The organism is Paraburkholderia metrosideri (assembly GCF_904848625.1).
Taxonomy (GTDB): Bacteria; Pseudomonadota; Gammaproteobacteria; order Burkholderiales; family Burkholderiaceae; genus Paraburkholderia; species Paraburkholderia metrosideri.
On record NZ_CAJHCP010000007.1, the window covers coordinates 113,810 to 170,841 of the forward strand.

At 62.4% G+C, this 57,032-nt stretch carries 51 protein-coding genes and 1 riboswitch (1 of these 52 cut by a window edge); of the genes, 22 read left to right on the forward strand and 29 right to left on the reverse strand.

The window, feature by feature from the left end:
- The first annotated feature begins 7 nt into the window (after positions 1-7).
- From LMG28727_RS16550 to LMG28727_RS16560, 3 genes are all read left to right on the forward strand, one after another.
- Positions 8-1,300: a hypothetical protein gene (locus LMG28727_RS16550; RefSeq protein ID WP_201643397.1), complete on the forward strand. Its 1,293-nt coding sequence runs from the start codon at positions 8-10 to the stop codon at positions 1,298-1,300.
- 5 nt (positions 1,301-1,305) lie between these two features.
- Entirely contained in the window at positions 1,306-3,636 is a 2,331-nt protein-coding gene (locus tag LMG28727_RS16555) for a hypothetical protein (RefSeq protein WP_201643398.1), read from the forward strand.
- Between the two features lie 226 nt (positions 3,637-3,862).
- A complete protein-coding gene (locus LMG28727_RS16560; protein ID WP_201643399.1) occupies positions 3,863-5,332 on the forward strand; it encodes a hypothetical protein in 1,470 nt (489 codons plus the stop codon).
- 531 nt (positions 5,333-5,863) lie between these two features.
- Here the strand turns inward: LMG28727_RS16560 and glmS are convergent.
- The 5 genes from glmS to LMG28727_RS16585 form a co-directional block, all read right to left on the reverse strand.
- Positions 5,864-7,681, reverse strand: coding sequence for a glutamine--fructose-6-phosphate transaminase (isomerizing) (gene glmS, locus LMG28727_RS16565; protein ID WP_201643400.1), 1,818 nt, complete (start codon positions 7,679-7,681; stop codon positions 5,864-5,866).
- A gap of 62 nt (positions 7,682-7,743) precedes the next feature.
- Positions 7,744-9,105: a bifunctional UDP-N-acetylglucosamine diphosphorylase/glucosamine-1-phosphate N-acetyltransferase GlmU gene (gene glmU / locus LMG28727_RS16570; protein ID WP_201643401.1), complete on the reverse strand. Its 1,362-nt coding sequence runs from the start codon at positions 9,103-9,105 to the stop codon at positions 7,744-7,746.
- Between the two features lie 133 nt (positions 9,106-9,238).
- Positions 9,239-10,255 carry a tRNA 2-thiocytidine(32) synthetase TtcA gene (gene ttcA, locus LMG28727_RS16575; RefSeq protein WP_201643402.1) on the reverse strand — a complete coding sequence of 339 codons (1,017 nt, stop codon included), beginning with the start codon at positions 10,253-10,255 and terminating at the stop codon, positions 9,239-9,241.
- A gap of 3 nt (positions 10,256-10,258) precedes the next feature.
- Positions 10,259-10,654: a dihydroneopterin aldolase gene (locus tag LMG28727_RS16580; protein WP_201643403.1), complete on the reverse strand. Its 396-nt coding sequence runs from the start codon at positions 10,652-10,654 to the stop codon at positions 10,259-10,261.
- 100 nt (positions 10,655-10,754) lie between these two features.
- On the reverse strand, positions 10,755-11,594 hold the full coding sequence (locus LMG28727_RS16585) for an SDR family oxidoreductase (protein ID WP_201643404.1): 840 nt from the start codon (positions 11,592-11,594) through the stop codon (positions 10,755-10,757).
- Positions 11,595-11,607: 13 nt separating this feature from the next.
- Here LMG28727_RS16585 and LMG28727_RS16590 point away from each other — a divergent pair, with 13 nt between their 5' ends.
- Together LMG28727_RS16590 and LMG28727_RS16595 are read left to right on the forward strand one after the other, a co-directional pair.
- Positions 11,608-12,804: a class I SAM-dependent methyltransferase gene (locus LMG28727_RS16590; RefSeq protein ID WP_201643727.1), complete on the forward strand. Its 1,197-nt coding sequence runs from the start codon at positions 11,608-11,610 to the stop codon at positions 12,802-12,804.
- Between the two features lie 31 nt (positions 12,805-12,835).
- Positions 12,836-13,030, forward strand: coding sequence for a DUF2905 domain-containing protein (locus tag LMG28727_RS16595; protein WP_201643405.1), 195 nt, complete (start codon positions 12,836-12,838; stop codon positions 13,028-13,030).
- Between the two features lie 83 nt (positions 13,031-13,113).
- Here the strand turns inward: LMG28727_RS16595 and LMG28727_RS16600 are convergent, their stop codons facing one another.
- From LMG28727_RS16600 to LMG28727_RS16615, 4 genes are all read right to left on the reverse strand, one after another.
- Positions 13,114-14,346 carry a multifunctional CCA addition/repair protein gene (locus LMG28727_RS16600; protein WP_201643406.1) on the reverse strand — a complete coding sequence of 411 codons (1,233 nt, stop codon included), beginning with the start codon at positions 14,344-14,346 and terminating at the stop codon, positions 13,114-13,116.
- A complete protein-coding gene (locus LMG28727_RS16605; protein ID WP_201643407.1) occupies positions 14,343-14,996 on the reverse strand; it encodes a glutathione S-transferase family protein in 654 nt (217 codons plus the stop codon). Before LMG28727_RS16605 ends, LMG28727_RS16600 begins: the two co-directional genes overlap by 4 nt.
- A gap of 49 nt (positions 14,997-15,045) precedes the next feature.
- On the reverse strand, positions 15,046-15,999 hold the full coding sequence (locus tag LMG28727_RS16610) for a complex I NDUFA9 subunit family protein (RefSeq protein ID WP_201643408.1): 954 nt from the start codon (positions 15,997-15,999) through the stop codon (positions 15,046-15,048).
- Positions 16,000-16,079: 80 nt separating this feature from the next.
- Entirely contained in the window at positions 16,080-18,047 is a 1,968-nt protein-coding gene (locus LMG28727_RS16615) for a lytic transglycosylase domain-containing protein (protein WP_201643409.1), read from the reverse strand.
- Positions 18,048-18,124: 77 nt separating this feature from the next.
- On the opposite strand from LMG28727_RS16615, the gene LMG28727_RS16620 reads away from it, so the two are divergent.
- Positions 18,125-18,661: a 5-formyltetrahydrofolate cyclo-ligase gene (locus tag LMG28727_RS16620; RefSeq protein ID WP_236592008.1), complete on the forward strand. Its 537-nt coding sequence runs from the start codon at positions 18,125-18,127 to the stop codon at positions 18,659-18,661.
- 64 nt (positions 18,662-18,725) lie between these two features.
- Here the strand turns inward: LMG28727_RS16620 and LMG28727_RS16625 are convergent, their stop codons facing one another.
- Positions 18,726-19,238, reverse strand: coding sequence for a winged helix DNA-binding protein (locus LMG28727_RS16625; RefSeq protein ID WP_201643410.1), 513 nt, complete (start codon positions 19,236-19,238; stop codon positions 18,726-18,728).
- Between the two features lie 219 nt (positions 19,239-19,457).
- Between LMG28727_RS16625 and pxpB the strand changes: the two genes are divergently transcribed.
- From pxpB to LMG28727_RS16650, 5 genes are all read left to right on the forward strand, one after another.
- A complete protein-coding gene (gene pxpB, locus LMG28727_RS16630) occupies positions 19,458-20,111 on the forward strand; it encodes a 5-oxoprolinase subunit PxpB (RefSeq protein WP_201643411.1) in 654 nt (217 codons plus the stop codon).
- The gene (locus LMG28727_RS16635; protein ID WP_201643412.1) at positions 20,108-21,160 is read left to right on the forward strand and encodes a 5-oxoprolinase subunit C family protein; all 1,053 of its coding nucleotides are present in this window, start codon (positions 20,108-20,110) and stop codon (positions 21,158-21,160) included. Before pxpB ends, LMG28727_RS16635 begins: the two co-directional genes overlap by 4 nt.
- A 112-nt stretch (positions 21,161-21,272) precedes the next feature.
- Entirely contained in the window at positions 21,273-22,025 is a 753-nt protein-coding gene (gene pxpA, locus LMG28727_RS16640) for a 5-oxoprolinase subunit PxpA (RefSeq protein WP_201643413.1), read from the forward strand.
- A 300-nt stretch (positions 22,026-22,325) separates the two neighbouring features.
- Positions 22,326-23,060 (forward strand): DUF969 domain-containing protein, encoded by a 735-nt coding sequence (locus tag LMG28727_RS16645; RefSeq protein ID WP_201643414.1) that lies wholly within the window; start codon positions 22,326-22,328, stop codon positions 23,058-23,060.
- Positions 23,057-24,013, forward strand: a complete 957-nt coding sequence (locus LMG28727_RS16650; protein WP_201643415.1) for a DUF979 domain-containing protein — start codon at positions 23,057-23,059, stop codon at positions 24,011-24,013. The genes LMG28727_RS16645 and LMG28727_RS16650 overlap by 4 nt, the downstream gene beginning before the upstream one ends.
- Before the next feature lie 4 nt (positions 24,014-24,017).
- Here the strand turns inward: LMG28727_RS16650 and LMG28727_RS16655 are convergent, their stop codons facing one another.
- From LMG28727_RS16655 to LMG28727_RS16715, 13 genes are all read right to left on the reverse strand, one after another.
- Entirely contained in the window at positions 24,018-25,181 is a 1,164-nt protein-coding gene (locus tag LMG28727_RS16655; protein WP_201643416.1) for a TraB/GumN family protein, read from the reverse strand.
- A complete protein-coding gene (locus tag LMG28727_RS16660; RefSeq protein WP_201643417.1) occupies positions 25,174-26,193 on the reverse strand; it encodes a peptide ABC transporter ATP-binding protein in 1,020 nt (339 codons plus the stop codon). The genes LMG28727_RS16655 and LMG28727_RS16660 overlap by 8 nt, the downstream gene beginning before the upstream one ends.
- Positions 26,190-27,194, reverse strand: coding sequence for an ABC transporter ATP-binding protein (locus tag LMG28727_RS16665; RefSeq protein WP_201643418.1), 1,005 nt, complete (start codon positions 27,192-27,194; stop codon positions 26,190-26,192). The genes LMG28727_RS16660 and LMG28727_RS16665 overlap by 4 nt, the downstream gene beginning before the upstream one ends.
- A 1-nt stretch (position 27,195) precedes the next feature.
- Positions 27,196-28,113 carry an ABC transporter permease subunit gene (locus tag LMG28727_RS16670; protein ID WP_201643419.1) on the reverse strand — a complete coding sequence of 306 codons (918 nt, stop codon included), beginning with the start codon at positions 28,111-28,113 and terminating at the stop codon, positions 27,196-27,198.
- Positions 28,114-28,201: 88 nt separating this feature from the next.
- The gene (locus LMG28727_RS16675; protein WP_201643420.1) at positions 28,202-29,215 is read right to left on the reverse strand and encodes an ABC transporter permease subunit; all 1,014 of its coding nucleotides are present in this window, start codon (positions 29,213-29,215) and stop codon (positions 28,202-28,204) included.
- Positions 29,216-29,353: 138 nt separating this feature from the next.
- Positions 29,354-30,982, reverse strand: coding sequence for an ABC transporter substrate-binding protein (locus tag LMG28727_RS16680; RefSeq protein WP_201643421.1), 1,629 nt, complete (start codon positions 30,980-30,982; stop codon positions 29,354-29,356).
- A gap of 197 nt (positions 30,983-31,179) precedes the next feature.
- Complete coding sequence (locus tag LMG28727_RS16685; RefSeq protein WP_201643422.1) at positions 31,180-32,823, reverse strand: ABC transporter substrate-binding protein; 1,644 nt, start codon at positions 32,821-32,823, stop codon at positions 31,180-31,182.
- Positions 32,824-33,046: 223 nt separating this feature from the next.
- Positions 33,047-33,877, reverse strand: a complete 831-nt coding sequence (gene metF / locus LMG28727_RS16690) for a methylenetetrahydrofolate reductase [NAD(P)H] (protein ID WP_201643423.1) — start codon at positions 33,875-33,877, stop codon at positions 33,047-33,049.
- A gap of 11 nt (positions 33,878-33,888) precedes the next feature.
- Complete coding sequence (locus LMG28727_RS16695; RefSeq protein ID WP_201643424.1) at positions 33,889-34,242, reverse strand: phage holin family protein; 354 nt, start codon at positions 34,240-34,242, stop codon at positions 33,889-33,891.
- Positions 34,243-34,407: 165 nt separating this feature from the next.
- Positions 34,408-35,829 (reverse strand): adenosylhomocysteinase, encoded by a 1,422-nt coding sequence (gene ahcY / locus LMG28727_RS16700; protein ID WP_201643425.1) that lies wholly within the window; start codon positions 35,827-35,829, stop codon positions 34,408-34,410.
- A 32-nt stretch (positions 35,830-35,861) separates the two neighbouring features.
- Positions 35,862-35,997: riboswitch (S-adenosyl-L-homocysteine riboswitch) on the reverse strand.
- Positions 35,998-36,079: 82 nt separating this feature from the next.
- Entirely contained in the window at positions 36,080-36,838 is a 759-nt protein-coding gene (locus LMG28727_RS16705; RefSeq protein ID WP_201643426.1) for a glycosyltransferase family 2 protein, read from the reverse strand.
- Positions 36,839-36,975: 137 nt separating this feature from the next.
- On the reverse strand, positions 36,976-37,698 hold the full coding sequence (locus tag LMG28727_RS16710) for an LrgB family protein (protein WP_201643427.1): 723 nt from the start codon (positions 37,696-37,698) through the stop codon (positions 36,976-36,978).
- Positions 37,699-37,733: 35 nt separating this feature from the next.
- Positions 37,734-38,201: a CidA/LrgA family protein gene (locus tag LMG28727_RS16715; RefSeq protein ID WP_201643428.1), complete on the reverse strand. Its 468-nt coding sequence runs from the start codon at positions 38,199-38,201 to the stop codon at positions 37,734-37,736.
- Positions 38,202-38,315: 114 nt separating this feature from the next.
- Between LMG28727_RS16715 and LMG28727_RS16720 the strand changes: the two genes are divergently transcribed.
- Positions 38,316-39,245, forward strand: coding sequence for a LysR family transcriptional regulator (locus tag LMG28727_RS16720; RefSeq protein WP_201643429.1), 930 nt, complete (start codon positions 38,316-38,318; stop codon positions 39,243-39,245).
- Between the two features lie 127 nt (positions 39,246-39,372).
- On the opposite strand, the gene LMG28727_RS16725 is transcribed toward LMG28727_RS16720, so the two are convergent.
- Positions 39,373-41,040: a GMC family oxidoreductase gene (locus LMG28727_RS16725; RefSeq protein ID WP_201643430.1), complete on the reverse strand. Its 1,668-nt coding sequence runs from the start codon at positions 41,038-41,040 to the stop codon at positions 39,373-39,375.
- A gap of 332 nt (positions 41,041-41,372) precedes the next feature.
- On the opposite strand from LMG28727_RS16725, the gene LMG28727_RS16730 reads away from it, so the two are divergent.
- Together LMG28727_RS16730 and LMG28727_RS16735 are read left to right on the forward strand one after the other, a co-directional pair.
- A complete protein-coding gene (locus LMG28727_RS16730) occupies positions 41,373-43,064 on the forward strand; it encodes an isovaleryl-CoA dehydrogenase (RefSeq protein WP_201643431.1) in 1,692 nt (563 codons plus the stop codon).
- Between the two features lie 97 nt (positions 43,065-43,161).
- Positions 43,162-44,580, forward strand: a complete 1,419-nt coding sequence (locus LMG28727_RS16735; protein ID WP_201643432.1) for a coniferyl aldehyde dehydrogenase — start codon at positions 43,162-43,164, stop codon at positions 44,578-44,580.
- A gap of 39 nt (positions 44,581-44,619) precedes the next feature.
- Here LMG28727_RS16735 and LMG28727_RS16740 read toward each other — a convergent pair whose 3' ends face one another.
- The 5 genes from LMG28727_RS16740 to fliE form a co-directional block, all read right to left on the reverse strand.
- Positions 44,620-44,979: an EscU/YscU/HrcU family type III secretion system export apparatus switch protein gene (locus tag LMG28727_RS16740; protein WP_201643433.1), complete on the reverse strand. Its 360-nt coding sequence runs from the start codon at positions 44,977-44,979 to the stop codon at positions 44,620-44,622.
- The gene (gene fliK, locus LMG28727_RS16745) at positions 44,979-46,415 is read right to left on the reverse strand and encodes a flagellar hook-length control protein FliK (protein ID WP_201643434.1); all 1,437 of its coding nucleotides are present in this window, start codon (positions 46,413-46,415) and stop codon (positions 44,979-44,981) included. The genes LMG28727_RS16740 and fliK overlap by 1 nt, the downstream gene beginning before the upstream one ends.
- A gap of 96 nt (positions 46,416-46,511) precedes the next feature.
- On the reverse strand, positions 46,512-46,838 hold the full coding sequence (locus LMG28727_RS16750; RefSeq protein ID WP_201643435.1) for a flagellar protein FliT: 327 nt from the start codon (positions 46,836-46,838) through the stop codon (positions 46,512-46,514).
- Complete coding sequence (gene fliS, locus LMG28727_RS16755; protein ID WP_074762446.1) at positions 46,835-47,269, reverse strand: flagellar export chaperone FliS; 435 nt, start codon at positions 47,267-47,269, stop codon at positions 46,835-46,837. The genes LMG28727_RS16750 and fliS overlap by 4 nt, the downstream gene beginning before the upstream one ends.
- 402 nt (positions 47,270-47,671) lie before the next feature.
- Complete coding sequence (gene fliE / locus LMG28727_RS16760; protein ID WP_201643436.1) at positions 47,672-48,016, reverse strand: flagellar hook-basal body complex protein FliE; 345 nt, start codon at positions 48,014-48,016, stop codon at positions 47,672-47,674.
- Positions 48,017-48,256: 240 nt separating this feature from the next.
- Between fliE and fliF the strand changes: the two genes are divergently transcribed.
- The 8 genes from fliF to fliM form a co-directional block, all read left to right on the forward strand.
- Positions 48,257-50,044 carry a flagellar basal-body MS-ring/collar protein FliF gene (gene fliF, locus LMG28727_RS16765; protein ID WP_201643437.1) on the forward strand — a complete coding sequence of 596 codons (1,788 nt, stop codon included), beginning with the start codon at positions 48,257-48,259 and terminating at the stop codon, positions 50,042-50,044.
- Positions 50,034-51,029 carry a flagellar motor switch protein FliG gene (fliG, locus tag LMG28727_RS16770; RefSeq protein ID WP_201643438.1) on the forward strand — a complete coding sequence of 332 codons (996 nt, stop codon included), beginning with the start codon at positions 50,034-50,036 and terminating at the stop codon, positions 51,027-51,029. The genes fliF and fliG overlap by 11 nt, the downstream gene beginning before the upstream one ends.
- Positions 51,016-51,705, forward strand: a complete 690-nt coding sequence (gene fliH / locus LMG28727_RS16775; protein WP_201643439.1) for a flagellar assembly protein FliH — start codon at positions 51,016-51,018, stop codon at positions 51,703-51,705. The genes fliG and fliH overlap by 14 nt, the downstream gene beginning before the upstream one ends.
- Positions 51,699-53,399: a flagellar protein export ATPase FliI gene (fliI, locus tag LMG28727_RS16780; protein ID WP_201643440.1), complete on the forward strand. Its 1,701-nt coding sequence runs from the start codon at positions 51,699-51,701 to the stop codon at positions 53,397-53,399. Before fliH ends, fliI begins: the two co-directional genes overlap by 7 nt.
- Before the next feature lie 11 nt (positions 53,400-53,410).
- Positions 53,411-53,860: a flagellar export protein FliJ gene (gene fliJ, locus LMG28727_RS16785; protein WP_201643441.1), complete on the forward strand. Its 450-nt coding sequence runs from the start codon at positions 53,411-53,413 to the stop codon at positions 53,858-53,860.
- Positions 53,861-53,976: 116 nt separating this feature from the next.
- Positions 53,977-55,494 (forward strand): flagellar hook-length control protein FliK, encoded by a 1,518-nt coding sequence (locus LMG28727_RS16790; RefSeq protein ID WP_201643442.1) that lies wholly within the window; start codon positions 53,977-53,979, stop codon positions 55,492-55,494.
- A 690-nt stretch (positions 55,495-56,184) separates the two neighbouring features.
- Positions 56,185-56,682: a flagellar basal body-associated protein FliL gene (gene fliL / locus LMG28727_RS16795; protein ID WP_201643443.1), complete on the forward strand. Its 498-nt coding sequence runs from the start codon at positions 56,185-56,187 to the stop codon at positions 56,680-56,682.
- Positions 56,683-56,746: 64 nt separating this feature from the next.
- Positions 56,747-57,032, forward strand: partial view of a flagellar motor switch protein FliM gene (fliM, locus tag LMG28727_RS16800; protein WP_201643444.1) — the start only. It continues 713 nt past the right edge of the window; 286 of the gene's 999 nt are visible here — the first part of the coding sequence; it begins with the start codon at positions 56,747-56,749; the stop codon falls past the right edge of the window.

Here is a 57,032-nt window from a genome sequence, read left to right on the forward strand (position 1 = left end):
AACCCAAATGAAAATGCCGGCCCCAGACATTGAGAGCATCGAGACTGCTGTAAGGTCGCTCGATACCCATGACGGCACGGAACTAGTTATAAGCCCGGCAGGGTCCAGCGTGACATCTTTCTGCGCGGAAGCTGCCCTTCTGCAATTTGTGGTGACGTGGGCACGACGAAACCAGTCGTCGGCCGTCGCTGCGTTCTCCGGCCTTGACGGCGCAGCAGAGCACTTCGAAGCAAGCCTTCAAAAACAGCTGGGGCTCCCATACGTGTTGGCAGCCTGGGTGCTGGCAACACAGTTGTTGGACGCGAATGGCCACGTGCTGAAGCGACGCGAGGCAAAGGGCTTTGCCGCGTTCCTCGACGCAATGGACGACTTCGAATTCCAGAGGACCCATGAGACGGCAGAGAGCAGAGCCAACCTCGTATGCGTACAGGGTAGCAAACGGGAATTCATCCGACCGTTCTATGAACAGGTCAAGTCCAGCTGGCGCGTAAGACCGGAAGGTGACGTCCGAGTTGTAATTCAGGACATTCTTGTCCAGCTTGCTGAAAACTGGCACGCCAAATACCTTCGGGAAGTCGCCGACCCCTTGGCTCACCTCGTGCGAGAGCTGGTAGAAAACTCAGATTGGTGGTCACGTTCAGACCACCGTGGTGTGGAGTATGACAAAGGTGTTCGCGCGGTCACGCTTCGCCTCCACGATATTGATGACGACAACCTGCACATGTTCGCGGGCGGCAATTCCCATATTCAGAGCTACCTCCTGCACAATCTGACGACGCATCCCCGAGCGAAAACGGATGACCAGCCCAGCTCGCATGCTGGCATCGTGCGAAAACTGAGCTTCATGGAACTCACGATGGTCGACTCCGGACCGGGATTGGCTCGTCGTTGGCTTGCAAGTCGGCCGGAGGACAAGAGGTCTGTCGACCATCTAACGGACATCTCTTTGTCCGATGAGGAGGAGGCAGTCATCGAATGCTTCAAGAAATGGCGAACGACTTCAGGAAATTCGCTGCGCGGCGTTGGCCTATTTAGCGTAGCAAGCCTGCTGAAAAAGCGAAACGGATTTTTAAGGCTACGTACAGGGCGTCTCGGATTTCTCTTTGGCACTCAGTCGGCTATCTCGGGTATCGAGACGGAATTGAGAAAGCACGACACTTCCGTCGACTACATCAAATTCAAAGACGGCACTCATATCTTCTTGCAGCAGGGAAAAATGGAATTCTTTCTCCGACCGTGGTCGCAGAAAGAACTTGGCGCGGTTGAAGGAACCGCTTACTCAATCCTGCTCCCGGTGTGAAAGATATGCTCTTTATCCCTTTTTCCGGGCCGGTACCGCATACAAAAAACGCACTTCTGCTGTTCCTTGGCTCGGATACACCCGATTGGACCGAGATTGGGGAGAGGTTTAAGCGCTGGACGGCCGCAAACGTGGTTCCACCGCGCCTTTTTGTTTTGGCGAACCTAGAGGCGGCGAAGAAACTCAAGGACGACTTTGAAGCCGTTGGCGGCAGCGGAACATCCATCCAGGTCGTCTCGCGACTATGCGACGTCTGGTTATTTTCTTACACGGGCAATGGCGACATATCGCATGTAGCCGAACAAAATCGACTGCAAATCCAGGGATTGGACGACCTCGTGGTGCCTGCGGTTGACAGCCTCATAAAGAGAGAGCTTTTGGCGGGTGGCCTTGTGGCGGCCGCGCCTCAAGGGTTCTACTTCTCTAAGTTGTCGTCTCGGAACTCGTCACACTTCATCCGTGCCGAAAGCCTTCTCAGCTGCACAGCGTCTATTGAGCTACTCGCGGTTCGTCTTCTTAAATCGTTTCGCGACTACTGCAATGCATTGCCAGAGGTGAAAGTACGCATCCTCGTCGATTCAATGGTCATTTGGCCGGTGGCGCAAGCGCTGGTTTCAATGCGTCGCGAGAAAGACGCAAAACGCAGATACGTCATCGAAAGCTTCCGTTCCTACGACGGTCTCTCCGACGATAGCATTGAACCTGGCCCTGCATTCGTCCTTATCTCCGCTTCGACTTCCGGGGGACTTGAACAGCACTTACTTGAAAGGCTGGGACGGAAGGACGTTGAGTGTTATACGGTCTTGGGTCTTGAATCCAAGGTCGCGCTCAACGACGATGAGAGGAAAGAACGGCAGCGGAAGATTATCTACACTCTGCCTAGACATTTGACGGGGCCAGCTTCGCTCGAAGGTTTGCGTCCACTGTTCGAAACCGACGTGTCGGAGGTTCCACCCGGCTGTGAGTCGGTCCGAATTATTGGTGAGCGATTTTTAAATCAAAACTTCAAGCCTAAGCCTGTCCGTCTTGCCCATAAAGCGCTCGAAGATGGTCGCAAAACCACGTTGGCGCAGCTATCAGCCGATAAGTTGGTGCTCGTAGCACGTCGGAGACAAGAAAGAATGTTCTGGTCGTTGTCTTTCGACATCGAGCGCCTAGTCAACAAATACTGTATCGACGATGTTAGCGGCGAATGCCTGCTGCGAAGCTGGCTGATTAACTACGCAGCTGCCGGCAACATGGTCGTCGTTTATCCCGCAGACGTTCTTGAAAGTGGCCGCCCCGGAGAAGGCGAAGCCAAGCGCATGGCTATGCGGACTCGCGACTTGCTTTTGGAGAAGTCGCCAGGGGCTGAAGTCCGCCTTGTGAATAGCAAGGACCTAGAGCGACCGTCTGAAGAGTTGAAGTCGTTCATAGTCCACGCAGGAGTGGTTATTGTTGCACCCATTTTGGGGAACGGCTTTACCTTCAAACGGGTTAGCGCAGCCTTGAGAGCAATACAACCGAAGGGGCCACGTTTGTATATCGCGTTGACCGTCCTTGCCGAAAGTCAGGCTCGGTTGAATGAACTGCGTACCGACTTGCAAATGAATGGCGACGAGAGCGCTTATCATTTCAAAGCGGCCATCCAGTTGGCCATCGGAAAAATCGACCAGGACATTGATTGGCACGGGGAATCGCAATTGGTTTCGCGCGTCCTTACCGCCTGCGGTGAAGATGGAGTGCCGGTTCCTCCGTTTCTTGTTGGCAGGTTGAAAGATTTCCGGGCGGGTAACGGATTAAACGGCTCAGTCGCGCTTATGCCTTCGTATAGCGGACAACCACCTGCGATGTCGCCAGGTTTTCTGCTATGGCGCTCGAAAGCGACGCTCTCCGGTCACGAGCTGAATGCTGGGGTCTTTCTGACTGTCGCGGTGTTTCTCGAGGCATGTCGTACAGCCGCTAGCAAGGATAGCGATACGAGCCTGATAAGCGGTCTCTTCCAGCAGACGCTAATTGCACCGGCGAACTTTACGAGGTTTAACGACCCAGCGATTCAAGCAGCGCTCCTGAGAGCTGCATACAAGTCAGAGCTAAATTTCTCATCAAGTCCCGACCTGAGCAGCGACATGCAACGCCTCGTCATGAGGCTCATCGACCTGTACGACGCGCCGGCTGGCGAGGCACTTCCCGAATTTTTACTGGCTTTGGCCATGGGTCGTTTGACACTCGCTCGCGAGCATATGAAGGAGCTATTACCAGAGGCCGCAAAGCTTCCGGGATGGCTACGTTATCTCGCGGAAGAGCTTCCCGGATGGTCCGCTGTTAAGGACGAGGCCAGCGTCAACGTGGCGTAGTGTTCATCTGGCGGAGGTTACCGGGCCTTCAAACCTCCGCCTTTTTTGCACACGTAGCAATGGAGTAAATGACCGTACGAGAGGGTCACCACACGCGGACTCATGGGCACAGCATGAATGCTCCGTCTCAGTTTTTCAGACCGGAGAAGGCGCGGTGAAATATGCCAAAAAGACTCCTAACCTACCCCACTCGTTAACATCTCCATCACTAAGTGTAGGTAGTGCAATGTCGTACGCCGACGCAATTCGTCCAGTTCGCAACCAGCTGAGGAAGTATTCGTACGTCAGCGTTTTAGGCGAGCTCTCTCAGTTCATCAGAACCGAGTCCACAGCGAAGGATGGGAAGGTGCACGCGCCATGGCTTGCCGAGCGCCTCGCTGTTTGGGTTCTGCGCGACGATGTTCGAATGTACGGTCGCCAGCCAATCTCGCAGCAAGATTTGGGGCGATGCATCGACAGTTCTTGGGGCGTAATGAACCACGCGTTCCCGGGATTCAGTCCGACGCGTTCGTTCCATCTCACCCTTCGCTCTTTGGTAATGCCGCAGGTCCCGCACCAGCGCAAACAGGAGCTAGGACCCTTTGCCCGGCAGATTGACCTTATCAATCAGCTGCAACCAACCTCGCATCTATATCGCCTTTTCGAGAACACCCTGGGCATGCCGCCCATGGACTTCCTCGGGATGGCCACCCTGTTCCGCCAGCATTCCCTCGAAAACATTTCGCGCGTCGTCGATGCAGATTACCGCGTGGGCCTCTGGCAAGTGTTCGGTAAGGGACCGGTCGAAAGGTTCTATCAAACGATGCTTGTCCCGCGAGACGTGACCGCGCAACAGATGTGTGAGGTCAGCCCGGACGAGTGGTTCCAACCGAACGTGCTTTATCGTTCGCCCTTCACGTCGTTCAATAAGATGTGGTTTTTCTGGGGACGATGCGGCTTGGACCGTAACTTGGGATACGCGCTCAGTGACATCGTAGGTCGAAGCGAAGACAGTGGAGTTCGTCAGGCCTTCGAGAAGTTGTTTGAGGCCTATGTCGGCCGCAGCCTCGCGCTGACCGGTGTCGAGGTCCTAGGCGAAAATGAGGTGCGCACACGCTTCGCCGTCGTAGGCCAATGCTGCGACTTCGCCGTCCTGGAGGGGAGCAACGTTGTGTTGCTCGAGGTCAAGAATAAGGCGTTGACCCATACGCTTCCGGCGAATGGGACCGCCCGCGACTATGCTTCGAAGCTCAGTGCGACCGTCAAAAAGGCCGATGCGCAGGTCCGCAACGTCGAGGCATTCGTAAAAAAGACCCTTCCGAATGCTGATGTGCACAAGGTTGTCATCACTTACGGAGACTTCTTTGCCGCTGAAACGGACCAGCTGTTCACGACGGCCGCCGACCAGTTTGCATCGGACAACCCTGTTTACATGCTCAGCGCCGACCATCTCGACCGACTTGTCGAGGCAGTGCGCCTAGGTCAGTGCCAATTCGCATCCTTCTTCCTAGACTACACCCAGAGGCGAGGCGAGCCAGAAACGCGACTCCTGTTGCTTTCGGAACTCCTGAACGAAAAGCCTTATTTGGGTCCAGAACTTCCGGCCCATCTCTATGAAATCTATGAGCCTTTTTACGAAAAGTTGGCGGAGCGAGCGCAACCGAAGCAGAACGGCGCAGGGATTGACTCGGAGGTGGCTTCACCCCCGGTGTCTTGATAGCTCGGGTCGGAGGGAGGTCGTGGCGAGACCAGAGCCGCGCATGTTCGCGCAGCGCAATGTCCAAAATTGCTAAGGCAATCGCAAAAAAAGGGGCGCTGGAAATGGCTCCAGCGCCCCTTTGACAATAGCTATGGTTACGCCTTGTGGGACAAGGCTTAGCGGGAGGTCAGCCCCCCCGTAACCTAAATTAAATCAGGCGGCCTGTAACCGAAACTAATGCAAGTCAGCAACCACATCCATTGCGCGCAGTCAGCTGCCGCACCGTCACTGACTTCGCCAAATACCGCTCGACGAGGCTATACGGAAGTGGAGAAGCCTTCCGTGGAGGCTAACCCTCCGCGATTGTTCTCAGAACTGTGAGTCGCCAGCTCAAATTTTTTGCCGAATACGCAGTGCGCAGCAGAAGAATTCCGCGTCCCGTGCAGCAAGCGTTTGGGGCCATTTCGACCCCTTGATGGAACGCTTTTACTGCAGGTCGCGGAACGCTTTCATTTGGTGCGAACAACTACCCGCTTCGTCCTCGATGCGTCACTCCACCGTGACCGATTTAGCCAGGTTGCGAGGCTTATCGACATCGGTACCGCGCGCACACGCCGTGTGATACGCCAGCAGCTGCAGCGGCACAACGTGCAGGATCGGCGACAGCAAGCCATAGTGCTCCGGCATCCGGATCACATGCAGACCTTCGTCATTGACGATCTTCGTATCGGCATCGGCGAACACATAAAGCTGACCGCCGCGCGCACGCACTTCCTGAATATTCGACTTCAGCTTTTCGAGCAGTGCGTCATTCGGCGCGACCGTCACCACCGGCATCGCTTCAGTCACGAGCGCGAGCGGCCCATGCTTCAATTCGCCGGCCGGATAAGCCTCGGCGTGGATATACGAAATCTCCTTGAGCTTCAGCGCGCCTTCGAGGGCGATCGGGTAATGCAAACCGCGACCGAGGAACAGCGCATGTTCCTTGCGCGAAAACTCTTCAGACCACGCGATGATCTGTGGCTCCAGCGCCAGTACGCTGTTCAGCGCCGCCGGCAAATGGCGCAACTGCTTCAGGTAGCTGGCTTCCTGCTCGTCGCTCAGATGACCGCGCAGTTTCGCGAGCGTGGTTGACAGCACGAACAGTGCGACCAGTTGCGTGGTGAACGCCTTGGTCGACGCGACACCGATCTCGCGGCCCGCATGCGTGAGGAACGACAGTTCCGTCTGACGCACCATCGCGCTCGTGCCGACGTTACAGACGGCCAGCGTGTGCTTGTGTCCGAGCGACTGCGCATGCTTGAGCGCAGCGAGCGTGTCCGCCGTCTCGCCCGACTGCGAGATCACCACGACCAGCGACTTCGGATTCGGCACCGATTCGCGGTAGCGATACTCGCTCGCAATTTCCACCTGGGTCGGAATCTTCGCGATCGATTCGAGCCAGTACTTCGCGGTCAGCCCCGAGTAATAGCTCGTGCCGCACGCGAGAATCAGCAGGCTGTCGATTTCGCCGAACACCTTTGCCGCGCCCTCGCCGAAGATCGACGGGTCGAACGAATCGGATTGCGGGATCGTGTCGGTAATGGCGCGCGGCTGCTCGAAAATTTCCTTCTGCATGAAGTGACGATACGGGCCGAGTTCGACCGCGCCGCCATACGCCGCGACCTGGCGCACTTCACGCTGGGCGTCGTAGCCGTCGCGATCGGCGATACGCACGCCGTCGAGCGACAGTTCGCAGACGTCGCCTTCCTCAAGGAAGATGAAGCGTTCGGTGCTGCCCGCCAGTGCCAGGGCGTCCGACGCGAGGAAGTTCTCGCCATTGCCGAGCCCGACCACCAGCGGCGAACCCTGCCGCGCGCCGACTACCGTATGCGGCTGGTCTTTGTGCAGCACCGCGATCGCGTACGCGCCGTGCAATTGCGCGATGGCCTCGCGCACGGCGGCAAACAGATCGCCCTTGTACACGCTGTGCACCAGGTGGGCGATAACCTCCGTGTCGGTCTGCGAGACAAACGTGTAGCCCTTGCCACGCAACATTTCACGCAATGATTCATAGTTCTCGATGATGCCGTTGTGTACCAACGCGAGCTCATCTTTCGAGAAGATCGGGTGGGCGTTGTCCGTGACCGGCGCGCCATGCGTCGCCCAGCGCGTGTGCGCGATACCCGTGACGCCTTCGAGATGACTCTCGCGGACCTGCTCGTCGAGATCGGCAACCCGCGCGACACTGCGCGCACGGCGCGGACCATTGTCACCAAGCACGGCGACGCCACACGAATCGTAGCCACGATATTCGAGGCGACGCAGTCCTTCGAGCAGGACGGAAACGATATTACGTTGCGCAACCGCGCCGACAATGCCACACATGTCTTCTTCCTTTTGCAGTGCTGGGTTTCAAGGAGCGCGCACCGCGGCGCGCGCCGTCCCCATCAGCTCTTCTTCTTGACCGGGCGTACGTAGCCCGTCTTACTGGTTTGTGTCTTGTCGTTCAGAACCAGCGTATCGGCTTCGACGTCTTTCCAGACCGTCGTGCCCGCCGCGATCGACGCGCCGCGCTTCACGCGCACCGGCGCGACCAATTGCGTGTCCGAGCCGACGAACACGTCGTCTTCGATCACCGTGCGGAACTTGTTCGCGCCATCGTAGTTACAGGTGATGGTACCCGCGCCGATATTCACGCGCGCACCGATGTCCGCGTCGCCGATATACGTGAGATGGTTCGCTTTCGAGCCGCGACCGAGCACGGCGTTCTTGACTTCGACGAAGTTGCCCACGTGAGACTCGTCCTGCAGCGACGCGCCCGGGCGCAAGCGCGCATACGGGCCGAGCACGACGTTCGCGCCAACTTCCGCGCCTTCGATATGCGTGAATGCATCGACGCGCGTGCCGGCGCCGATGCTTGCGTTGCGGATCACGCAGTTCGGCCCGATGGCGACGTTGTCGGCCAGCGTCACGCGGCCTTCAAATACGCAGTTCACATCGATTGAAACGTCGCGGCCGCATTCGAGCGTGCCGCGCACGTCCAGACGCGCCGGGTCGGCGAGCGTCACGCCCGCGACCAGCAACGCGTCAGCGACGTTGTGCTGGTGAATCCGCTCCAGTTCGGCCAGCTGCTGCTTGCTGTTCACGCCGAGCGTTTCCCACTCTTCATCGGGTTGCGTGGTGACGACTTCGAGACCGGCTTCGATCGCCATCTCGACAGCGTCGGTCAGATAGAACTCGCCTTGCGCGTTGTCGTTTTTCAACGCGGCGAGCCAGCCGGCGAGCCGCTCCGTCGGCGCCACGATGATGCCGGTATTGATCTCGGCGATCTGCAACTGCTCCGCGTTCGCGTCTTTCTGTTCGACGATGCGCTGCACTTTGCCTTGCTGGTCGCGCACGATGCGGCCGTAACCGGTCGGATCGTCCAACGTGACGGTGAGCACGCCATAACCACCCTGCCCCGCACGATCGGTCAGCGTCTGCAATGTGCTGGCGCGCGTCAGCGGCACATCGCCGTATAGCACCAGCGTGGGCTCGGATGGATCGAGCAGCGGCAACGCCTGCTGGACGGCGTGACCGGTGCCGAGTTGTTGTTCCTGCACGGCAAACTGCACGTCCGGCGCCGCGACAGCGTTGCGCACGGCTTCAGCGCCGTGGCCGATCACGACGACGAGACGCGCGGGTTTGAGCGCGCGAGCGGTGTCGATGACATGAGCGAGAAGCGGCTGGCCAGCCAGGGGATGGAGCACCTTGGGAAGCGCTGACCGCATGCGCTTGCCGGTGCCTGCCGCCAAAATCACAATGTTCATGGCGTTGGCAATAGGACGAGTTTTGAGCCGAGGATTCTATCATGCAGCCTATAACGACAAAGGCCGCTAGTGCGGCCTCAAAACGTGCTGAAATGTGCGGAAACGCCCATTTTTTAGGGCGTTTTCGCTTACATCACAGATCGTCGAACTGAACGATCGAGATCGTTTTCGATGCGGTGAGTGGCTTGCCCTCACCGCTGCCGGTCGAACACGGATCTTCGTCGAACGCAATGTCACCTTGCGGATCGGCCTCGCCGGTGGCGCGCAGGTTCGCAAACGGATACAGCTTGTGATCCATCAGGTGCGACGGCACCACGTTCGACAATGCGTTGAACATATTCTCGATGCGGCCCGGGAAACGTTTTTCCCAGTCGCGCACCAGCGCCTTCATTTCCGCGCGCTTCAGGTTCGGTTGGCTACCGCACAGATTGCACGGAATAATCGGGAACTCGCGCAGTTCCGCATATTTTTCCAGATCGGTTTCCTTCACGTACGCAAGCGGGCGGATCACGATATTTTTACCGTCGTCCGATTGCAGCTTGGGCGGCATGCCCTTCAGCTTGCCGCCGTAGAACATGTTCAGCAGCAGCGTTTGCAGAATGTCGTCGCGGTGATGGCCGAGCGCGATCTTGGTCGCGCCGAGTTCGCCCGCCACACGGTACAGAATCCCGCGACGCAGCCGCGAGCACAGCGAGCAGGTGGTTTTACCTTCCGGCACCAGTCGTTTGACGATGCTGTACGTGTCCTGATTCTCGATATGAAACGGAATATCGAGTTGCTTCAGGTATTCGGGCAGCACGTGTTCAGGGAAGCCTGGCTGCTTCTGGTCGAGATTCACTGCGACGATGTCGAAGTTGATCGGCGCGCGCTCGCGCAGCCGCATCAGGATTTCGAGCATCGCGTAGCTGTCTTTGCCGCCCGACAGACAGACCATCACCTTGTCGCCGTCTTCGATCATGTTGAAATCGACGATCGCCTCACCGACCTGGCGCGCAAGGCGTTTGAACAGCTTGTTGTTCTCGTACGCTTCCTTCTGCTCGCGGCGCGTGAGCGGTGTCTTGACCTTCGCGGCGGGCGCGGTGCCCGTGGCGTCGGCCTTGCCGGCGGTTTCAGCGACTGCGGCGGCGTTCAGGATTTCCGGAGCGTTCATGGCTCAATCCTCTTTGATACGGAAAACTTCGACGCCGACCGCGTCGCAGTCCGGGTACACGTCCGGCTTCTCGGTCGACACGCGCGCCGCCCGCACCAGCGGATGCTCGAGCATGGTCTTCACGAGGTCGTCACACAGGGTTTCCTGCAAGTGGATATGGCCCTGCTCGACGCGACGCGAAATGGTGGAGCGCATGAAGTCGTAATCGACGACTTCGTTCAGCTTGTCCTGAACCGGCGTGGACAACGCGAGCGGCACGAACAGTTCGACGTTGATCACCACGCGCTGTTCGCCGCGCTTTTCGAAATCGTGCACGCCGATGTTGATGTGCACTTCGTAATTGCGCAGAAAAAGGCGGCGGCAATCGGCGAGCCGGGGATGCGAAAGAGCGGCAAACATGTTCGTTCCAGTCAAAAAAGCGTGCGAAGCACGCAAAGGGGCGCTTTGAAGCGGAAAATCTGCCGGTCTGCCATGTGGGACAGACAAGCAAGGCCGCGCGTCAGGCGCCCGTCAAAAACATCACGTCGCGCGGCAGTGGCAGCAGATGCTGCCCGCCGTCGACCACCAGCGTCGTTCCGGTGACGCCCGCTGCATCGGCGAGATACAGCGCGGCGGCGACAATATCGCCGGGCCGCGACGCGCGACCCAATGGCGTAGTACGGTGTGCGGCTTCGAATCCATCCTGCGTCTGATCGCCGGATTGCAGCGTCAGACCGGGCGCGAGCCCGACCACGCGCACTTTCGGCGCCAACGCCTGCGCCAGTGCGACCGTGGCTGTCTGCAACGCCGCCTTCGACAGCGTGTACGACAGATAGTCCGGATTCATGTTGTACAGCTTCTGGTCCAGCACGTTGATCACGACACCGCGCTGACTTTCGTCGGTGCGCGCGGCTTCGGGCGTCGCATCGAACAGCATACGCGCCAGCACCAGCGGCGCGCCGAGATTCATCGCGGTCAGCTTCAGCAGTAGCTCATAGCCGACGTTGTACGCGGTGTCCTCTTCGAAACGCGACGCATTGTTGACGATGCACGCCGGCCGCCCGAGCGCCGCGATGCAGTCCGGCAACAGCCGTTCGACCTGCGCCTCGTCGCCCAATTCGGCCTGCAGCGCCACCGCGCGACGGCCCAGAGCGGTAATTTCCGCGACGACTTCGTCGGCGGCTTCCCGCGATTCGCCGTAGTGAACTGCCACGTCCCAGCCGCGTGCGGCAAAACCGAGCGCGAGCGCGCGCCCAATCCGACGGGCGGCGCCGGTAATCAGTACGATACGCGGCGCTTCGCGGGTGTCAGGCGAGCCGGCGGCGGCGATGTCCACGGGGGTGTCCGAAGAAGCGGTCATTTACAATACGGGGATGAATCCGAAAGCTCACCAACCCGATAGTTTACCTGCTCCCGGCCCGAGCGCGCTTGCACAGTCCGAAGCGCTGATCGCGCAGATCCGTTCCGAGCTGGAAAATGCGGGCGGCTGGCTGCCGTTCGACCGCTATATGGAGCGCGCGCTGTATGCGCCCGGACTCGGTTATTACAGCGGGGGCGCGCGCAAATTCGGTCTGCGTGGCGACGACGGCAGCGATTTCGTGACAGCGCCGGAACTGTCGCCGTTGTTCGCCGCGACGCTCGCACGCCCCATCGCGGAGGCTTTGCAGGCGAGCGGCACGCGCGACGTGATGGAGTTCGGCGCGGGCACAGGCAAACTCGCTGCGGGCTTGCTGAACGCGCTCGATGCGCTGGGCGCGGAGTTCGACAGCTATTCGATCGTGGATCTGTCCGGCGAATTGCGCGAACGTCAACGCGAGACAATCGCGGCGGTTGCACCCGCACTGCTCGCTAAAGTCCGCTGGCTCGAGGTTTTGCCGGAGCGGTTCGAGGGCCTGGTGATCGGCAACGAGGTGCTCGATGCGATGCCGGTGCGGCTTTTCGCGTTCACGGGCGACGTTTGGCATGAGCGCGGCGTCGTGTGGCGCGACGACGCGTTCGCGTTCGACGACCGTCCGGTTTCCAGCGCGTCTGCAGACCTTGCGTTGCTGTCGGAAATCGAAACGAGCGCCGGCGACGACTACATCGCCGAAACCCACGAAGCCGCCAGCGCATTCACGCGCACCATCTGCACGATGCTGGCGCGCGGCGCGGTGTTTCTGATCGACTATGGGTTTCCGCGTCACGAGTACTACCACGCGCAACGCGCGCAAGGTACGCTGATGTGCCACTACCGGCACCGCGCACATGGCGATCCGTTTTTGTACCCGGGTTTGCAGGACATCACCGCACACGTGGAATTCACCGGTATCGCCGAAGCGGGCGTCGAAGCGGGCGCAGACTTGCTCGGTTTCACGTCGCAAGCGCGATTTTTGCTGAACGCGGGCATTACCGAAGCGTTGTCGGAGATCGATCCGGCCGACGCTGCAAAATTTCTGCCTGCGGCCAATGCGGTGCAGAAGCTGTTATCCGAGGCGGAGATGGGTGAACTCTTCAAGGTCATCGCCTTTTCGCGCGGACTCGACGACACGCTGCAGGCATTTTCCAGCGGCGACCGCTCGCATACGCTGTGATGTTCGGCCTACTTTGCCCCAGGAACGCGCGATGATCCGCTGGCTGTTGACTACGTTTATTGCAGTGGCGGTGCTGTCGTCCTGCTGGCCGTGGCTCAGAAAAATCGGCATTGGCCGGATGCCCGGCGACGTGACGCTGCGCATGTTCGGGCGTGAATACCCGTTTCCGTTTATGTCGACGCTGGTGTTGTCGATGCTGTTATCGCTTGTGGCAAGGCTGTTGTAGCTTTGGTTTGCCTAGGGCCTTGACGTTCGATCACGGCCGCATGCGCGAACCTACCGTGATCGACAACGCAAAGAGCCGCCGCCTTACCCCAGCGCCGCTTCCACCGCGTGAACCCGCTCCTGATGCACCGCGTCCTTGATGCCGGCTGGCGCATCGGCAAGCCGTTTGGCCACCGCGCCGGCATCCACGCCACGCGCGGCAACCAGCGCCAGGCGCAAGCGCTCAGCCTGCGGATAATCGCGCGTCTCGAACCCAAGCCGCCCCCGTGCATCCGCCTCGCAAGCCTGCAACGCTTCCGCAAAGCGCGCGGGTTTGCGGATCGCATCGCTACGTTCCAGCAAGCGCACCAGCGCAGCCGCCCCCATGTCCATCACGCGATGAATGTTGCCGTGCTCGCGCGCCACCAGCAGCGCCAGATCGCGGCAATCGTTGGGCACACGCAACCGTTCGCAAAGCGGCTTCAACAGATCGACACTGCGTCCCTCGTGGCCGATATGTCGTGGCAGCACGTCTTCGGGCGTCGTGGCCTTGCCGAGGTCGTGCGTCAGCGCCGCGAACCGGACCGGTAGCGCATAACCCTGCTGCGCGGCATGATCGACCACCATCATCACGTGGACGCCCGTATCCACTTCCGGGTGATAGTCGGCCCGTTGCGGCACGCCATAGAGCGCATCGATTTCCGGCAGAATCCGCGCCAACGCGCCGCATTCACGCAGCACGCCGAACATCCGCGAAGGCCTTTTTTCCATCAACCCACGCGAAACTTCCTGCCACACGCGTTCGGCCACCAGCGCATCTACCTCGCCGTCGGCAACCATCTTGCGCATCAGCGCCTGGGTTTCCGGCGCGACGGTGAAGTCGACAAAGCGGGCCGCAAAACGCGCAATCCGCAGAATCCGCACGGGATCTTCGAGAAACGCATCGCTGACATGGCGAAAGAGTTTCGCCTGCAAGTCGGCCTGGCCGTTGAACGGATCGATCACCGGGCCAGTCAACTCACCGTCCGGGCGCACTTCCCGCGCCATCGCATTGACCGTCAGGTCGCGCCGCGCGAGGTCCTCTTCGAGCGTGACGTCCGGTGCATAGAAAAACTGGAAGCCGTGATAACCCGCTGCCGTCTTGCGTTCCGTGCGAGCGAGCGCGTACTCCTCGTGTGTCTGCGGATGCAGAAACACCGGAAAATCCTTGCCCACCGGACGATAACCCTGCGCCACCATCTGCTCCGGCGTCGCCCCGACCACGACGTAATCGCGATCCAGCGCCGGCACGCCCAACAACTCGTCGCGGATCGCGCCGCCTACCGCGTAGATCTTCATGGGCATACGTCTTGGTACGGAATCGCATGAGTTTCGCCGCGCGACGCATCGATCCATTCACGGACTGCCGGCAATGCGTTGATCCGCTCGACATAAGCCAACGCGGTCTCGGACAACCCCGGCTGCCACGTGTTGAAGCGCATCACGACCGGCGCGTACATTGCGTCGGCAATGCTGAACTCGCCGAACAGGAAAGGTCCGCCATACGTGTCGAGGCAGTCGCGCCAGATCGCCTCGATTCGCGCGATATCGGCCAGCGCCTCGGGCGTCGCGTTCTTGCCGGGAAACGATGCACGGATATTCATCCACATGTTCGAGCGCAATGCGCCGAAGCCCGAATGCATCTCCGCGCTCACGCAGCGCGCGCGGGCACGCGCCGCCGGGTCGCGCGGCCACAGCGCATGCTGCGTGAAGCGCTCGGCCAGCGTTTCGGCAATCGCCAGCGAATCCCATACGGCCGCCCCTGTTTCATCGATCAGGCATGGCACCTTGCCCGGCCCGTCAGGCGCGAAAGCGAGAACTTCCGCAGTCGTACTGGGCCGGTACAAATGGACCAACACCTCTTCGAACGAAATGTCGAATTGCTTCAGCAGCAGCCATGGGCGCATCGACCATGACGAATAATTCTTGTCACCAATAATCAGCTTCATGCTTTGTCTTTCTGTTTGACCTGGTTGAGGCGGAAAAAAAGAATGTGCTCTAACGACCCGCGGTCGCGCGGAACGCATCGAAGCGCGAACGCGTCGACGCGCCGGTCAGATAAGTCGGCGCGATCGTTTCGATGCTAGTCGGCTCGATGCCGAGTTCAGGTGCGACAGGTGAGCTCAGCACATTGTCGACTTTCATCGAATCGAGATTGTCGCGCGAGATCACCGGTTTGCCCGGCGCCATTTCAAACGTGAGCGCCTGCAAACGCGCGAACGCTTCCGGCAGACGGATGATCCGTGCGTGCTTGCCGATCACGTCGCCGCAATAGCTGACGAGGTCTTCGAGGGTATAGACGGTCGGGCCGCCCAGTTCGTAGGTGCGGCCGCTGGCGGCGTCGAGATCGATCACGTTGGCAATCGCCTTCGCCACGTCGCCGACGTACACCGGCTGGAACTTCGCGTCGGGCATCGCCAGCGGGATAGCCGGAAACATACGTTGCAGGAACGCGAATTTATTGAGGAATTCATCTTCAGGACCAAACACCACGGACGGACGAAAAATCGTCCACGCCAGATTCGCTGCGTGCACCGCTTTCTCGCCGTCGCCCTTCGAGCGCGCGTACATGCTCGGGCCGTTCGAATCGGCACCGAGCGCGCTGATGTGAATCAGCCGATGCACGCCCTTGCCTTCACACGCGGCCACGATGCGGGTCGGCAACTCGACATGCATTCGCGCAAACTCCGAACCGTAGGGCTTGCCACGGTTGCCGTTCAATGTGGCCACGAGATTGATCACGCAATCGGCGCCCTCGACGAAGCGCGCGAGCTGGACCGGATCGAACACATCGGTTTCGATCACGTCGATAGGCAACAAGGTGAGATGGCGGGCGTTATAGCGCCGCCGGGTGGCGATGCGGACGTCTTTGCCCAGTTCGACAAGCGAGTTGACGAGGTGGCTGCCGATAAACCCGGAACCACCGATGATCGCAATGGCTTGATGTCGCATTTTCGACTCCCTGGTGGAAGCCGCGGCAACGGCTGGCGTGGCGCGCCGCGGCCTCGGGCGAGGCAGCGGCGGCACGGCGCTTACGGTGCGATGTAACCCAGACGCGCCTTCAGCGATTGCGGACGGCCTTCGAACAATGCCGCGTAATAGACCGTGTTGGACAGCACGTTCTTCACGTAGTCACGCGTTTCCTGGAACGGAATCGCTTCAGCGAAGATCGCGCCTTCAACCGGATGCTGCAACGAAGCGCGCCAGTTGCGTGGACGGCCAGGACCCGCGTTATAGCCGGCGGTGGCCAGCACGGCGGACCCGTCGAACTGATTGTAGATCATCGACAGGTAGTTGGTGCCCAGCAGGATGTTGGTGTTGATGTCGTTCATCTGCTCGCGCGAAATCGGGCCGAGGCCGATCTTTTTCGCGACCAGTTGCGCGGTGCCCGGCATCAACTGCATCAGCCCGCTCGCGCCGACTTCGGAGCGCGCATTCATGATGAAACGCGATTCCTGGCGGATCAGGCCATACGCCCACTCCACGTCCAGCCCATTGGACTGCGCGTCGCGGTCGACGATATCGCGGAACGGCGACAGATACCGCAGCGAGAAATCGTGGTCGGTCTTCGTGCGATCGGCCGTGTTGACGGTGCGGTCATAGAGCTGGATACGGCGCGCGTATTCGGCGGCTGCGAGCAGTTGCCGGTCGCTCATGGTGCGCAGCGGCCAGTTCCATTCGCGATTGCCTTCGAGCCGCAGATTCATTGCATAGAAGCGTTGCGCCAGATCGAAGCCAGGCGTATTCGCAGCCTGCTGGACTTCGGCGTCGCTGACGGTGGTCTTCTGCGGCACCATGATCTTCTGGCCGAGTTCTTCCGAAGCCAGTTGGCCGTAGAAGTTGAAGCCTTGCGAGATCGACGCGAATTCCTGGTTGGCGGTGGCCGTGTCGCCAGCCTGCTTGAGCGCACGGGCATGCCAGTACACCCACGACGGCTGGTTGCGCAGCGCCTCGGGCATCTGTTCGATCGACCAGCGCACCATGTTCCAGTCGCCCGCCAGCAGCGCGGTGCGGGTACGCCATTCATACGCGGGATTCGACAGCGGCGCATTCGCCGACAGGCGGTACCAGTCCACTGCGCTCGGCATCTGCTTGGCGGCGGCCTGATAGGCAATCGTGCCCCACCCGATTGCGCGCTCCGGCGAATTCAGCGAAGGCGCCACCGACGCAAACGTCGCCGCAGCCATAGCCGGGTCGTTGCGTGCCATGCGGGTGATCGCGAGCAACGCCAGTTGATGCGATTGCGAATCCGGACCGACGCCGCGCGCCAGCAACAACGGCGGCGTACTGGTGGCCTGCGCGAACAGCGTCGGATCAGGCGGGTTGTTGCTCAGTGCGTCGAGCAGCTTGCTGCCGGTGTTGGTGTAGTTCTGCTCATACGCGAGGCGGATCTGTTGCCAGATGTCGTCGGTGCTGAACTGGCGGCTCACGCCCAGCATGGTGATCAGGTCGACGCAGCCGTCGCCATACCATTTCGGATCGACCAGTAACGCACGCGCGGCATCCGCCACGTTCTCGCCACGCGATGCGCGCGATTCGAGCGCGTAACACTTCACCTGCGTGTCGTCGTTCAACACGAAGCGCGCGTATTGCTGATCGAAGTTGCGCCAGTCATGACGCGTGCCGAGCACCGTGAGGTAGTCGTTGCGCATGCGGTCGGCGATGGCCTGGCCGTCGTACTTCTGCAGGAATGCCAGCACCGGTGTGTCCGGCGCGTCAGTGCGCGCATGGCCCGACGAATCGAACAATTGCGGCTTGATCTGGAAGTACTCCACATATCCAGGCGCCGGATAGTTCGGGATCATGCTGGCCAGCTGGGCGGCACGCGCTGCGTCGTTATTGCGGGCCGCTTCACGCAACTGGACGAAGGTCTGGTCGTCGTCGGTGAGCTGCGAAATGGGGATGGGCTTGACGGCTGAGGCTGTGCTGCACGCGACGAGTGCCGCAGCGGCGAGCGCCAGACCGGCCGCGCGATATACTCGGTAAAGGCGTTTTGACATCGTTGTTTCTGGAGCGCGAATTGAACCCAAGCATAGCATGCAACCCTATCCCGGAATCGAAAAAGGCGTTGCGTCGAATGCTATTGGAAGCAAGGCTACAAGCGGCTTCCGACCCGGCCTGCAACGTCGCGCTGGGCCGTCGTGTGCTGGACGCGCTGAAGCACTACGAAGCGGACAGCGTGGGCTTCTACTGGCCGCTCGCGGGCGAGTTCGACGCGCGCCCCGCAATCTCTGCCTGGCTGGCCGCCAATGCACAGCGCGAAGCCAGCTTGCCGATTGTCAAAGAACGCGGCGTGCCGCTCGAGTTTCATGCATGGACGCCTGAGACGCCGATGAAAATCGGCCATCACAAGATCGCTGAGCCGACTTCCGGTCGCGCGGTGGTTCCCGCACTGCTGTTCGTGCCGTGTGTCGGATTTGATGCCGATGGCTACCGGCTCGGATATGGCGGCGGTTACTACGATCGCACGCTGGCCGCATGGCCGGGATCGAAGAAGCCGATCACGGTGGGCATCGCGTATGAAGCGTGCCGCACGCAAGATCTGCAACGTGAAGCGCACGACATTCCGCTCGATCTGATCGTGACGGAAGCCGGGCTTTATCCGCCACGTTGAGTTGATTTCAGGCGAACGCGGCGGCCCGGCGCTTCATGCCTTCGCGCCAACCGGCCAACCAGGCTTATAAAGATGCCGCCGCCCGCGCCGCCGTGTCGTACAAACCGGACGCGTTGCGCATCAACTGCGCCGCGTCGCCGATCTGCTCGTTGGTCAGCCCGCTTTCCTTCAGCGTTGAAATCAGGCAGCTCTCGCGCACTTCCCGATACTTCAGACACAACTCGCGGCCCACGTCGGTTGCCGAGAAGAACACTTCCTTGCCGGTCTTTTCGCTTTTTACATACCCTCTAGCTACGAGCTTCTTCAACGCGTACGTGGCGATGTGCGTGTCTTCGATGTTCAGCACGAAGCAGATGTCCGCCAGTTTCTTGCGACGCTCACGGTGGCTGACATGATGAAGCAGCGATACTTCGATGGCGGTCATGTCCTTGTCGCCGGCGGCCGACATGCAACGCACCATCCACCGGTTGAACGCATTGCCGGCCATGATCAATGCGTACTCGAGTTCGGACAGTTCCGCGCTGGTCTCGGACACGAGATGTTCCGAGGAGACGATCTTGGTGGGATGGCGTGACATGGCGGAAATTCTCGAGGAAACGGGATGGAAAGGTGACGGGAGTGTACGACGCGCCGCCCGTCCCGGCGAGCCTGGCAAAAACGCTTATTGATAAATTGTTGATATTTTATTGATAATGTACGCTTCAATCATCGTGTGTCAGAGGCCGGCCAGGAGGTCGGCAGGCATCAAAGAGCGCTGCGTGCTCGACTCCTTTCACTCGAACCGGGCTGTGAAGCCATGAGCCAACCAAGAATTTTTCCGCTCGGCGATGCCGCGCTTGTCTGCGAATCGCCGCCGCCCGCGACGCTGGCGTGCCAGCAGCGTGTGTGGGCGGCCGCCGAGGCCGCGCGCGACTGGCCGCATGTGCTGGAAGTCGTGCCGGGCATGAACAACCTGACGCTCGTCTTCGATCCACTCGAAGCCGACCGCGAAGCGCTCGCCAGCGAGTTGCTGAAAGCCTGGAACGCGGCCAGCGGTGTGGCCGAAGCGGGTCGCGAAGTGGAGATACCGGTGCACTATGGCGGCGAATTTGGCCCGGATCTGCAAGCCGTCGCCGATCACACCGGACTCAGCGTGAGCGAAATCGTGCAACGCCATTCGAGCGGCGAGTATGTCGTGTTCTTCCTCGGCTTCCAGCCGGGCTTCGCCTATATGGGCGGCCTCGAAGCCGCGCTGCACACCCCCCGCCGGGCGTCGCCGAGGCTTGAAGTGCCGGCGGGGTCGGTGGGGATCGGCGGGGAGCAGACGGGCATTTATCCGGCTACGTCGCCGGGTGGTTGGCAGTTGATCGGACGCACCGATCTGTCGCTCTTCGACGCCGCGCGCCGGCCGCCCACGCTGCTGCAACCCGGCGACCGGGTGCGCTTCGCCATCGCGGGGATACACGCATGATCGATGTGATTCGCGCGGGTCTGCTGACCACGATTCAGGATCTGGGCCGTCACGGCTATCGGCATCTCGGGGTAGCGATGGGGGGCGCGCTCGACCGTCTGTCGCTGGAAGTCGGTAATCGGCTGGTGGGCAACCGTCCCGATGCGGCCGGTCTCGAAATCACCTTTGGCCCCACCGTGCTGCGCTTTCTGCGCGCCACCCGGGTGGCGATCACCGGCACTGAATTCGGCGCGACGCTCGACGGCAAGCCGGTCTATTCATGGTGGAGCCTGCCGGTGCAAGCCGGTCAGGAACTGGTGCTGAACGGTGCGAAGCGCGGCATGCGCGGCTACGTGTGCGTAGCAGGCGGCATCGATGTCCTGCCGATGCTCGGCTCGCGCGGCACCGACCTCGCCGGTCAGTTCGGCGGACTCGGCGGCCGCGCGCTGCGCGATGGCGACCGCTTGCCGGTCGGCGCGCCGCCGCCGCGCGGCCATGTCGGCTTCACGCCCGAGGCGCCGGAATTCGGTGTGAAAGCGCCTCACTGGTGCAAGTTCGTGCTGGTTCACGAACCACTGCGGCGGGGGCGTCATCCGTCGGGTGTGCCTTGGGCGATTCCGATTCGCGTGCTACGCGGCCCGGAATACGACAGCTTCACCGCGGACGCGCAGGAAGCGTTCTGGTCCGACGAGTGGCTCGTCACGCCGAACAGCAACCGGATGGGTTATCGCCTCGCGGGTGCCGAATTGAAACGCGCGCAGAAGACCGATCTGCTGTCGCACGCGGTGCTGCCGGGGACCATTCAGGTGCCGCCGAACGGCCAGCCCATCGTGTTGATGAGCGATGCGCAGACCACCGGCGGTTATCCGAAGATCGGCGCCGTGATTCAGGCGGATCTGTGGAAACTTGCGCAGGTCAGGCTGAACGCGTCCGTACGCTTTATCCCGACGACGACTTATGAAGCGCGTCAGGCTTTGCTGGAAGAACGCACGTATTTACGGCAGATCGACGCCGCGATCGCGATGCATGAAGAACGCTGCGCGCGTCAGCTGGCGGCTGCGGCGGTGTAACGGGAAAACGCAGGGGCGCCTCCGGTTTGCTGCCGGGAAGGCGTCGTCCCTTCGGCAGTCTGGCGCGAAAGACGCCAGACCGGAGGGCACTTGCAATCAGGAGGGCAACACCATGGAAATCGATTTGAACGCCGACCTCGGCGAAGGCTGCGGCTCCGACGAAGCGTTGCTCGCACTCGTCAGCTCGGCGAACATTGCGTGCGGCTGGCACGCGGGCGACGCCAATACGATGCGCGAATGCGTGCGTTGGGCGGTGCAAAAAGGTGTGTCGATCGGCGCGCATCCAAGCTTCAACGATCCCGGGAATTTCGGCCGCAAGGAAATGGATTTGCCGGTCGGCGAGATTTACGCGGGCGTGCTGTATCAGCTTGGCGCGCTGTCGGCGATTGCGCAGGCCGAAGGCGGCCGCATCGCGCACGTCAAGCCGCACGGCGCGCTGTACAACCAGGCCGCGCGCGACGCCAGGATCGCTGACGCGATCGTGTCGGCGGTACACGATTTCGATCCATCGGTGGCAGTGTTCGCGCTCGCCAACAGCGGTCTCGTGACGGCGGCACGCAACGCAGGCCTCACCGCGATCGAAGAAGTCTTCGCCGACCGTGGCTATCGCGCGGACGGCTCACTCGTGCCGCGCAACCAGCCGGGTGCGTTGCTCGACGATGAAGACGAGGTGTTGCAGCGCACGCTCGCGATGGTCAGCGACCAGCGCGTGCAGGCGGTGGACGGTCAATGGGTGCCGCTGAACGCGCAAACCATCTGCCTGCATGGCGATGGTCCTCACGCGCTGGCGTTTGCGAAACGCATTCGCGGCGCGCTCGAAGCGGCCGGTATCGAAGTTCACGCGGCGGGCGCAGCACGCGTGTAGACGACAGGGTCAACATCAGCGATACAAACAGCGCCATTTAACTTTCCTGCGACACCTCAGACGCCCCGCTCTCACGCGGGGCGTTTGCCAGGTGCCGGTCGTATTGCAGTACCCGCAGTACCCGCAGTACCCGCAGTCGCGCAGCAACGCAGGTGCAGGTGCAGGTGCAGGTAATCGCAGTCGAAAGCAACGCGGCCGCCAAGAGCCGCGACAACCAGAAGGCGTAGGGACGGGCCGCCACGCGCCATAACCCTGTTCGCCGTCACAAGCGGCGAGGTTGAACCCTGTTTGGAGATCCGGATGCAGACAACTGTCAGTCTATGGCCGCTGATTGGCGTGGCCGTCATCATCGTTGGCTTTTTGTTGCGGTTTAATCCGATGCTGATCGTGGCGGTCGCCGCGATCGTCACCGGGCTTGCCGCGAATTTCCCACCTGAAAAAATTCTCGCGCTGATCGGCACCGGCTTCATCAAGACGCGCAATATCCCGCTGATCATTCTTCTGCCGCTCGCGGTGATCGGGCTGCTCGAACGACACGGTCTGCGCGAGCGCGCGCAGACCTGGATCAGCGGCATCAAGGCGGCGACTGCAGGCCGTCTGCTGATCGTTTATCTGCTGGTGCGTGAGCTCACTGCGTCTGTCGGCTTGACCGGTCTCGGCGGACATCCGCAAATGGTGCGGCCGCTGATCGCGCCGATGGCCGAAGGCGCGGCCGAAACCCGCTTCGGCAAACTCAGCGATGCCGTGCGATTCCGCTTGCGCGCGTTCTCCGCTGCGACCGACAACGTCGGCCTGTTCTTCGGCGAGGACATCTTCGTCGCATTCGGCGCAATCGTGCTGATGACCACCTTCCTGAAAGAGGCAGGCATCGTTGTCGAGCCGATTCATGTCGCCGTGTGGGGCATTCCGACGGCGATCTGCGCGTTCCTCGTTCACGGCTTCCGTCTGTATCTGCTCGACCGGCGGCTCGAACGCGAACTGCGCGGCAATGCGCCGGTTTCGTCGACGCAACCCGCTGCGGGAGACAAAGCATGACGTTCACCATCAACTATCTGTTCTGGCTGCTGGGTATCGTGCTGCTGGTGATCGGCGGGATGATCGTCACAGACAGGGAGCACCCGCGCCGCTTCACCGCTGGCGGCTTCTGGATTCTCTACGCGTTGATCTTTCTGATCGGCGACCGGTTGCCGCCTGCTGTGGTCGGCGTCGCAGTGATCGTGATGGCGCTGATTGCCGGCTTCGGCGGCGTCACGGCGGCAAAGCCCAAAACGCTGTCGCCCGAGGCCCGCAAGGCCAGCGCCGCGCGGCTGGGCAACAAGCTGTTCATACCGGCGCTGACGATTCCTGTGGTGACCGTGATCATCACGCTGTCGGCGAGTCACCTGATCTTTAGCGGCGTTCCGCTGATCGAAAAGGCCAACGTCACGCTGATCGGCTTCGGCCTGGGCTGCGTGATCGCGCTCGCGATTGCCTGCGTGATGACGCGTGATACCGTCGGTCAGTCGATGAAAGAAGCGCGCCGGCTGGTCGATGCATTATCGTGGGCCGCCGTGCTGCCGCAAATGCTGGGCATGCTCGGTCTCGTGTTCTCCGATGCGGGCGTCGGCAAGGCCGTTGCGCACGTCACCACGGCTTATATCAGCCTCGACTACCGTTTCGTGGCGGTCGCTGTGTATTGCATCGGCATGGCGCTGTTCACGATGGTGATGGGCAACGGCTTCGCCGCGTTCCCGGTGATGACAGGCGGTGTCGGCGTGCCGATTCTGGTGGGCGTGTTCCACGGCAATCCGGCGGTGATGGCAGCAATCGGCATGTTTTCCGGCTACTGCGGCACGCTGATGACGCCGATGGCAGCGAACTTCAACATGGTGCCGGTCGCCTTACTGGAATTGCCGGATAAGAACGCGGTGATCAAAGTGCAGATTCCTACGGCGCTGACCATGCTGGTCATCAACATCTTTCTGCTGAACTTCATGATGTTTTTGTAGCGCGTCAGCCCGGTTCCACCACGAAGCCGCGCTGCCGCAAAAGCTGCAGCACGCCTTTCGGTCCGCCCAGATGCAACGCACCGATGGCCACGAACACCGGCTTGTTCGGCGCGGCGATCTGTAGCATCCGCGACACGAAGCGCCGGTTGCGCTCGTAGACGATCCGGTTGTCGATCGAATCGGAGACGCGCTTGTCGCGCGCCAGATTCTCGGACTTGGCGGCCTGCCACGCGGCAATCGCGTCGGCATCGCCAACCTGCCACAGCCGGTGCAGCGCGTGCACGTCGGCGACATTTTGTGCGGGCGTTTGCACGAGATCCTGCGCGAGCATTTCGCGCTGCTGAGCCAACGAAAGATTCGTGAACGCACGCATCTGCTGCGGCAAGGTTTCAAGACCGACGATCTTGCCGCGCGTCTTCAGATACACGTTCTGCAATTGCGCTTCCGAGCCGTACTCGGTCTGCAGGCCGGCGCTCAGCGAGTCGTACGTTTCGACCACCAGTGACGCGAGCCATGGCCGCATCTTCTTGATGGCGTCGAGCGCGGCGGGGTTGCCGCGCAACCTCATCGCCAGCTTGTGCCACAGAGGTTCGGGCAACAAACCGGGCAGACAGTCGTGCCGGCAGACGCCGTACTTCGACACGTCGTCTTGCGAGACCAGCAGTTCGTCGGGAGACAGTTCGAGTGCCAGCGTCGGCGATGCGGCCAGCGCGGCAAGAATCTGCGGGCGGAATGGCTGCGTCGCCGGATAATCGTTCGGATCGCCGACATGCAGCGTGCCCAGCACATAGAGGGTGGTCGTGCCGCGCGTCGCGACATAAAACGGCATGCGCGCGGGCTGCGCGCGGACCGGACCGCTTGCGGTGCTGCCCGGCGTGGCGGGCGGCAGCGACGGCGCGGTATGAAAGCCGGGCAGACTGGCGGGGGGCGGCGTCGGCACACCGGGAACCGTCACCGCCGGACGTCCGGCCTGCGCGGGCGTATTGGCCGCCGCGCCCGCGGCATAAGCGAGACCGGACGGCGCGACACGCATCGCCGGAAAAGTACAGACGCCAAGGAGCACGGCACCGGTCAGTGCGCGCGCTCCCCAGCGGCGCGCGAAAGCGGCGCGGCGGCCGCCATCACGCGAGCGGCGCGCAATACGACGCGCCGCCACTGCATCAGGCATCCACGTCCCCCACCTCCTCGGCGCGATGACACGAGACCTGACGGCCATCCACTTCACGCAGCTTCGGTTCTTCGCTGCGGCAACGGTCGATCACATACGGGCAGCGCTGATGGAACGTACAGCCCGACGGCGGATTCAACGGCGACGGCATCTCGCCCTGCAGCTTGATCTTGATGCTGCGATCCGCTTCGAAGATGGAGGGTGTGGCGGACATCAACGCGCGCGTGTACGGATGCCTCGGCTTCGCGAAAATCTTCTTCTTGTCGCCGAGTTCGGCGACGCCGCCGAAGTACATCACCATCACGTCGTCGGCGATATGCTCGACCACCGACAGGTTGTGCGAGATGAACACGTAGCTGGTCTTGAACTGTTCCTGCAAGTCCATGAACAGGTTCAGGATCTGCGCCTGGATCGACACGTCGAGCGCGGACACCGGTTCGTCGGCAACCACGATCTGTGGATCGAGAATCATCGCGCGAGCAATTGCCACACGCTGACGTTGACCGCCGGAGAACATATGCGGATAACGCTTCGCATGTTCCGGACGCAGGCCGACCGTGCGCATCATCTGCGCGATCCGTTCGGCGCGTTCGGTGGCGCTCAATTGCGTGTTGATCGCGAGCGGCTCGCCGAGCGTCTGCTCGACAGTCTTACGCGGATTCAGCGACGCAAACGGGTTCTGGAACACCATCTGCACGCGCCGCCGCAATGCGGCGATCTTCGCGTGATCCGCACCGGCCACGTCCTCACCGTCGATCAGCAGGCGACCCGCGCTAGGCGTTTCGATCATCGTGAGCTGCCGCGCGAGCGTGGACTTGCCGCAACCGGATTCACCGACCACCGCCAGTGTCTTGCCGCGCTCCAATGCAAACGACACCCCGTTCAGCGCCTTCACCGTGCCCGACGCGAACATGCCGCGCTTGACGGTGTAGTAACGCGCGAGCTGGTCGGCGACCAGCACGTGATCGCCCGCATGGTCCGACTGGCGCCGCGTTTCGAGTACTGCGTTCATCGTGCGCCTCCATGGGTGTGAACGTTCGCGTCGCCGCTCAGGTTCAGGGGTTTGATGCAGCGCACGCGCGCCACTTCGGCGTGACCTTGCATCGGCGCAAGTGCGGGCCGCGCCTTCACGCAGTCGTCGACCACGTACTTGCAGCGCGGCGCGAACAGGCATCCTTTCGGACGATCGTCACGTCCCGGCACCATCCCTGGCAACGCCGCGAGCCGCACCGCGCCCACGTTGTGCTCGGGAATCGCGGCCAGCAGCGCTTCCGTATACGGATGATGGGGCGCCGCGAAAATATCCGGCACCTTGTTGGTTTCGATCACTTCGCCAGCGTACATGACCGCGACGCGCTGCGCGACCTCGGACACCACGGCGAGATCGTGCGAAATCAGCACGAGCGCCATGCCGCGTTCCTTTTGCAGCTTGATCAGCAACTCCATGATCTGCGCCTGGATCGTCACGTCGAGCGCGGTGGTCGGCTCGTCGGCGATCAGCAGTTTCGGGTTGCAGGCAATCGCCATCGCGATCATCACGCGCTGGTTCATGCCGCCCGACATCTGATGCGGGAACGAGTTGATGCGCCCTTTCGGATCGGGAATGCCGACCTGGTCGAGCAATTCCAGCGCGCGTTTGTCGAGCGCGCTGCCGCGCAGGCCTTCGTGCAGCTTCAGCACTTCCTTGATCTGATAGCCGACCGTATAGCTCGGATTCAGACTGGTGAGCGCGTCCTGGAACACCATCGCGATATCTTTGCCGATGATCTTGCGGCGTTCCTTCGCCGAGGCCTTCAGCAGATTCGTGCCGTTGAACGTGACTTCGTCTGCGGTGACTATGCCGGGCGCGTCGATCAGGCCCATCAGCGCCATCATCGTCACGCTTTTGCCTGAGCCCGATTCGCCGACTACGCCAACGACTTCGCCAGGGGCGACGTCGAGACTGATGCGGTCGACGGCGGGCAGGCCGTTGAAATTTACCGCCAGGTTGCGGATGGTTAATAGCGAGGTCATGTCATGCCATCCGTTTCAGTTTGGGATCGAGTGCATCGCGCAGCCCGTCGCCGAGCAGATTGATCGCGAGCACCGAGATCAGGATGGACAGACCCGGCATCGTGACGATCCACCATGCGCTGTCGATGTAATCGCGCGCCGAGGCCAGCATCGCGCCCCACTCCGCCGACGGCGGCTGCACGCCGAGCCCGAGAAAACCGAGCGCGGCCGCATCGAGAATCGCCGACGAAAAACCGAGCGTGGCTTGCACGATCAGCGGTGCGGTGCAGTTCGGCAGCACTTGCGAGAACATCAAACGCATCGTGCTGGCGCCCGCGACACGCGAAGCGGTCACGTATTCCTTCTGCAACTCGCCTTGCGCCGACGCACGCGTCAAACGCACGTAGCCTGGCAGTGCCACGATCGCAATCGCCAGCATCGTGTTGACCAGACCCGGACCGATGATCGCGACCACGGCGACGGCGAGCAGCAGCGACGGCAACGCGAGCAGCACGTCCATGATCCGCATGATTGGCGTGTCGGCCCACTTCTCGAAGAACGCGGCGATCAGCCCGAGCACGACGCCCGGAATCAACGCCAGCACGACCGAGACAAAGCCGATCCAGAACGACAGGCGCGCGCCGTACATCAGACGCGAGAGGATGTCGCGGCCCGCTTCGTCGGTGCCGAGAATGAACTTCCAGTTGCCGCCGTCGAGCCACGCCGGTGGAATCTTCACGTTGTCGCGGTACTGCTCGATCGGGCTATGCGGCGCGATCAACGGCGCGAAGATCGCGATGAAAACCAGCAACAGCACGATCACGCCAGCGGCGACCGCACCGCGGTTACGCGAGAAATTCGCCCAGAATTCACGGGCGGCGATTGCGCGGCCACTGGGAGGCGTGACCGACTGGGGGACTGTGTTTTGTATGTCTGCCATTTGCGTCATGCCTCCCGCCGAGCCGCCTCAAGGGAGGCATGCGCCCCCTCGGGGGGCAGCGAACGTATGTGAGCGTGGGGGTTCATATTCACCTCGTATGGCGGATGCGGGGGTTAAGCACGCCGTACAACAAATCGACGACGAGGTTCACGACGATCACCAGTGTGGCGATCATCAGGATACCGCCCTGCACGACCGGATAGTCGCGTCGGCTGATCGCGTCGATCAACCACTTGCCGATGCCCGGCCACGAGAACAGCGTCTCGGTCAGCACCGCGCCCGCGAGCAGCGTGCCGACCTGCAAACCGATCACCGTCACCACCGGAATCAGCGCATTACGCAGCGCATGCACGACGATCACGCGTCCCGGCGACAAACCTTTCGCGCGTGCGGTGCGGATGTAATCCTCACGCAACACTTCGAGCATCGACGAACGCGTCATCCGGGCAATCACGGCCAGAGGAATCGTGCCGAGCACGATGGCGGGCAGAATCAGATGGCTCAACGCGGATTTGAACGCACCCTCGTCGGTGCCTGGCATCAGCGCGTCGATCAGCATGAAGCCGGTCACGTGCGGAATGTCGTATTCGACCGCAATGCGGCCCGACACCGGCGTCCAGCCAAGATCGACCGAGAAGAACATGATGAGGATCAAGCCCCACCAGAAGATCGGCATCGAATAGCCGGTTAGCGCCGTGCCCATCACACCGTGATCGACCACCGTGCCGCGTCTGAGCGCCGCGAACACGCCCGCTGGCAGACCCACGATCAGCGCAAACAGCATCGCGCAGATCGACAGTTCGACGGTAGCGGGAAAGCGTGCGAGGAATTCGCCCATCACGCTGGTGTTGGTGATGATCGAGGTACCGAGGTCGCCATGCAGCGCGCGGCCAAGATAGTGGATGTATTGCATCGGCAGAGGCTCGTCGAGCCCGAGACGATGCAATGCGGCGGCATGCATCGCGGGATCGACGCCGCGCTCGCCCATCATCACTTCGATGGGGTCGCCCGGAATCAGGTGAATCAGCGCAAATGCAAGGATGGTGATGCCGATGAAGGTCGGTATCACCATGCCGATGCGGCGCAAAACAAAGCGGAACATGGTTCGTCCCTATGGTCTTGGTGAAGAAAAAACGCAACCGGCGACGAGGGCTTGTGACCCCGGCCGCCGGACCATTTCGACCAGTTTTCTAACCGTGCGAAAAGCGTACTGCGCAAATTTTATGACGTGCCAAACCGGTTACTTGACGCTCACGCCGTCAAAGCGTGCATAGCCAAGCGGCTCGATGCGCATGTCGACCACCTTCTTGCTGACCGGCTGATATACCGTCGAGTGAGCAATCGGCGAGAACGGCAGTTGCTGAGCGAAAATCTGCTGCGCTTCGATGTAAGCCTTCGTGCGTGCAGCCACGTCGGACGTCACACGGCCCTTCTGGATCAGATCGTCGAACGGCTTGTAGCACCACTTCGAGAAGTTGTTGCCGTTCACCGCTTCGCAACCAAGCAGCGTGCCGAGCCAGTTGTCCGGATCGCCGTTGTCGCCGGTCCAGCCGATCAGCATTGCATCGTCTTCACCAGCGTGAGCGCGTTTGATGTACTCACCCCATTCGTACGTGACGATCTTCGCCTTCACGCCGATCTTGGCCCAGTCGGCCTGGATCATTTCCGCCATCAGACGGGCGTTCGGGTTGTACGCGCGTTGCACCGGCATCGCCCACAGGGTGATGTCGAAGCCGTTCGGAAAACCGGCCTTCGCGAGCAGGTCCTTGGCTTTGGCCGAATCGTACGGCGCGGCCTTCAGGTCCTTGTAGAACGACCATTGGGTCGGCGGCATCGGGTTGGTGGCGAGCTGGCCTGCGCCCTGGTACACCGATTCGATGATCGCCTTCTTGTTGATCGCCATGTCGAGGGCCTGACGCACTTCGACCTTGTCCACCGGCTTGTGCGTCACGTTGTACGCGAGGTAGCCGAGGTTGAAGCCCGGTTGCGACGGCATGTCGATGTTCGCTTCAGCCTTCAGCGGTGCGATGTCGGCGGGACGCGGATAGCTCATCACCTGGCATTCGTCGCGCTTGATCTTCTGCACGCGCACGCCGGCGTCCGGCGTGATCGAGAAGATCAGCTTCGAGATCTTCACTGCGTTCGGCTTCCAGTAAGTCGGATTGCCGTCGAAGCGGATCGTCGCGTCTTTCGTGTAGCTGCGGAAAATGAACGGACCTGTGCCGACCGGGAACTGATTGATGTCCGACGCCTTGCCGGCCTTCAACAGTTGGTCCGCATATTCCGCCGACAGCACCGACGCATATTCCATCGCCAGATTCTGGATGAACGGCGCGTTGACTTCCTTCAGCGTGAACTTGACCGTGTACGGATCGACCTTTTCGACGCTGGTGATCAGCTTGTCGAGGCCCATGTCGGTGAAGTACGGGAACTGCACCGGATACGCCTTACGGAACGGCTGGTTCGGGTCCAGCATGCGCTGGAACGAGAACACGACGTCGTCCGCGTTGAAATCGCGGGTCGGCTTGAAGAACGACGTGGTCTGGAACTTCACGCCATGACGCAGATGGAACGTGTAGGTCTTGCCATCTTCCGACACATCCCACTTCTCGGCGAGACCGGGTTCAACTTTCGTACCGCCGCGCTCGAATTCGACGAGACGGTTATAAACGGTGAACGTGTTGGCCGTGAAGTCGACACCCGTCGTGTATTGGGCCGGATCGAAACCCGCAGGGCTGCCTTCTGAGCAGTAGACGAGGGTCTTGTTCGGGATCTCGGCGCGCGCGCTGTTCGCGCCCACCAGCGATGCCGCTGCAGCGGCGACGAGCGTCGTAACACGCACGGCGCGCAACAGATTGTTTTGCTTCATGTTTCCTCCAGGTTCAAGGCTGGCTCCCGCCAGCGTAGCGCGATCTTACTTGAGCTTGGCTCGCAGCAACAAGCGGAGGAAATTACCCGTGTTGACGATAGGAAACACTTAAGGCATAAGGGCGACCGCATGGGCCGGCGAGGGCCGGCCCATGCGGTTCTAGCGCGCAGCAGACGCAATAATGCGTGCTGCTGCGGCTATTTCAGACCAACCTCCAGAAATTGGGTCGGTCCGAACGGGTCGACCTTGAAACCAGTGACGTTCTTACTGATTGGCTGATACACCGTGGAATGAGCGATCGGCGTGAATGGCACCTGATCTTTGAAAATCTCCTGGGCTTCCGTATAAGCCTTGGTGCGTTCGGCCATATCGGTCGTGCCACGGCCTTTTCTGATCAGATCGTCGTAAGGCTTGTAGCACCATTTGGAAAAGTTACTGCCATTTACCGCGTCGCAGCCGAGCAATACGCCCAGCCAGTTATCGGGATCGCCATAATCGCCGGTCCAGCCAATCAGCATCGCCTGATGCTCGCCGGCATGGGCGCGGCGAATATATTCGCCCCATTCATAGGTGGCGATATTGACCTTCACGCCGATCTTCGCCCAATCAGCCTGAAGCATTTCCGCCATCAGACGCGCATTCGGGTTATAGGGCCGTTGAACCGGCATCGCCCACAAAGTGAGTTCGAAGCCATCGGGATAACCCGCCTGTTTCAGCAGCGCTTTGGCCTTGTCTGTGTCGTACGGGGCGTCCTTCAGATTCTTGTCGTAACCCCATTGGGTCGGCGGCATCGGGTTGGTCGCGGCCTGGCCCGCGCCTTGATAGACCGAATCGATAATCGCCCTTTTGTTGATCGACATATCGAGCGCGCGGCGCACCAGCACGTTATCGAGCGGCTTTTTGGTCGTGTTGTACGCGATATAGCCGAGGTTGAAACCCACTTGGCTCGGCATCGCGAGCGATGAATCCGCTTTCACCGTCTGAATATCAGCGGGACGCGGATACGCCATCACCTGGCATTCGCCGCGTTTGATTTTCTGCAACCGCACGGCGGGATCGACGGTAATCGCGAAGATCAGTTTGCCGACTTTAACCACGCCGGGCTTCCAGTAATCGGGATTACCGTCGAAGCGAATCGAATCGTCCTTCGTATAGCTGCGGAAAATGAATGGACCGGTGCCGACCGGATATTGATTGATATCGGCTGCCTTACCCGCTTTCAGTAACTGATCGGCATATTCCGCCGACAGAATCGACGCAAACGGCATCGCGATCTGTTGCAGAAACGGCGCATCGACTTCTTTTAGCGTGAAGCGCACCGTGTATGGATCGACCTTCTCGATCTTCGAGATATTCTTCGCGAGTCCCAGATCGTTGAAATACGGAAACGGCACGGAATACGCCTTACGGAATGGCTGATCCGGATCGAGCATCCGCTGGAACGTAAAAACAACGTCGTCGGCGTTCATTTCACGCGTCGGCTTGAAGAACGACGTGGTCTGGAATTTGACGCCGGGGCGTAAGTGGAACGTGTAGGTCAGGCCGTCTGGCGAAACGTCCCACTTTTCGGCGAGGCCCGGCTCGATATCGGTGCTGCCGTGCGCAAACTCGATCAGCCGGTTGTAGACCGTGTAGGAGCCCGCGCTGAATTCGACGCTAGTGGTGTATTGCGCGGTGTCGAAGCCCGCCGGACTGCCTTCGGAGCAAAACACCAGCGTCTTGTCGGGCAGCGTGGCCGCCTGCGTAGGGCCGGACGCCACGGCGCTCATGGCAACCGCAAAGGCGGCAAGAGCGGGCAGGCAGCACTGGTGAAACGCAAACAGCTTTTGTGACACTGTCATATCGTCCTCCGCACAGCAGCCGGATCAGCTGCGCTTCGATCATAGACAGCACAAAAATGAGCTTCAACAAGGGCTTACCATTTGCTTTCCAACTGAAAGCAGGGTCCGCGCGGTTGCGCCAGTTTGAGGTGGGGAAGGTATTGGGCTGGAAACGGCAAAAAAAACCGCGCGGCCATTGCGGCCGCGCGGATTGATCCTCTTCGGGTGATACCGGGCGGCTTGCTTACGCGCCCAGCCGTTCGCAAATCGCTTTGGTCGCCGCAGCGCCGTTCAGCGTATAGAAGTGGACGCCCGGCACTTTGGCGTCGATCAGCCGCTGGCACAGGTCCGTCACCACGTCGAGGCCGAACGCGCGAATCGACTCGCGATCGTCGCCGAAACTCTCCAGCCGACGCGCGACCCAGCGCGGCACTTCGGCGCCGCACATTTCCGAGAAGCGCATCAGTTGCGAGAAGTTCGTGATCGGCATGATGCCCGGCACGATCGGCACGTCCACGCCGAGCTTGCGCGCGTCGTCGACGAAACGAAAATACGCGTCGGCATTGAAGAAGTACTGCGTGATCGCCGAATTCGCGCCGGCCTTCACCTTGCGGGCGAAGTTTTCCAGATCGTGACGCGGCGAGCGCGATTGCGGGTGGTATTCCGGATAACCGGCCACCTCGATCCAGAACCAGTCGCCGAACTCGGCGCGGATAAAGCTCACCAGTTCCGACGCGTAACGCAGTTCGCCGACTTCGCCCATGCCGGACGGCAGGTCGCCGCGCAGCGCGACGATGTGGCGAATGCCGTGCGCGCGGTACTCGTTGAGGATCGCGCGCAGGCTGTCCTTCGACGAGCCGATGCACGACAGATGCGGCGCGGCTTCGACGCCGCTTTTGGCGAGGTCGACGACGGTATCGAGCGTGCCTTGCTGCGTCGAGCCGCCAGCGCCGAACGTGACGGACACGAACTTGGGCTTGAACGCCGCGAGTTCCGCACGGGTGGCGCGCAGTTTCTCGACGCCTTCCTGCGTTTTAGGCGGGAAAAATTCGAATGAAAGTTCGATCGGGTTCATGATCCAGTAGGTCAACCGAGACTGCGGTTGCCGAAAATGAGCGCGGACAGCAGCCACGAAACGATGCTGTACAGAATCGAGCCGAAGAACGCCGACCAGAAACCCGACACTTCAAAACCCTTCAGCAGCGACGCGCACAGCCAGAAGCACAGCGCATTGACCACGAGGATGAAAAGTCCGAGCGTGATGATCGTGACGGGCAGCGTCAACAGGATCAGCACCGGACGCAGGATCGTATTGATCAACCCGAGCACCACCGCGACGATCAATGCGGTGCCGAAACTGCGGATGTGGATCGACGGAACGAGGTAGGTGATGATCAGCAGCGCGAGCGCGTTGATCAACCAGGTCAGCAGCACGGTCATGTAAAGCTCCTTTGGCAGGATGTCCGATAAATAAAAAGGGTGGCCAAAAGCGCGGGCATGGTGAACAAAGCGGCGCATCGCGCGCCGCCGTGTTCTCAGACTCTCATGCTTTTACAACCGCCGGAATGTCTGGCTCAACTCGTGAGTCGCGCCAGACAAACGTGCTTAGTAGCGATAGTGGTTCGGCTTGAACGGACCGTTCTTGTCCACGCCGATATAGCCAGCCTGCTCGTCCGACAGCACGGTCAGGTTCGCGCCGATGCGCGCCAGGTGCAGGCGGGCGACCTTCTCGTCCAGATGCTTCGGCAGCACGTACACCTTGTTCTCGTACTTGTCGCCTTGCGTGAACAGTTCGATCTGCGCGAGCGTCTGGTTCGTGAACGAGTTCGACATCACGAACGACGGGTGGCCGGTTGCGCAACCCAGGTTCACCAGACGGCCTTCAGCCAGCAGGATCACGCGCTTGCCGTCCGGGAAAATGATGTGGTCGACTTGCGGCTTGATGTTGTCCCACTGGTACTTGCGGGTCGACGCAATGTCGATTTCCGAATCGAAGTGACCGATGTTGCAGACAATCGCGTTGTGGCGCATCGCTGCCATGTGGTCGTGGCCGATCACGTGGAAGTTGCCGGTGGCCGTCACGAAGATGTCGGCCTTGTCGGCGGCGTATTCCATCGTCACGACGCGGTAGCCTTCCATCGCCGCCTGCAATGCGCAGATCGGATCGATTTCGGTGACCCACACGGTTGCGCCCAGACCGCGCAGCGATTGCGCGCAGCCCTTGCCCACGTCGCCGTAACCGGCGACCACCGCGATCTTGCCCGCGATCATCACGTCGGTCGCGCGCTTGATACCGTCGACCAGCGACTCACGGCAGCCATACAGGTTGTCGAACTTCGACTTGGTGACCGAGTCGTTGACGTTGATCGCCGGAAACGGCAGGCGACCTTCCTTTTCCATCTGATACAGACGGTGCACGCCGGTCGTGGTTTCTTCCGTCACGCCCTGAATGTGCGACAGACGCGTCGAGTACCACGTCGGGTCCGCGTCGAGGTGCGCAGCGATCGACTTGTACAGCGCGACTTCTTCTTCGTTGGTCGGCTTCGAGATCACCGAGCGGTCTTTCTCAGCCTTCGCGCCGAGGATCAGCAGCAACGTGGCGTCGCCGCCGTCGTCGAGGATCATGTTGGCGAATTCGCCATTCGGCCATTCGAAAATGCGGTGCGAGAACTCCCAGTATTCGTCGAGCGACTCGCCCTTGAATGCGAACACCGGCACGCCAGCTTTGGCGATAGCCGCAGCAGCATGATCTTGCGTCGAGAAAATGTTGCACGATGCCCAACGGACGTCGGCGCCGAGCGCGGTCAGCGTCTCGATCAGCACGCCGGTCTGGATCGTCATGTGCAGCGAACCGGCAACGCGCGCGCCCTTCAGCGGCTGCTGCGCCTTGTACTCTTCGCGCGTTTGCACGAGGCCGGGCATTTCGGTCTCGGCAATGTTGAGTTCCTTGCGGCCCCAGTCGGCAAGCGACATGTCGGCAACGAGGTAGTCCTGGGAATTTTTGGAATCGATAACTGCGGCGTTCATCACGCCCTCCTTTCTAAGTAGTGACTAGAAATTTGACGTGAGCGCGGTTCGATGCGGTGGTTGAGAAAGCGCAATGCGCATTCATGGCCCTCCGATTGAAGTCTTCGAGCCTGGCGGGCGGCCGGCGAATGCAGATTCGCGGTACCCGTCGCAACGCTCCTCGAAGACGAACCGCGATTGTAGCAAATCGAGATAACTTCAGGGCGTGGGGATCGGATTTTGGGGGCGGTTCCCCCGCCCCTTCGCCGGCCTAACTTACCTGCGCCATGCGCAATTGCATGAAGCCCGCGCGCGCCGTGTCGAGAAATTGCCGTGAGAGCCGGAACGCTTCGTCGACATCGGCGGAATCTGGCGCTTGCAGGCCCAGCGCAATGCGAAAGTAGCGTTCGGCGTGGATCCCCGCGTGGTAATGCATGCGCACACGTTTCGCATCTTCCAGGCGCGGATTGCCGAAAATTTCGCGCAGGGTCCACGAAAACGCGCCGTCTTCTCCGCCGATCCGGCGAAACCCGTCGTCCATCGGAAAGCCGCCGAGCGCCGCGAACGCCGCGCGCCGGATGATCAGGCTGCTCGGCACGGTATTGCTAAGGGTGGCCGCGTGCGCCGCGAAGTCGGGGTGAGCGGTGAGTTCGACGGGGAAATCCACGTAGTCGACGTCGAGCCGCACGGATACCGCGGCTGGGTTGTCAGCGATGAACGCGCTTGCCGCGGTCAGCGCGCCGGGCAGATATTCGTCGTCGGCGTCGAGAAACGCGAGCAGTCCGTGCGACGCATTCAGCGCGCCCCAGTTGCGAGCCCGCGCCGGGCCGCCGTTTTGCGGCATGCGCAGCAGGCTCACGCGCGGGTCGTGGCGGCTGAACTGGTTCGCGATGTCGACCGAGTGATCGGTTGAACCGTCGTCCACCACCAGAATCTGCGCCGCTTCGGGTTGGATCAGGCAACTTTCAAGCGCACGCCCGAGGGTCGATGCGCCGTTGTAGCAGGGGATGAGGATAGTGATCGGCGTCATGGATCGAGCCGTGCGCGCGGCATGCCGTTGTTGGTGGGAGGCCGGCGATAGTATCCGGCTTCCGGCCAGGCTCATCCTGAAATCCAGCGCGTTGAAAGCCGCGCCGCGCAGGCGCACTCGTTGCCCGCGCGACGGCTTCAGATTGGCAGCAAGCTCAGCATCGGCGCGAGCAAGACCATCACGACGCCGGCGATCATCATCGTCAGACTGGCGACCACGCCCTCTTCGCTGCCCAACTCGCGCGCCTTCGCGGTGCCGATGCCATGCGCAGCCGCACCGAACGACGCGCCGCGAGCGAGCCGCGTGCGCAACGGCACGAACCCCAGCACGAGTTCGCCGAACAGCATCCCGCAGACGCCAGTGGCGATCACGAACAGCGCGGTGAGATCTTTCGGCGCGTGAATCTTGTCGGAGACGGCGAGCGCGAATGGCGTCGACACCGAGCGCGTCATCAGACTGCGTTGCAGTTCCGGCGACAGATGCAGCAGCTTCGCCAGCATCAACGAGCCGCCAACCCCGACCAGGATCCCCACCGTCACCCCGACGCTGAGCGAGATCCAGTGCCGCTTCAGCAACGCGCGGTATTCGTAGATCGGCACGGCGAACGCGACGGTGGCCGGGCCGAGCAGCCACATCAGCCAGCGCGTGTCCTCGAAATAGACGGGATAAGGGATGTGCGCGACCAGCACGATGGCCGCGAGCACGACCGGCACGGCCACCAGCGGCGCGAGCCAAAGCGATTTGACCCGCGCGTACAGCGCCTTCGACGCGAAATACAGCACGACGGTCAGAACCAGGCAGCCGGCCGCGATCAGACGCGAGGCGTCGTCGGCAAAAAGGGACGCATAGAACTGGCTCATGGGTAGGCTTTCAGCGGAAATAAACCGTGGGACGATCAGACCCGCGCAGCCTGCCGCGCAATCAGTGCGCGGCGCAGCGCAAGGCGTCGCTCGAGTCGGGCGGCCTGCTCGACCGCGAAGGCCACCGCCACCATCACCATCAGCGTGCCGGCCACGACAACTAGTGCCAGCCGCCAGCCGTCCTCGCGAAACAGGCCGCCATACTGAACCGCCGCGACCGCTGCCGGAATGAAGAACAGCAACATGTCGGACAGCAACCAATCCGCGCCCGCCTTGATCCAGCGCGGCGCGACGCCACCGCAAAACAGCAGCGCAAGCAATACAAGCAGCCCGACCACGCCGCCGGGCACGGGCAAGTGCACCAGACGCACGACGAAATCGGCGGCAAGCCACAGACCGGCTATTGCCCCGCTCTGCAACGCGATCCGGGCGACGCGCCCGAGCCTGCTAGCGCGGCCGGTCCGAGCCTGGACAGCGGATGGAGCGAGAACTGGCGAGGCCATGGCAATCCCTGGATGGGCTTCTGAAAAAAGCGAGTATAGGTTGCACTGCATCATAAATATAATGACTTACAATCATTCAAATTATTCCAATTTGGAATTCCGGAGCCTGAGACCGTGGAACTACGAGCGTTGCGGTATTTCATTGAAGTGGTTCGTCAGCAGAGCTTCACTGCCGCCGCAGAGCAGATGTTCGTCACGCAGCCCACCATCAGCAAGATGGTGAAGTCGCTGGAAGACGAGATCGGCTCGCCGCTGCTGCTGCGCGACGGACGTCAGATGGTGCTGACCGACGCCGGTCGCATCGTTTATCAGCGCGGCCAGGACGTGCTCGCGGCGCACGCGCAGTTGCAGGCCGAACTGAACGATCTCGACACACTGGGGCGCGGCGAACTCACCATCGGTATTCCGCCGATGGGCGGAGCGCTGTTCACGCCGGCCATTGCGGCATTCCGTCAGCGGTATCCGAAAATCGAGCTGAAACTGTTCGAACAGGGTTCGCGCGCAATCGAAACCGCGTTGATCAACGGCGAACTGGAGCTGGGCGGCGTCCTGCAACCGGTGGATCCGGAAAATATCGACGTGCTGCCCATGACCCGCCAGCTTCTCTGGCTCGTCGCGCGCACCGGTTCGCGGTGGGACGCGCTGCACGAGGTGCCGCTCGCGCAACTCGCGAATGAACCGTTCGTGTTCTATGGCGAGAGTCTCGCGCTCAACGACGTGGTACTGAATGCGTGCCGCACGGCGGGGTTCGCGCCGACTATCGTGGGGCGCAGCGGGCATTGGGATTTCATGGCGGCGCTGGTGCTGGCCGGCGTTGGCATTGCGCTGCTGCCCGCGCCCTATTGCCGGCGGCTCGATCCCGCGCAGTTCACCTGTTTGCCGGTCGTCGAGCCGGAAATTCCGTGGGAAATGGCGATTGGATGGCGCCGCAACGGTTATCTGTCACATGCGGCGCGCGCGTGGCTTCAGGTGGCCCGCGAGGCGTTGCCCGGTCAGTCCGGCGACGATTTCATGCTCGGGCCTGGGATCGGGATACTCGGATAGCGCTGAATACCGCCTGCGGAATAGCGAAATAGCTGAATAGTGGAATAGCGGCATGCGGGCTGGCGTGAACGGGCCCGCATCTTCTATCCGCACAATCCACCTGAAAATCGCAGCACCTGAGTACGATTCAGACCGCCGACGCGGCCCTCGCCCCCGTCGTCTCTCCGCTCGCGAACACCGTCCTCGACTCCGCGGCCCCTTCCCGCCGGCTCGCCGCAATCAGTTCCGCCGCGCGCTCGCCGATCATCACCGTGGGCGCATTCGTATTGCCGCCGATCAACGTCGGCATCACCGACGCATCCACGATCCGCAGCCCCGTCACCCCCCGCACTCTCAATTGCGGATCGACGACCGAGCGCGCATCGCTGCCCATCCTGCACGTCGCCACCGGGTGATAAATCGTGTCCGCGTGTTCGGCGATGGTGCGGCGCAATTCCGCTTCCGACTGCCCCGCATGCGTGTACAACTCGCGCCCGCCGTGCACTGCGAGCGACGGCGAATCGAGAATCCGTCGCGCCATCTTCGCGCCGTCCACCAGCAGATCGAGATCGCGCGGATCGCTGAAAAACCGTGGATCGATGAGCGGCTTCGTGCGCGCGTCGGCGCTGGCGAGCGTCACGCTGCCCCGGCTATGCGGCCTCAGCACACAGACATGCAGCGAATAGCCGTGCCCCCAATGCATATGACGGTTGTGATCGTCGACGATGGCCGCGCAAAAATGCAGTTGCAGATCGGGCCGCTCGAGCGTCGGACGGCTTTTCAGAAAGCCGCCCGCCTCGGCGACATTACTCGACAGCATGCCGCGCCCGTGGCGCATGAACGTGGCGAATTGCGGCAGCATCCGCGCAATGCCGCGCAGCGAAAAACCCGTCGGCTCGATCGACGAAACCCGCTTGTTGATCGTGAAATCGACGTGGTCGATCAGGTTCTGGCCGACCTCGGGCGCGTCATGCAACACCGCGATGCCGTGCGATTGCAGATGGGCGGCCGGCCCGATCCCGGAACACATCAACAGTTGTGGCGAATTGAATGCCCCGGCGGCCAGCACCACTTCGGCACGCGCTTCGAGCGTTTCGGTCTTTCCGCCGCGCACGATGTCGACACCGCTCGCGCGTTTGCCATCAAAGGTCACGCGCAGCACGGTAGCGTCTGAGATCGTCTGCAGATTAGGACGCGCGCGATCGTAGATATAAGCGCGCGCCACGCTGCAGCGGCGTCCGTCGCGCTGCGTCACCTGGTAAAAGCCGACGCCTTCCTGATCCGCGCCGTTGAAATCGTCATTCGGTTGGTAGCCGGCTTCGAGCGCCGCTTTGACGAAACGCTTCGAAAACGGGTTCTGATAACGCAGGTCGGACACCGTCAACGGGCCCGCGTCGCCGTGCCACGCATCGGCGCCACGTTGGTTGCCTTCGGCGCGGCGAAAGTACGGTAGCACTTCCGCCCACGACCACCCATCGCAGCCGAGTCGCGCCCACTCGTCGTAATCAAGCGGATGGCCGCGCGTGTAGATCATCGCGTTGATCGCACTCGATCCGCCGAAGCCGCGTCCACGTGGCTGATAGCCTTGTCGTCCGTCGAGCCCCGGTTGCGGAGTCGTCAGATAGCCGTAATTGGTTTTGAGCTTTTGCGGCACCACGACCGCCACGCCGACCGGCATGTTGATGAACAGATTGCGATTCGTGTGCGGGCCGGCTTCGATCAGGGCAATCGTCGCATCGGGACAGCTATCCGCAAGACGGCTCGCCAGCGAGCAACCGCCCGAGCCTGCACCGACGATGATGTAGTCGTATTGCATCCGCGCCTCCTTGTGGGCCGCGTTGCTCGCGAGCCCTGTCTCGTGCACACTTGTCTACGTGTGTTTCAACGGCATTGTAGGGAGCGTTCGGGGGCCACGGCGGGTTCGCGTCAGAGCGATTCCTCTAAACGCAAGCCCCCTCGCGACCCTATGATGAAAGACGCGCTGACGGCCACCAGACGGCCTCGCGCGACATTCAAACAGGGCTCGGCACGGGCGTCCTCACAGTGTGCGGCATCGCACGCCGCAATGAAACAGCGCCCCGCTGGCGCACGCCAGCACACCGTCGCCCAGCGCAGCAACGGCGACCCCGCGGTGAACGGAGACAGCAGATGGAACGGCATGGCATCGGCCCCACGCACGACGTGACAAATCAGGCTCCGCCGCTCGCGGACTACAACCTGTTTTCGTGCGACACCGCTTTGTCCGACGCACTCGAACGCGACGGCGCCGGCTGGCATCGCGAGACATTGCGCCGGCATGGCGCAGCGCTCAGCACGCCGGACACGCTCGCGCTGGCCGACCTGGCTAATCGTCACTCACCCGAATTGTTCACACATAGCCCGCGCGGCGAGCGCATCGACGCGCTGGAGTTTCATCCCGCGTGGCATGAACTGCTTTCGCTGCAGCGCCGCGAAGGTCTGCACGCATTGCCTTTTTCCGATCCGCAGCCTGGCGCGATGGTCGCGCGCTGCGCGAGCTATTTCCTGCATGCGCAACTCGAATCCGGCTCGCTGTGCCCGCTGACCATGACGTTTGCGAGTATTCCTGTGCTGCAACGCGAACCTGCGCTGTTCGACCTGCTGCGCGACAAACTTTATGCACGCGAGCACGATGCACGCGACGTACCGCTCACGCAAAAGACCTCCGTGATGATCGGCATGGGCATGACCGAAAAACAGGGCGGCTCGGATGTCCGCAGCAATCAGACCCACGCGTACGCATTGGCAGGCGGCGGCCGTGGCGCCGAATACCGGCTCATCGGACACAAGTGGTTTTTTTCCGCGCCGCAATGCGATGCGCACCTCGTGCTGGCACGCACCGACGATCAAGAAGGCCTTTCATGTTTCTTCGTGCCGCGTTTCGCGCCAGACGGCCGCAAAAACGCAGTGCAGGTTCAGCGTCTGAAAGACAAGCTCGGCAATCGCTCGAACGCGAGCGGCGAAGTCGAATTCCTCGACGCGTTCGGTGTGATGATCGGCGACGAAGGACGCGGCGTGCCGACCATCATCGAAATGGCGAATTACACGCGGCTCGATTGCGTGATCGGCAGCACGGGGCTGATGCGCGCCGCGCTCGTGCAGGCGATTCACCATGCGCGTCATCGCAGCGCGTTCGGCCGTCCGCTCGTCGATCAACCGTTGATGCGCAACGTTCTTGCCGATCTGGCGCTGGAATCCGAGGCTGCGACGGCGCTGTTCATGCGTGTGGCACGCGCCTTCGAAGCGTCCGCCGACGCAGCTTCGTCAAACACGTCTCCGGTCGAGCGCGCGTGGCGGCGCATCGTCACACCGGCTTCGAAATACTGGGTTTGCAAACGCGCGCTGGAATTCACCGGCGAAGCGATGGAAGTCTGGGGCGGCAATGGTTATGTCGAAACCGGTCCGATGGCGCGCTTTTATCGCGAAGCGCCGGTGAATTCGATCTGGGAAGGTTCGGGGAACGTGATGTGCCTCGACGTGCTGCGTGCGATCGAACGCGAGCCGGAAGCTGCGCAGGCGCTGTTCGCCGCCTGGCACGCAGACGCGCACACGCATCCGGCGTTGAGCGCCGCCCTCGGCAAACTGGTCGCGACGCTCAACGGACCCGCCGACGCCCGTGAAAGCTCGGCGCGGCGAATCGCGCAGCAGATCGTGTTGATCGCTCAAGGCACGCTGCTCGCGAAACATGCGCCGGGCGAAGTCGCCGACGCGTTCATGGCAACACGTCTCGCCGACGGTTGCGGCGAAAGCGGTCGCGTGTACGGCACCTTACCGGCGACCTTCGATCATGCCGCGATCATCGAGCGGGCTTTTCCAGCGTGAGCATTTCGTGGAGCCCGCGAGGCATCTCCACACAGAAATTACCCATCAGATAAGCGCGCTCGAACGCGCATCGTCATCCATCAGGGAGTGGACCGCCATGAAGAACGATCTGCCAGAGGTCGCCGCGCTCGAAGCGCTGCTGCGCGACCAGCGCCACGCGTATTTACGCGCGCCGTATCCGTCATGGGACACGCGTGCGGCGCACCTCAAAGCGCTGCGCAAAGTCATGCTCGACCATCGCGACGCACTCGCCGACGCGATGCACGCCGATTTCGGCAATCGCTCGAAACAGGAAGTGCTGCTGGCCGAATTCCTGCTGGTGAAAGAGGAGATCGACGCCGCGCTCAGACACGGCAAGCGCTGGATGAAAGCGCAGCGCCGCAGCACCAACAAGTGGCTGCTCCCCGCACGCGCGAAGGTCGTGCCGCAGCCGCTCGGCGTAGTCGGCATTATCGTGCCGTGGAATTATCCGGTGCTGCTTGCGGTCGGTCCGCTGATCAGCGCGTTGACCGCCGGCAATCGCGCGATCATCAAAATGTCCGAACTGACGCCGCGTACCTCGGCGTTGTTCGAGCAACTGATCGCGCAGACTTTTTCACCCGATCACGTCGCGGTCGTCAACGGCGACGCGACGCTCGCCGCCGCGTTCAGCGCGCAACCGTTCGATCATCTGCTGTTCACCGGCTCGACCAAGGTCGGTCATGAAGTGATGCGCGCCGCCGCCGAACATCTGACGCCGGTCACGCTCGAACTGGGCGGTAAATCACCGGCCATCATCGGCGCACATGCGCGTTTCGACAACGCAGTGGATAACCTCGTCGCCGGCAAGACGCTCAACGCGGGCCAGACCTGCATCGCGCCGGACTATGTGCTGGTGCCGCGCGGCAAGGAACAGGCGTTCATCGAACGGGCGCGCGCGCGCATGGCGACGATGTATCCCGGCTTCGAACAGAATCCCGATTACACGTCGATCATTTCAGCGCGGCATTTTGAACGGCTGGAGCGTCTCGCCGACGAAGCACTCGCCGCCGGCGCGCAATTGCACGCGCTGACCGGCACTGCACCGGACCCGACAAGCCGCCGCTTTCCGCTGATCGTCGTCACGAATGCGCCGGACGACTGCGCGCTGATGCAGGAGGAAATCTTCGGGCCGCTGCTGCCGCTCGTCCCGTACGACACGCTCGATGACGCAATCGCGTGGATCAACGCCCGGCCCCGCCCGCTCGCGCTGTATCTGTTCGCTGACGACAGCGGCACGATCGACCGCGTCACGCACGAAACCATTGCCGGTGGCATGGCGATCAACGAGACGCTGATGCATCTGGCCTGCGAAAGCCTGCCGTTCGGCGGCGTTGGCGCAAGCGGCATGGGCGCGTATCACGGTTACGAAGGCTTCGCGACTTTCTCGAAGATGAAGCCGGTTCTGACGCAGGCACGTCTGAATGCGCGCGGCTGGATTTCGCCGCCATACGGCAAGCGGGTCAACGCGCTGCTGAAGTTGATGATGCGGTTCTGACGCGCTTTGGCGCGAGCATCTGACCAGGTGCTCGCGGCTTCAACGTGCGGCTGGGCCGCCTTCGACGTCCGTCGCAACCACGTCGGTCACGTCCTGTTCGTTGTCGCTCGCGCTATGGGCGGACTCGAGATCCGCGCCGCTTTCCAGCCGATGCAGCCACGCCAGCAATTCCGCCACCGCCTGGTAAAGTTGCGGCGGAATGCGTGCGTCGAGATCGACCTGCATCAGCAGGGACACCATTTCGGGCGCCTCGTGCACATACAGACCCGCTTCCTTGGCCCGCTGCACGATCATGTCGGCGACCAGTCCGTAGCCTTTGGCGACCACGCGCGGCGTGGCATCGCCGCCTTGGGAGTCGTACACGAGCGCGGCCGCGCTGCGGCGATTTTTCCGGCTCATCAGATGTCCCAGTCGAAATCGTTACGCCGCGCGGCATCCGCGTGATGACCGTCAGCGGCCGCTGAAGCACCCGCCGAGGCCGCAGCCGAACCCGCAACCGACGCGGTCGACGCCCCCGCCGCCGCGGCGGCCGCCGAAGCCGACCGCGCATACGCCGAAGCGGCCGCCTGCGCGCCAGCCGCACTCGTTGCGCTGGTCCCGCTGCCCGGCACGCCGCCGCCAGTCTCGCGAATCAACAGGCCGCTCAGCTCGATACCCGCCGCCGCCAGCCGCTGACGAAAACTCTCGCCCTGCGTGGCGAGCCGTCCCGCCCCGCCGGGACTCGCCAGCATGCGCGCGACCAGCCGCGAGCCGGTCAGCGTCAATTCGGCGTCGACCGTGCCAAGCGTCGGCAACGACAACGTCAGACGCGTGCGCCACGGCTGATCATCCTCGCTCGCCGTGCCGCCGCCGCTGCGGTCCCACTCGTCGCCGTCCTGCTCGATGGTCCAGTCGAGTCGCGCGCCCGGCCACGCTTCACCGGTCCAGCGAAACTGCCCGGTGGCGAGCAGATCGAGTTGCTGGCGTACCAGCGACACCGTGGCCGGATGCACGGCCGCCGCCTGTTGCGAGTTCGGCGCCGAACCCGCGTCGGCGGTCGGCGCGGTCGCGCTGTGCAGGCTCGCGTGCGCGGGCTGATTGTTCAGGTCGGATACCGAATCGGCCAACACCTCGCCCGCCGCGAAGCGCGCGGCCTGCGCGGTCAGGATCGACTGGTTGGAACGGGAGGCCGTGCTGGCATTCGCATTCGTCGGGCTACCCGGCGAGCCGTTGGGTGTTGCACCCGTGCCCTGCCGAGGGGACGCATTCGGAGCGGACGCGTCGTCGTCGCTGGCCCAGTCGAGCGGCAATTGCGCGGCCTCGGCGACCAGCTTGTTCTGCGCCTCGTCGGCGAGACTGTCGGGCGAGCGCTGGCCACCCAGCCACTGCGCGAGATGCGATTCGTAAAAGAGGCCGCTGCCGCTGACGGTTTGTTCGAGCGCCGCCGCAAGCGCCGCGACCGGTAGTTGAGCCGCCGCGACATTGGCGGTCGCGGTCGTACCCGCCGCAGGGTCGGACGCAGCCGCGGCGGTCGCCGGCGTGTCGAACAGCGGCAGCCCCTCGACTTCCATATCGAGCGCGGGCGCAGCCGGCCAGATCGGCGTCTGGCCGAGCACGGCAAGCGTGACCTCGCCGCCCGAGCGGGCAATCGCGTCGAGCGTCAGCGCGACCGCAGACAGCGCGGTTTGCGCGGACGGCGGTGGTGCGGGCGTGGCAGCAGGGGGGGTGGCAGTCGGCGCGTTACCGACACCGGTCGCGCCGGTCTGCGAGGTGGCCGCACTGCCCGGCTGGATGCCGAGCAGACTGTCGACCCGGCTGGTCAATGCCGAAGCGAGCGCCGCGTCGATTCCGTTCATGCCGATTCCTTGATCACATTGGCGGCTGCACGCTCAACCAAAACACGTCGGACGGAGCGCGCCAGATGCGTCGTACGCGGGTGCGGCCGGGGTGCCCTAGCGCAATCCGTACAGTTCCTTGAGCACGCGGGTGGGCCGCCCGGCGAACAGTGCCGACAGATTGGCCATGCGCGGATTCGCCAGATCGCGGATCGCAGCGTCGTCGGCGAGGATCTGCCGGATCAGCGCGTATTTGCGCAGCCGCTCGGCTTCGTCGAGCCTCACGCCGGAGTCGGCCTCTTTCAACGCCTCCACCTGATGCCGGTATTGCTCCTGCAAGTCGACCAGGTCGCTCCACAGGGCTCGCCGGGCTGCCATCAGCATGCGGCAGGAAATCGCTGCAACCGCCTCGTAGCGGGCGAAATATTCTGCGTTCGATGTCATCTCATGCTTTCCGCGGCCGGCTGGGCTGCCATCCGCGCGATCTCCGGGGCAATCCCGATCCATGCCTCTTCGAGCGTTGCCAGCAGGCCGTCGACTTCGACCAGCATCGCCTCGCTCTGTTTTATGTTGGCTTCGAGCAGCCGCCGCGCCATGTAGCTATACAGCGCGTTCAACCGCCCTGCAATCTCGCCGCCCACCTCAAGGTTCAGCGACGACTGCAGCCCGCTTTCAATGATGCGAATCGCCTTGCTGATCGCCTTGCCGCGATCAGGCACCTGGCCTTGCTGGAGATGCATGCGGGCCTGCGCGATTGCCTGCCTTGCGCCCTGATACAGCAACACGATCAGACGATGCGGACTTGCGCCCATCACACCCGTCTCGACGCCCACGCGTGCATACGCATTGGCTCCAGCGTGTCCTTGGGAAAACATCAGCGCTCCTCCTCTCATACAGACTGCGGTTTGATCGTGGCGAGCCGTTTCCAAACGTCAGGCGACGTCTGCAGCAGGCTTGTATCCGGGTTATCGGATAGGCAACGACAAAGCTTTAGGCCGATGTAAGGAGGATTAAGGGACGTATCGCGCAATGGCAAGCGCCGCGCCGGTCGGGCTCAATTCACGTTCACATCGAGCCGCACCGGGACCGCCTCGTCAGCAAGGACGATAGCGGCCGCAGCGAAAACGCCCTTGCGGGCGACCTGCCGACATCATGCAATCCGCATAGACGCCGTATCCACCACGCACTTTCGACGCGAGTGCGATGCATACACGGCCTTGCGAATCTCCATGCAAAACGGGCTTCGCGGACGGTCTCTCGCGCCGTCCGAAGCGCGTCTAGACCGACATCTGCGCGATCTCGTTATAGGCGGAGACCAGTTTGTTGCGCACCTGCAGGCCGAACTGGAAGCCGACGTTGGCCTTCTGCATATCGACCATCACGTCGTTCAGCGACACGTTGGAGGAGCCCAGTTCGAACGCCTGCGATTCGCCGATCGCCGATTTCTGGTCGTCGCTGATCTTGTCGAGCGAGGCCTTCATCGCCGACGCGAAGCTGCCGGCCGTCGCCGCACCGTTCGCTTCGGTCGCCACGTTGCTGGCGGTCGTGCCGCCGGCCGCCTGCGCCGCCATCGCTTGCATTTGTTGCAGCGCTGACGACAGCGCGTTCACGGGCATGGTCATGTTCTCTCCATTAAATGAACGACCGGCGCATCACAGCCGTACCGATCTGACCAGAAGCATAGCAAGCGCCCCCCGGTAGAAAGGCCCGAAACTAGGGGGGAAACCCCGCTCTATTCAAGCAATCGGGTTGAGCCGCGCTGCGGATAATTTCAAGGGTGAAAGTCTCTGTCCGTACGCCCGCCGACCCCCGGTGCGGCGGCAGGCGGCAGGACGAAAAGGCATTCCGGAGATACCCGACGCATGGATTCGTCAGCCAACTCATTGATCAACCCCGACGCCCGCATGGGGCTGGCCGGCGCGCAGCCAGGCGCCGGCGCGGCCGGCACCGGCCAGCCCGGCGGCGCCGATGGCCTCGGGGGACTCGGCGGCATGGGCGGCAACTTCACCCAGCGGCTATCCGGTCTCGCGCAGATGCGCGGCAACCCGCGCGCGCCGCTGATCTTCGCCGTCGCGCTGCTGGTCGCCATCGTAGCCGGCCTGTTCCTGTGGTCGCGCGCGCCGGACTACAAGGTGCTGTACAGCAACCTGTCCGACCGCGACGGCGGCTCGATCATCACCGCGCTCCAGGCAGCCAACATTCCGTACAAGTTCTCCGACAACGGTGGCGCGATCCTCGTGCCGGCCGATCAGGTGCATGAGATGCGCCTGCGCCTCGCGTCGGAAGGCCTGCCCAAGAGCGGCTCGGTCGGCTTCGAACTGATGGACAACCAGAAGTTCGGCATCAGCCAGTTCGACGAGCAGATCAACTATCAGCGTGCGCTGGAAGGCGAACTCGAACGCACGATCGAATCGATTTCGACGGTCAAATCGGCGCGCGTGCATCTGGCGATTCCGAAGCCTTCGGTGTTCGTGCGCGACAAGGAAGCGCCGTCGGCGGCTGTGCTGGTCAATCTGTTCCCGGGCCGCGTGCTCGACGAAGGCCAGGTGGTCGCGATCACGCATATGGTTTCGTCGGCGGTGCCGGAAATGCCGGTGCATGGCGTGACGATTCTCGACCAGGACGGCAATCTGCTGACCCAGCCAAGCACCGGCAGCGGTCTGGACGCGTCGCAGCTCAAGTATCGCCAGCAGATCGAGCGCAATACCCAGCAGCGCATCGACGCCATCCTGTCGCCGCTGTTCGGCTCGGGCAACGCGCACTCGCAGGTCAGCGCCGATATCGACTTCTCGCACAGCGAACAGACCTCGGAAAACTACGGCCCGAACGGCAATCCGCAGCAAGCGGCGATTCGCAGCCAGCAAAGCAGCAGCGCCACTGAAATGTCGCAAAGCGGCGCGTCGGGCGTGCCGGGTGCGCTGTCGAACCAGCCGCCGCAACCGGCTTCCGCACCGATCGTCGCCGGTAATGGCGCGAGCGGCGTGACGACCACGCCGGTCAGCGATCACAAGGACTCGACCACCAACTACGAACTCAACAAGACCGTGAGCCACATCGATCAGCCGATGGGCGGCATCAAGCGTCTGTCGGTCGCGGTGGTCGTGAACTACATGCAGGTCACCGACGCGAAGGGCCACAGCACCATGCAGCCGGTCACCGCGGACAAGCTCGAACAGGTCACGCAACTGGTGAAGGACGCGATGGGCTTCGACGCGCAGCGCGGCGACTCGGTCAACGTGGTCAACAGCGCGTTCTCCACCGAAGTCGATCCGGACGCCAACCTGCCATGGTGGCGCACTCGCGACATGATCGCGCTGTACAAGCAGATCGCGACCTACCTCGGCATCGGCGCAGTGGCTCTGTTCCTGTACTTCGTGATGGTCAAGCCGGCGCTGCGCCGCGCGTTCCCGCCGCCGGAACCCGCGATCCCCGCGCTGGCCTCGCCCGACGAGCCGATTCTGCTCGACGGCATCCCGGCCGCCGAGCGCGAAGGCGCGGTGGTCGAGATCGAGACCGACAGCGAAACACTCGCGCTCGAAAGTGCGAAACACAAATATGAGCGGAACCTGGAATTCGCACGCGGTATTGCGCGCCAGGATCCGAAGATCGTTGCAACCGTCGTGAAAAATTGGGTGTCCGATGAGCGCTGAAGGCGTAGTGAAAAGCGCGTTGCTGCTGATGTCGATCGGCGAGGAAGAAGCCGCGCAGGTGTTCAAGTTCCTCGGCCCGCGTGAAGTCCAGAAGATCGGCGTCGCGATGGCCGCCCTGAAGAACGTGACCCGCGAGCAGGTCGACGAAGTGCTGCAGGAGTTCGTCAAGGAAGCGGAACAGCACACCGGCATGTCGCTCGATTCGAACGAGTACATCCGTTCGGTGCTGACCAAGGCGCTCGGCGACGACAAGGCCGGCGCGATCATCGACCGGATTCTGCAAGGCAGCGATACCAGCGGTATCGAGGGCCTTAAGTGGATGGATTCCGGCGCGGTTGCCGAACTGATCAAGAACGAGCATCCGCAGATCATCGCGACGATTCTCGTCCATCTGGATCGCGATCAGGCGTCGGAAATCGTCGCCTGCTTCTCGGAGCGGCTGCGCAACGACGTGCTGCTGCGGATCGCGACACTCGACGGCATCCAGCCGGCCGCGCTGCGCGAACTCGACGACGTGCTGACCAGCCTGCTCTCCGGCAGCGACAACCTCAAGCGCAGCCCGATGGGCGGTATCCGCACGGCGGCCGAAATTCTCAACTTCATGTCGAGCAATCATGAAGAAGGCGTTATTGAGAATGTTCGTCAGTACGACGCGGAACTCGCGCAGAAGATCATCGATCAGATGTTTGTGTTCGAGAACCTGCTCGATCTGGAAGACCGCGCGATCCAGTTGCTGTTGAAGGAAGTCGAGTCCGAGGCGTTGATCATCTCGCTGAAGGGCGCGCCGCCCGCGCTGCGCCAGAAGTTCCTGTCGAACATGTCGCAGCGTGCGGCCGAACTGCTCGCCGAAGACCTCGACGCGCGCGGTCCGGTACGCGTCTCCGAAGTCGAGACGCAGCAGCGCCGTATTCTGCAGATCGTGCGCAACCTGGCCGAAGGTGGCCAGATTGTTCTAGGCGGCAAGGCGGAAGATGCTTATGTCTGATCCGAATTCCCCGGCGAAGGACAGCCTCTCGGCGTATCAGCGCTGGGAGATGGCCTCGTTCGATCCGGTGCCACCCGCGCCCGAGCCTACCGAACCCGAGTTCGACCACGGCGCGTTCGAGGCAGAACTGAATCATCGGCGCGACGCCGCGCATGCACAGGGCATCGCGTCGGGCCACGTGGCGGGTCAGGCGCTGGGCTATCAGGCCGGTTATGACCAGGGCCATGCGCAAGGCTTCGCGCAGGGTCAGAGCGAAGCACGTGAGGAAGCGGCGCGGCTGGCCGCTTTGGCCGCGACATTCAAGGCGGCGCTCGACGGCGCGCAGGGCGCAATCTCCGAAACGCTGGTCACGCTCGCGCTGGATATCGCGCAGCAGGTGGTGCGTCAGCATGTGCAGCACGATCCGACGGCGCTGATCGCCGCCGCTCGTGAGGTGCTTGCAAGCGAACCCGTGCTGATCGGCGCGCCCGCGTTGATTGTGAGTCCTGCGGATTTGCCGGTGGTCGAAGCCTATCTGATGGAAGAATTGCAAACGCGTGGCTGGACTGTGCGCACCGACCCCTCGGTGGAACGCGGCGGCTGCCGCGCGCAGGCTGCCACCGGCGAGGTGGATGCGGGCATCGACACACGCTGGGAGCGCGTGGCCGCCGCACTCGGCAAGGTGAGCACATGGTGAAGCCGACGCTCGAAGAGATTCGCGCCAGCGATCTGACGCCGCTTGAACGCGAACTGGCGTTGGCGTCGTTTGGGGCCGAAGCGCTTGCGGATGTGTCGGTCAAAAGCGCACAGCATGCTGCGCCGGGCGCGTCGCGCACTGCGGTTCGCGGGCGTGCTCCAACAGGCTCGGCGGCGGCGGCGAGCGCTGACGCGGCCGCCGCCAATAGCGAACCGGCGGCTTCTTCCAACGCCGATTCGGCCCCTGCTTCAGACCCGGATTCGGACCTCATTTCGAGCGCTGCGCCACTCCCCTCTTTCCCTCCGTACGATCCCGCTCTCGACAGCAATCCGCACGTGCAAGCGTGGCGCGGCCGGCTCGACGCGTTGCGCGAGCGTAATGCCATCGCGCGGCCCATGCGTGCGTGCGGGCGCCTGACGCGTGCCGCCGGGCTGGTGCTCGAGGCCGTGGGCCTGCGCCTGTCGGTGGGCGCCGAAGTGATGATCGAATTGCCGCAAGGCAGTTCGCTGTCGATGGCCGAAGCCGAAGTCGTCGGCTTTTCCGGCGACAAGCTGTTTCTGATGCCGACCACCGAAGTAATCGGCCTGCTGCCCGGCGCGCGGGTGTATCCGCTCGAAAGCGCGCCGATCGCCGATCCGAACGCGGGCGCGAAGCGTCTGCCGGTCGGCTGGGAATTGCTTGGCCGCGTGCTGGACGCGTCCGGCCGTCCGCTCGACGGGCTTGGCCCGCTCGGCACGCATGCCGATGCGCCGCTGTCGTCGCCGGTCATCAATCCGCTGAATCGCGAGCCGATTCACAAGGTGCTCGACGTCGGCGTGCGCGCGATCAATGCGCTGCTGACCGTGGGACGCGGCCAGCGGATGGGCTTGTTCGCCGGCTCGGGGGTGGGTAAATCGGTGCTGCTCGGCACGATGGCGCGCTACACCAGCGCCGAGGTGATCGTGATCGGCCTGATCGGCGAGCGTGGCCGCGAAGTGAAGGAGTTCATCGAGCAGATTCTCGGCGAAGAAGGTCTCGCGCGCTCCGTCGTGATCGCCGCGCCCGCCGACGTGTCGCCGTTGCTGCGGATGCAGGCCGCGTCCTATTCCACATCGCTCGCCGAATATTTCCGCGACCAGGGCAAGCATGTGCTGCTGCTGATGGATTCGCTGACCCGTTACGCGATGGCGCAACGCGAAATCGCACTGGCCGTGGGCGAGCCGCCCGCCACCAAGGGCTATCCGCCGTCGGTGTTCGCGAAGCTGCCGGCGCTGGTCGAGCGGACCGGCAACGGCCCGGCGGGTGGCGGCTCGATCACCGCGTTCTACACCGTGCTGACCGAAGGCGACGACCAGCAGGACCCGATTGCCGACTCCGCGCGAGCGATTCTCGACGGCCACATTGTGTTGTCGCGCTCGCTGGCCGAGGCCGGCCACTACCCGGCGATCGATATCGAAGCATCGATTAGCCGGGCAATGACCGCGCTGATCGACGATAACCATCTGAACAAGACGCGTATGTTCAAGCAGATGCTGTCGCGCTATCAGCGCAACCGCGATCTGATCAACGTGGGCGCCTATTCGAGCGGACGCGACGCGGTGCTCGACCGGGCGATTGCGCTGTATCCGCGAATGGAAGCATTTTTGCAGCAAGGGTTTCGCGAGTGCGCGAACTTTGAACCGAGTGTCGGCATGCTCGACGCTCTGTTTGCCTGAGGAGGCTGACGATGGCGAAACACTTTCCGATCAAGACGCTTATCGGCCTTGCGCAGGACGACGTGGACGCCGCTGCACAACGTCTGGGGCGCGCGCAGCGCGAGCGCAACGACGTGGAAGCCCAGCTCAACGCGCTCGTGCAGTACCGCGACGAATACCACTCGCGTTTCAACGCGACCGCGCAGACCGGCATGCCGGCGGGCAACATGCGCAATTTTCAGGCATTCATCGACACGCTCGACGCCGCCATCGACCAGCAGCGCAATCTGCTGGTCACGGCCACGGCGCGGGTCGAAGCGGCGAAGCCCGACTGGCAGCGTCAGAAGCAGAAACTCGGCTCGTATGAAGTGTTGCAGGCGCGCGGCGAAGCAGCCGAAGCGAAAACCGTGGCGCGGCGCGACCAGCGCGACGCCGACGAACACGCCGCCAGGATTCTGCGGATGCGCACCGAAGGCGTTTGATCCGCGCAATGCGTGTGCTGTACCTAACGTGCTTTACGTGTTCCACATGTGTTAACGGGAGCGGGCTCCGCTTGCCCGACTAAACCTCCCACCTTGACGGTTTGACAGGATTCCCTATGTCGCTTCTTTCACAGATCGGCTCGTTATTCGGCTCAGGCGCCAGCCAGTCGGCCAGCGCCGCCGCAACCGCTGCGGCGAATGCGATCCCGTTCTCGCAGACCTTGCAGCAGAGCATCGTCCAGCAGAACAGCACGGCGCAGAGCCAGCAGCAGGCTTCGGCTTCGGCTTCGTCGTCTGCGTCTGCGTCTGCGTCTGCATCGCAGGCGTCATCGTCGAGCGTACACGACGCACCGGCGCCAGCTGATTCATCGACGCAAAGTGCCAGCGATACGAGCAATAGCACTCAGCAAAATAGCGGCGCCACGTCGGCGTCGGGCGCGACGGACGGCACGGACGGTACGAAGCCGGCGTCGACCGGCAAAACGGGCGCGACCCGTCAGGCGAAGAACAGCCATGCCGCGAGCCAGACCGACGCCGCCACCGCAGCGGCCTCTGCCGCCGCACAGGCGCAAGCTCAGGCTCAGACGCAAGCGCAGACCGATGCGGCGAACGCTACGGCGCAGGCCACCGACGCCACCGACACGAGCGCCGCCGACGCCGCAGCCGCGACCGCGATCACAACGACAACGACCGGCAGCGCGACGGGCAAGAAATCCGCGATCGATCCGAAGACGATCAAGGACGCGACGCAGGCCGCGCTTGCTGCGCTGGCCAGCGGCCAGGGCGGGGTGCCTGCGCAGGCGCTGGCAGCGGGCGCGGCAGCGAACGTCAAAACGGGCGGCCTTGCGGGAGCGAGCGGTAGTCTGAGCGGATCGGCGGACGGCAAGACGCTGGCGACCGGGTTGCTCGGCGAGGGCAAGGGATCGAGCGCGAAAGCGGCGCTTGCCGCGGCGACGACAGCCACGTCGACGGCGCTGGCGGACCAGTCGGCCACGAAATCGTCGCTGGACGCGTTGGCTGCGGCCGCCGCCGATGGCTCGCAGGCCGACAATCTGGCCGCCTTCAAGAGTGCCGCCGACGCCGCCACGGCTGCCCAGGCCGCCGCGCAAGCCGCTGCGAGCGCGGCAGGCACGACTTCGGCGGTGCAGAGCACCGGCAACGCCAGCGCGGCTGCCGCGGCGAACGCACTGGCACCGCAAGTTGGCACGAGCGACTGGGAAGACGCGCTGGGCCAGAAGGTCGTATTCCTGTCGAACGCCCATTCGCAGAGTGCCGAACTGACGTTGAACCCGAAGGACCTCGGGCCTCTCCAGGTTGTCCTGCAGGTTGCCGACAACCATGCCCACGCGTTATTCGTGTCCCAGCACCAGTCGGTCCGCGAAGCTGTCGAGGCCGCGTTGCCGAAGTTGCGGGAAGCGATGGAGTCCAACGGAATCGGACTCGGAAGCGCGAGCGTGAGCGACGGCTTTGCCGGCCAAAGCAGCGGCCAGCAGAACGCCGGCTCAGGCCGGTCGAGCAGCAGATCCAGCGGAAACAGCGACTCGGTAGCCGGCGTCGACGGCGTCGATTCCACTGAAACGATAACGCCCGCGACCACCCGCAAAACCGTAGGCTTGGTCGACACATTTGCGTAGGGCGAGGCAGCACCGGCGACACAGCGCAACGAGCGGATATCTCCAACGAATGGCCGCCCCTCGGCACCATTGAATTGATGTGTTTGCGGAAGGCTCTTCGGCGACTCAATACGCGAAATCGGAGCTGAGCGCCCCGACAGCGCGTACGGCGGTAAGAGAAGAGCGTGCCTTGTAGCGAGACCCGAGCGTACCGAAGCAACCCTTCGGGCCGCTCCGGCTGCACCTGATCTGCGGGCACACAGCACGGCAGAAAGAAGTACCGCGCCGGCCCGCGCAGCGTGGCGGGAAGCATGACTGCTTTGTCACGAACGCGGAATGTGCGGGAGCACTGATTCCAGATGCACCACTACCCCCTCCAAGCCAGGGGACCCGCTTCAAGGCTAGCGGTGTGAGCCCGCTTTCTTTGCTTACTTTCTTTGCGGCGGCAAAGAAAGTGAGTGCCGCCCCGCACAGGGGCAGTGCTAATAGACCACCGTGAAAGCAAGGAAAGGCCAACACCACAAGAGCACATCCCCTCAGCCGCTCAAAAAGAAAACCTCCCGGCATACGCCACCACAAAAAAAAACACCCCCACCCCAACCTTAAAAACCAGAGATAGCCTGCAATAACCCTTCTTTTCGACCCATCGCGCCGCAGGCAAATCAACAACAATCACACCACCAGCACTAACGGCAAGCAAAAGCAAACCACATGGCAACCACAACTGCACCTCAGCAAACCGCGTCCGCGTCGCCGGGCCCGATGAAGCGCATCATCCTGATCGCCCTGATTGCGATCATCGCCGCAGGCGCAGCCGGCGCTGGCGTGTGGTTCTTCATGTCCAAGCGCGCTCCGGCAGCCGCCAGCGCCGCTGAAGCTCTGCCGCCGCCCGCACCGCTGTTCTTCCCGCTCGAATCGATGACCGTCAACCTGCAATCGGACGACGGCCAGCAGCATTTCCTGCGCATCGGCCTGACGCTCAAGCTCAGCGACGCGAAGACCCAGCAGGAACTCACCGATCACATGCCGGAACTGCGCAGCCGCATTCTGCTCGCGCTGTCGAACCATCATCCGGACGATCTCGCGCCGCTCGACGGCAAGCGCGCGCTCGCCACCGAACTCAAGTCGCTGATCGAGGAGCCCACCGACAAGGGCGCACCGCCGGTCCACGTCGACGACGTGCTGTTCACCGAATTCGTCGTGCAGTAACGCTTCCGTGAAGCGATCTAGCACTGCCATCATCAACCGCCGCGGGACGCACGAGGAATAAGCAATGGGCCACGAAGAGTTCATGTCCCAGGAGGAGGTCGATGCCCTCCTCAAGGGCGTCACCGGCGAGTCCGACTCGGTTGCCGAGCAAACCGACCGCTCAGGTGTACGTCCGTACAACATCGCGACGCAGGAACGTATCGTTCGCGGCCGGATGCCCGGCCTCGAAATCATCAACGACCGTTTCGCGCGTCTGTTGCGCGTCGGCATTTTCAACTTCATGCGGCGTTCGGCGGAAATTTCGGTCGGTCCGGTGAAGGTGCAGAAGTACAGCGAGTTCACCCGCAATC

Excerpts from the sequence above, each read along its gene's own strand:
- LMG28727_RS16550 (WP_201643397.1), top strand. The coding sequence starts at position 8 with ATGAAAATGCCGGCCCCAGACATTGAGAGCATCGAGACTGCTGTAAGG.
- LMG28727_RS16555 (WP_201643398.1), top strand. The coding sequence starts at position 1,306 with ATGCTCTTTATCCCTTTTTCCGGGCCGGTACCGCATACAAAAAACGCA.
- LMG28727_RS16560 (WP_201643399.1), top strand. The coding sequence starts at position 3,863 with ATGTCGTACGCCGACGCAATTCGTCCAGTTCGCAACCAGCTGAGGAAG.
- glmS (WP_201643400.1), bottom strand. The coding sequence starts at position 7,681 with ATGTGTGGCATTGTCGGCGCGGTTGCGCAACGTAATATCGTTTCCGTC.
- glmU (WP_201643401.1), bottom strand. The coding sequence starts at position 9,105 with ATGAACATTGTGATTTTGGCGGCAGGCACCGGCAAGCGCATGCGGTCA.
- ttcA (WP_201643402.1), bottom strand. The coding sequence starts at position 10,255 with ATGAACGCTCCGGAAATCCTGAACGCCGCCGCAGTCGCTGAAACCGCC.
- LMG28727_RS16580 (WP_201643403.1), bottom strand. The coding sequence starts at position 10,654 with ATGTTTGCCGCTCTTTCGCATCCCCGGCTCGCCGATTGCCGCCGCCTT.
- LMG28727_RS16585 (WP_201643404.1), bottom strand. The coding sequence starts at position 11,594 with ATGACCGCTTCTTCGGACACCCCCGTGGACATCGCCGCCGCCGGCTCG.
- LMG28727_RS16590 (WP_201643727.1), top strand. The coding sequence starts at position 11,608 with ATGAATCCGAAAGCTCACCAACCCGATAGTTTACCTGCTCCCGGCCCG.
- LMG28727_RS16595 (WP_201643405.1), top strand. The coding sequence starts at position 12,836 with ATGATCCGCTGGCTGTTGACTACGTTTATTGCAGTGGCGGTGCTGTCG.
- LMG28727_RS16600 (WP_201643406.1), bottom strand. The coding sequence starts at position 14,346 with ATGAAGATCTACGCGGTAGGCGGCGCGATCCGCGACGAGTTGTTGGGC.
- LMG28727_RS16605 (WP_201643407.1), bottom strand. The coding sequence starts at position 14,996 with ATGAAGCTGATTATTGGTGACAAGAATTATTCGTCATGGTCGATGCGC.
- LMG28727_RS16610 (WP_201643408.1), bottom strand. The coding sequence starts at position 15,999 with ATGCGACATCAAGCCATTGCGATCATCGGTGGTTCCGGGTTTATCGGC.
- LMG28727_RS16615 (WP_201643409.1), bottom strand. The coding sequence starts at position 18,047 with ATGTCAAAACGCCTTTACCGAGTATATCGCGCGGCCGGTCTGGCGCTC.
- LMG28727_RS16620 (WP_236592008.1), top strand. The coding sequence starts at position 18,125 with ATGCTATTGGAAGCAAGGCTACAAGCGGCTTCCGACCCGGCCTGCAAC.
- LMG28727_RS16625 (WP_201643410.1), bottom strand. The coding sequence starts at position 19,238 with ATGTCACGCCATCCCACCAAGATCGTCTCCTCGGAACATCTCGTGTCC.
- pxpB (WP_201643411.1), top strand. The coding sequence starts at position 19,458 with ATGAGCCAACCAAGAATTTTTCCGCTCGGCGATGCCGCGCTTGTCTGC.
- LMG28727_RS16635 (WP_201643412.1), top strand. The coding sequence starts at position 20,108 with ATGATCGATGTGATTCGCGCGGGTCTGCTGACCACGATTCAGGATCTG.
- pxpA (WP_201643413.1), top strand. The coding sequence starts at position 21,273 with ATGGAAATCGATTTGAACGCCGACCTCGGCGAAGGCTGCGGCTCCGAC.
- LMG28727_RS16645 (WP_201643414.1), top strand. The coding sequence starts at position 22,326 with ATGCAGACAACTGTCAGTCTATGGCCGCTGATTGGCGTGGCCGTCATC.
- LMG28727_RS16650 (WP_201643415.1), top strand. The coding sequence starts at position 23,057 with ATGACGTTCACCATCAACTATCTGTTCTGGCTGCTGGGTATCGTGCTG.
- LMG28727_RS16655 (WP_201643416.1), bottom strand. The coding sequence starts at position 25,181 with ATGCCTGATGCAGTGGCGGCGCGTCGTATTGCGCGCCGCTCGCGTGAT.
- LMG28727_RS16660 (WP_201643417.1), bottom strand. The coding sequence starts at position 26,193 with ATGAACGCAGTACTCGAAACGCGGCGCCAGTCGGACCATGCGGGCGAT.
- LMG28727_RS16665 (WP_201643418.1), bottom strand. The coding sequence starts at position 27,194 with ATGACCTCGCTATTAACCATCCGCAACCTGGCGGTAAATTTCAACGGC.
- LMG28727_RS16670 (WP_201643419.1), bottom strand. The coding sequence starts at position 28,113 with ATGGCAGACATACAAAACACAGTCCCCCAGTCGGTCACGCCTCCCAGT.
- LMG28727_RS16675 (WP_201643420.1), bottom strand. The coding sequence starts at position 29,215 with ATGTTCCGCTTTGTTTTGCGCCGCATCGGCATGGTGATACCGACCTTC.
- LMG28727_RS16680 (WP_201643421.1), bottom strand. The coding sequence starts at position 30,982 with ATGAAGCAAAACAATCTGTTGCGCGCCGTGCGTGTTACGACGCTCGTC.
- LMG28727_RS16685 (WP_201643422.1), bottom strand. The coding sequence starts at position 32,823 with ATGACAGTGTCACAAAAGCTGTTTGCGTTTCACCAGTGCTGCCTGCCC.
- metF (WP_201643423.1), bottom strand. The coding sequence starts at position 33,877 with ATGAACCCGATCGAACTTTCATTCGAATTTTTCCCGCCTAAAACGCAG.
- LMG28727_RS16695 (WP_201643424.1), bottom strand. The coding sequence starts at position 34,242 with ATGACCGTGCTGCTGACCTGGTTGATCAACGCGCTCGCGCTGCTGATC.
- ahcY (WP_201643425.1), bottom strand. The coding sequence starts at position 35,829 with ATGAACGCCGCAGTTATCGATTCCAAAAATTCCCAGGACTACCTCGTT.
- LMG28727_RS16705 (WP_201643426.1), bottom strand. The coding sequence starts at position 36,838 with ATGACGCCGATCACTATCCTCATCCCCTGCTACAACGGCGCATCGACC.
- LMG28727_RS16710 (WP_201643427.1), bottom strand. The coding sequence starts at position 37,698 with ATGAGCCAGTTCTATGCGTCCCTTTTTGCCGACGACGCCTCGCGTCTG.
- LMG28727_RS16715 (WP_201643428.1), bottom strand. The coding sequence starts at position 38,201 with ATGGCCTCGCCAGTTCTCGCTCCATCCGCTGTCCAGGCTCGGACCGGC.
- LMG28727_RS16725 (WP_201643430.1), bottom strand. The coding sequence starts at position 41,040 with ATGCAATACGACTACATCATCGTCGGTGCAGGCTCGGGCGGTTGCTCG.
- LMG28727_RS16730 (WP_201643431.1), top strand. The coding sequence starts at position 41,373 with ATGGAACGGCATGGCATCGGCCCCACGCACGACGTGACAAATCAGGCT.
- LMG28727_RS16735 (WP_201643432.1), top strand. The coding sequence starts at position 43,162 with ATGAAGAACGATCTGCCAGAGGTCGCCGCGCTCGAAGCGCTGCTGCGC.
- LMG28727_RS16740 (WP_201643433.1), bottom strand. The coding sequence starts at position 44,979 with ATGAGCCGGAAAAATCGCCGCAGCGCGGCCGCGCTCGTGTACGACTCC.
- fliK (WP_201643434.1), bottom strand. The coding sequence starts at position 46,415 with ATGAACGGAATCGACGCGGCGCTCGCTTCGGCATTGACCAGCCGGGTC.
- LMG28727_RS16750 (WP_201643435.1), bottom strand. The coding sequence starts at position 46,838 with ATGACATCGAACGCAGAATATTTCGCCCGCTACGAGGCGGTTGCAGCG.
- fliS (WP_074762446.1), bottom strand. The coding sequence starts at position 47,269 with ATGTTTTCCCAAGGACACGCTGGAGCCAATGCGTATGCACGCGTGGGC.
- fliE (WP_201643436.1), bottom strand. The coding sequence starts at position 48,016 with ATGACCATGCCCGTGAACGCGCTGTCGTCAGCGCTGCAACAAATGCAA.
- fliF (WP_201643437.1), top strand. The coding sequence starts at position 48,257 with ATGGATTCGTCAGCCAACTCATTGATCAACCCCGACGCCCGCATGGGG.
- fliG (WP_201643438.1), top strand. The coding sequence starts at position 50,034 with ATGAGCGCTGAAGGCGTAGTGAAAAGCGCGTTGCTGCTGATGTCGATC.
- fliH (WP_201643439.1), top strand. The coding sequence starts at position 51,016 with ATGCTTATGTCTGATCCGAATTCCCCGGCGAAGGACAGCCTCTCGGCG.
- fliI (WP_201643440.1), top strand. The coding sequence starts at position 51,699 with ATGGTGAAGCCGACGCTCGAAGAGATTCGCGCCAGCGATCTGACGCCG.
- fliJ (WP_201643441.1), top strand. The coding sequence starts at position 53,411 with ATGGCGAAACACTTTCCGATCAAGACGCTTATCGGCCTTGCGCAGGAC.
- LMG28727_RS16790 (WP_201643442.1), top strand. The coding sequence starts at position 53,977 with ATGTCGCTTCTTTCACAGATCGGCTCGTTATTCGGCTCAGGCGCCAGC.
- fliL (WP_201643443.1), top strand. The coding sequence starts at position 56,185 with ATGGCAACCACAACTGCACCTCAGCAAACCGCGTCCGCGTCGCCGGGC.